Raw genomic sequence first — 55,417 nt, 5'->3', positions numbered from 1 at the left:
AAGCGGTTTGTCCTTTCTTTTCGTCTCCTACTTCTCCTATAAAATGATCCACGCGCAAACTTCCCATAGCCGATAATGCAGGTGTAATATTGATCACATCCGAAATATAAGCGGCATACGTTTCAGTTTCGGCATTCGATCGTGTAAAGTCGGTAGTTGCCAAAGCGGTATCGGCAGCCAATTGGGTCAGGTTTCCGGTATCCAGGCTATTGGATAAGGTTACCACACCCAAAGCGGCCCATCCGGCACCGTTATCTTTTTGAATACCATTGTAATAATCCAAACCTACGACCATACGGTTGCGTAAACCGGCAATTTTAAAATCGCCAATAAAGTTTTGCTGGATATCGGTACTATTGGTTTGTGCATTTGCTTTGGTAATATAGCGGGTAAACGAATCGTCTGTTCCACTGCTGTATAAATAGGAATAATAACCGTCCGATTTGGCTGTACTTCTGGAAATAGCTGTTTGTGAAGTCCATGAATCCGATAGTTTATAGAGCATTTGCGCTTGTAAACTAAAGCTTGGATTGCTAATGGATAGTGCGTTTGACGTAAATGAATTTTTATAATTTTTGTCAAACAGTTTAATGTCGGTAAACGGAAGAGGGGAGTTTCTATTTAAGAACAACATCGGGGCATAGGATCCTTCCGAATTTAAAAATTCTGTATTGATCATAAATGTTAAGCGATCGGATGCTTTATAGGTTAACGATGGTGCGATAAAAAACGATTTGCTATAACCGGAATCCTGGAAAGTGTCTCCGTTTTGGTAAGCGGCATTAACACGTAAAAAGACATCGTTGTTTTTACCCAGTGGGGTGTTGATATCGGCGGTTACACGGTTAAGTCCGTAGGTTCCCGCCTGATAGGACAATTCACCTCCAAAGGTTTCGTATGGTTTTTTGGTTACGACATTGATCAAACCACCATAGGAAATCAGGCTGCTTCCGTATAACGTTCCGGATGGCCCTTTGATCACTTCAATACTTTCGATATTTGAAAAATCAATTTTACCATTGTTGATATACGGTAAACCGTTTAACATGGTTGGTTGTACCGAAAAACCACGCATGGAAAAATATTCGGCACCGTCGCCACCACGCCCGGTCGATTCCCATAAACGGGTGATACCGGTTGCATTTTTTAGCGCATCGTTAAAGTTGGTCACAACCTGTTCTTTTAATAATTCTGCCGGAATGGATACATAAACCTGTGGGTTTTCAATATCTTTTAACGGCATTTTCGATACGGTTGTACTGCTTCGTTTCGTGAATTTGTTTATTTTTTTCTCGTTGATCACAACATCGTCCAATTCGTTTACAGCTTCTTTTAGAATGATGTTGGGTAGTGTGCTTTGTGCTGCGTTTAGGGTAATCCTGGTTTCGGTTCTTTTATAACCTACCATGGTGACGCGTAGGGTATAGGTGCCGTAATTCAGATTGGTAATGGTGTACTGACCTTCGTAATTGGTCGACGTTCCGATCGAGGTTTTCAGTACGCTTATACTGGCATTTGGGAGTGCTACTCCGGATTCATTTTGAACAACCCCTTTTATAGTTCCTTTGTTTTGAGCAAATGTTACCAGAGAAAATAGACTCCATAATAACACTAGGATTTGTCTGTTCATTCTATCTTTTATTTAGATTGATTAAATTTTAATACAAAATTAAAAGGCAAGCTCGGAATAGACAAATTAATTTAGAATAAATAAAATTTATTATGTAAGTTCTTGTTTGTTAATTATTTGTAATTTTTGTTGCATGTGTTTTTGTGAAAAATTATAAGATTTTTTTTCTAAAAATTGTAATACGGATTTTTAAAGTTGTGCCAATTATTTTCTTTTTTGTCGAGTTATGATACTTTGTTGTGTTTTAAATAGTAGGAAAAAAACTTTAACAATGGTTTCTTTTTAGTGGGTAATCAGTTTTATGTCACTTACTTGTGAGATAATTTTGAGCTTTTAATTTTTGATTGGCATGCTAAAAAAAACATCATTTTAAACGATAATTCCCCTATTTTTTTAAGGAGTTTACTTTATTTTCGGATATAAATCGGGATCGTAATAAATAAAATGGGAATTCCTAAAAATAAACTACATTTGTAAAAAAATAACACTTGATAACTCAAATATATTTCAATGATAAATAAAGATTTGAACTTCTTACTTAACATGGCTAAAGTGCAATCGATCGTATCCCGAAAATTCGATTCGCTGAGTGTTCATGGTATCGGGTTTAGCGATTTTATGATACTTTATGTATTATATAATGCGCCCGGACAAAGGATGCGCCGAATTGATCTGGCCGAAAGAATCGGATTAACAGCTTCCGGTGTAACCCGTTTGCTGGCTCCGCTGGAAAAAATCGGACTGGTGGGACGGGAAGTCAACGAACGCGATGCGCGGGTGAGTTATGTCGTGATTACTGAAAATGGTGAAAAACTATTCGAAGAAGCAAAAGTAACCGCCGAAGATATCGCTACAACTTTACTACCGGCCAAAAAAGGGAAATCCATTCAGTTGATGACGGAGTTGCTGGCCGAACTCGGCGGAAATCTGTAATCGGGTTTTAGCTAAAAAATAAAATGATAGAAAAGGTTATACTAATATGAATACAATTTCAATACATAATGTCGAATTGTGCTACACGGTTTTAGGCGAAAATAATCCGGAAAGTATCGTGTTGATTCCCGGTCTGGGTAGTCAGTTAATTCGTTGGGACGAGGCTTTTTGCCAGTTATTGGTTCAAAAGGGGTTTCAGGTAATCCGTTTGGATAACCGGGATTCGGGCGCTTCCGTTTATAAACCCGATTCTAAAAATGATTATGAAGGTGATCTTGAAAAAGCGTTTGAAAAAGTGAAAAGGGTTGGCCCTCCGTATTCGTTAAACGATATGGCAGCCGATGTGATTGCCTTATTGGATCATCTGAAAATCGATAAGACACATATTGTTGGGCGTTCGATGGGCGGCATTATCGGGCAATTGCTAGGCGCCAATTATCCGGAAAGAGTACGGTCGTTAACCATCATTATGGCAACATCTTTAAATCCGAATTTGCCACCGGTCGCACCGGATGTTATGGCTATGATGACAAAACCGGTGGTCGATGCATCTGTAGATCGCGAGGCCTATATTACGAATGCACTGACTTTTGCAAAGCGTATTGCAGGATCAGCTTTTTCATTGGATGAAGAACAGGAACGCAAGATGATTGAAGCCGAATTAAAACGTTCCATACCCGGAAATAGTGTGTTAAGACAATTGCTGGCCATGGGTTCGTGGAGTTATCAGGAAGCGATTTTAAACAAAATAATGGTACCCACACAAATTATTCACGGTACGGAAGATCCGATTTTTCATCCGGAATGTGCAAGGGATTTAGCCCGTTCTATTCCGGATGCCAAACTTGAGTTGATAGAAGGAATGGGACATGCTATTCCACCGGAATGCTATACTAATGTGACCGGATTAATTGTCGCGAATACTAAGCGCCAAAAGTAGTAGTTGTCTAAAACAAACGGCTGCAGACTATCTGTGTCTGTAAAAATAAGTTTTTCTGTATCTGTAACTATTGGTAGCGCCTTTATAGCTTTGTCGTATAAATCAAATGCTATGAACCGTATTGTAACCGACAAAGCAGCGTGGAGTATAACGGAAGTATATGCCACGGATATTAGACAATTAAAAGATTTCTTTAATGAATGGAACAACCGGCCAAAGGATATGTCGGTTGGGACGTCGTTCGGAATTCCGTTTTTGCAACTGAAAAATAATACCAGTCCTATTGCTTTTGCCAGTCTGATCGTAAATGAAAATGGAGCGATAGGATATAAAATATATCAGAAATCTTCCGAAAATTCGGTAATACAAACCGAATGGGAAAAGCAGGCTGCTATGGAATTTTTGGAAAAAAAAGCCGCTTTTAAAGATGTCGATTCCTTACAATCGGGGATTTTATGTCTTTTAAATTGGTTGGATTATAGCTGCAATTAAAGCGTTTAACAATACATTTGTGAAAAGTAGTCCGATGAAAACAGAAGCGTTATACCAGAAAATAGCGAGAACCATAGCCGAGCAGATCCAAAGTGAAACCTTACAACAAGGGGATAAATTACCGTCGATCCGAAGTGCGCAAAAGCTGTATAATGTGAGCATTAATACCGTTAAACTGGCCTATCTGGAGTTGGAAAGTCATTCATTGATCGAACCAAGACCCAAATCGGGCTACTTTGTGAGTCAGACGTCACAGCGAAAACTGGCATTACCGAGTGTTACCCGAATTAAAGCTACGGAAAAGAAAGAAACTGCTCAGGATTTAGTCGACAAAGTTTTCGGAACGATAGCCAATGAGGATGTAACTCAGTTTGCTTTGGGGATTCCGGGGAAAAACTTTCTCCCGTTGGCAAAACTAAACAAGGCAATTATCAAAGCAGTAAAAGACCGGGATGATAGCGCGACATCCTACGAACCCGTTCAGGGAAGTGAGCATTTGCGCCGGGAAATTGCAAAATGGGCATTGGTCCTGGAAGGCAAAATTACAGAAGAGGATCTGGTGATTACTTCCGGTGCGATCAACGCAATTTATAATGGACTGATGGCGGTTACCAAACCAGACGATGCCGTGGCGATTGAAACGCCGGCCTATTTTGGAGTGCTTCGGGCGATTCAGCTTTTGGGCTTACGGGCGATCGAAGTACCAACACATCCGGTTTTGGGTGTCGATCTCGATGCGTTAAAAGAAATCCTGCCACAGGTAGCCGCCTGTTGTTTTGTGACGAATTTTAATAATCCGATGGGATTTCAGATGCCGGATGAAAATAAAAAAGAACTGGTTCGATTGATCACTCATTATAATGTGCCACTGATTGAGGATGATATTTATGGCAACCTCTTTTTCGGAGCCGAACGTCCCAAGCCTTGTAAATACTACGATGAAGCCGGATTGGTAATGTGGTGTGGCTCGGTTTCCAAGTCGATGGCACCGGGTTATCGGGTTGGATGGGTAGCACCAGGATAGTTTAAAGATAAAATTATCCGCCAGAAAATAGGGCAAACGGTTTGTTCTCCGTCATTGTTTCCGGATGTTATCGCTCATTTTTTGGAACACGGAAGATATGATCATCATTTGAGAACCTTCCGACAAAAATTGTATGCCAATTATTTACAGATTCAGCGTGCGGTTGAAACGTATTTTCCGGATAACACCAAAATTTCGCAGCCAAAAGGCGGTTTTATGCTTTGGCTGGAACTGGACAAACGGATTTGTACGGAAGATTTGTACGAACAGGCTTTAAAGCAAAAAATGAATTTTGCACCGGGAAGAATGTTTTCCCAATACAATCAGTATAACAATTGTATGCGCCTCAATTATGCGATGGAATGGACCGATCGCGTTGAAAACGATTTAAAAAAACTGGGCACTATGGTTAAAAACAGTATTTAATAGCGGTGTCTTAGTTTCGTAAAATTTTCTCCATTGCTTTTCCTTTGGCGAGCTCGTCAATTAGTTTGTCGAGATAACGAACTTTCTGCATCAGCGGATCTTCAATAGTTTCGACACGGTAACCACAGATCACGCCGGTAATTTTGGAAACATTCGGATTTAAAAGCGGGGCTTGTGCAAAGAAGGTTTCAAAATCGGTTTTGTTGTCGAGAAGCTGTTGTAAACTTTGCAGATCATATCCGGTAAGCCAGAATATAATTGTGTCGACTTCGTCTTTTGTACGCCCTTTTCTCTCCGCTTTCTGGATATAATGCGGATATACACTCGCAAATGCCATTTTGTATACTCTTGAATTATCCATTTGAGTAGTTTTTTTATTGCGTTTGTAAATATCGGACTTTATCGAAACAGTTCTTTAAAAAAGCTTTCGAAACCTTTATATAATTTTGAGATAAAGTAAGATTGTTTTTGTCATTTTCCAATTGTTAAAGCGACCAAAGAGGTCACTATCCAATTTTGAAACAATCAGAATTTCATTCACGGGTATGATAATGCCTGATTTCTCTAAGAGAGTTAAAAATTAAACGTTGTTTGTCAAATCTAATATTATAGTATTTGGTTAAATTAAAGGTACAAAGGAATATATATCCTGCAATTAAGGGTAAAATGATTAAATCGAGATGTGGCATTAATCAGAATGTGAAAAGTATTTTTATTGACACTTTTATAGTTTTTTACAGATTTATCCAATTTATCTAATAAGGCTAAAGCTTCTGCATCATCATTAAATAAATCCTCGCTTTTCATATAAAAAGCACCGGAAGAAGTTACTGTAACTTTTTTAATGTCAGAGTTTTTTTTTCTTTTAATCCATTCAGATACGATATTTTTGAAAATGCTCATATGCCTTGAATTTTAATTTATATAAATATAAGGTATTAAAGTTTTATGCAATAAATTATTCAATAGGTGCATGCAGTAAAAGCAGAACAAACCGGCTAAAGTCCAAATTTGTCCTGTTTTTACTTTTCCAAACATTAATGACTATTAAATAGTTCCAACATAGTGGTTAATGCCTTGTCGGAATGCATGCGTTCGCCATTTTCTAGGGATTCCTGAGCGGCTTTGGCGGCTCTTTTTCGCATATTGGTTTCGTAGGCGGCTATGGCTTCCTGTATGCTGTTGTATGCATTTGAAGTCAGGCATTCGCTTAATTCCAGCGCATCGAGCATCGCCATATTGGCACCTTCACCGGCAAAAGGTGGCATGACATGAGCCGCATCGCCAAGAAGCGTCAGATTGGATTGCGCTTCCCAGGTCTGATCCAAAGGCATACAATAAATAGGACGCGGGATAACCGTAGCAGGACTTGCAAACAGTTCGTTCCATTTGGAGTCCCATCCCACATATTCCGTTTTATACCAGTCCAATAATTGTTGGGTGTCGGAATAATCCAAACCGTTGGTGGTTGCCCAGTTTTCCGGAACTTTAAGACTGGCGTAAAAGGTTAATTCACCATTGCCTTTCATCCCCATTAACAGGCATTTTTCTTTTCCAAAAGCCATGATTTTGCCATCATTTAGTAAAGCATGTATAGTCGGAACCGCTTTTTCGGCATTTGGAATCGTAAATTCCACCATGGTAATACCGGAGTAAAAAGCCTTGATATCCGTAAGGTACGGACGTATTTTCGAATTGGCTCCATCGCCGGCAACAACAAGATCGGCATAGGCAGTCGCGCCATTGTTAAAATACAATAGCCAACCTTCGTGTTGTTTTTCCATTCGGATAAAATGACGATTCCAGATCACGGTTCCCGGTTGTAACGAATCCAAAAGCATGTTACGCAGCGGACCGCGGTCGATCTCCGGTCGGAAATGAGCATGACCAAAGTTTTCTTCCGGTTTGGCATCGTGATCACTATAGGCGATTTCGGCCTTTTCGTTCAGGATCAGCTTTTTGTCCGCTCCGGGACGGAAATTCTGTTTAAAGGCTTCGAATAAACCGGCTTTGTATACGGCCGCAAGACCCGATCCTTCGTGTAAATCTAAAGGGGAACCCTGTAAACGGGCTTCCCGGTTATAATCGCGTTCGTATACGGTTACGCTTGCGCCCTGAAGCTGTAAAAGTCGGGCTAATGTTAGTCCTCCGGGGCCACCACCTATAATGGCGATTTGTTTATGTGCTAGTTTCATATCCTACATTTAATGTGGATACAAAGCTATCGCTGTTTTAAAACGGATACTAGTATAAATCGGTCGTTTTGATTTTTGGACAGTTCACTTGGAACAACGCCCGAAAATTTTTTGATTTCCTTTATAAAATGATTCTGATCGGTAAAGTTTAATTCCGGAAATAATTTACCCTGAGCGATATGTTCCAGAGAGGCTCGGAAGCGAAAAATAGTACAAAAGGCTTTTAGCGAAAGCCCGAATTGCCGGTTAAAATAACGGTTAATCTGCCGACTGTTCCATGCCGTTTTTTCCGAAAGTTCCGCGACACTCATTTCGCCTTTGGAAGTATAGATAAGTTCAAAAAGCTGGTGTTTCCGGATATCTGTTTTTTGGGGTAAACGCTCGGTTATTTTCTGAGTCGCTTTTTTATGGAAAGTCTCGAAATCGCGTAAATCATCGGTGTTGAAATCCCAAAAATCATCCGGAACATTTGCGGCGGTATTTAGTAATGACGCTATAGATTGCTGTAGGATATATTCAGCACCCAAAGGTTTAAAGCTAATTACAAAAGTACGGGTTTGTGGCGGAACGCTCCTTTGTTCAGGATAGGTCTCCAGTCCGAGGAGTAACGTCTGGATGGTTCCGGTTCCCGTTTGCGAAAAAAACAGATCAACCCGGCCATCAGGCATGACAACGACTTCTTTTTCCTGATCGGATGGATTGAAAAACATCCCGATGCTTTCGATATAATCGGCAAGTGCAGGTTCCGGTTCTCGGAATTGGTACTGGAAATCCTTGTCCATGGCTTTTGTTCGGTGTTAGGATACAGGTTTAAAAGTAGCAAATTATCAATTATAATAAATCGCCTGAATAAAGTTTGATCAAATGAAAATACGTTGATGATAAAAAAATGACCTTGGAACGTTTCGTCTTGTACAAGGAGTAAGCTCCTTATTTTTAGTAGCATGATCTATTTTTGTAATAATAAAAAGGGAGGAAATGAAATTAGAAAAACTAAATGGGGTTGTACTTAGTGATTTGGAAATGAAACGTATAGAAGGAGGCCGAATACCTTGGAGTAAATTGTATAAATGGGCAGAAAGAGCCGGTGTTTTTATAGCGCTTGCAGATGCTGCAGATCGGTTCGTTGAAGGTTGGAATGCAGTTGAATGTGATTGTAAATAAAAAAAGAGCGCTATTTATTGCGATTTTTTGCATTCATATTTCCTTTATTGTAGTTATAGAATTGGCTATACGTTATTTTAATATTGATTGTGTCCATTCAGATCGTCTTATGGCTTATTTGGAGTCGCCATTGGAATTACTGTTTGTAGTAACTGTTTTGGCTCCCATAGTAGAGGAAATTGCTTTTCGATATACGTTAGTAAAAAGTAACTACTCTTATTTAGGACTCCTATTTGGAGTTGTTTTTGCTTTTGTCGCGAATTTTAATTCGTATTTACTCGTTTTGATGATTCTGTTAAACGTTTTGGCTTTTATTGTATTTCGTTTTTCAAATAAGAAAATACTCCCTAAAATTTTTCTTGTAAGCTATGTTTTAATTTTTGCAATTTCACATAGTTCTAATTATACTGTAGCCTCACTCCAGGAACTTCCGGTATATGCATTGGTAATTCAGTTTTTTCCTCAAATGATACTGGGAACAGTATTAACCTATGTTCGGTTGTCTTCAAACATATTTTTAAATGTAATTATTTATCATGCATTATATAATCTGGTTTTTGTTGGGTTAGCACTAATGCAGCTTTAAAAAAATAGAAATGGAAAATTTTAAGGAGTTGTCAATACAGGAGTTAAAAACAATTAGAGGTGGGGATTGGATTCGGGATTTTGGAAGCAGTTGCCATAAGTTATGGTGTATGTGTAAAGATGGTTTGGGCTATTTGAATGAAGTTGGTAAAGGAGGAAGAATCCATTCCGCAGGATAGAAAGAACGGAAAGGAATGGTACAACATTTTTTTAATAGTAATAGTGTACTGGATTTTTTGAAATGCTTTGATACTGCGAAAGTTAGTAAAATGTGAGATAGAATCAAGGGTTTTTTATACTGCTTTAAGACTTTTTAACGAGTATCGTTTAGTAATTTTTTAAAATAGTAATGAAAACCTAACGTTAATTTAAAATAATGATATAAAATGTATTTTTGTAATAAAATTTAACATTTTTATGAATTTTTATTTTGTAGTAAAATTTTGGCATGAATTTTATTACTATACTTTTGGCACACTTTTACAAACAACAATGAATAGGTTTATCCCTTTACTTTTATTTTTCTCCGGATGCGTTTTTTCGCAATCGGATTCACTATCCATACTTAACAAACGTTTTGAAAATAGAAAAACGCAAACCTATACTATCGATGCGAATACCGAGAGAATTTACTATCAGCCCAAATGGCACGAACCAATAACCAATCTCTGGCACGATTTTAAAGATACCAACAGGGATTTTATAGCTGATGATCACGCTTGGTATTTAGGTGGCGCTTTGGCGGCTACGGCAGTTATGGTTCCATTTGATCAGGATATAATCGATGAATCCCGAAGATTTGCGAATCAATTGGGATTGTCGCCCGATAATAAATACGGGAGTTTGGGGCCGCTGAGTAACATTCCTCAGAATACCGGTGCGGCTTTTTATCTGGTTGGTAACGGAACTACGGTATTGTTACTGTCGGCCGGTTTTATGACGCATGCGCTTTTTACAAACGATTACCGCGCCTATGCCACTGCTTCGGGTATGCTCGAAAGTATGGCACTATCGGGATTTTATATTCAGGTACTCAAACGAACTACCGGTAGAGAAAGCCCTTTTATCGCTCGTGAAAATGGTAATCCGGGCGGCGATTGGAATCCGTTTCCTTCTTTTACGGCCTATGGCGAAAATACGCCTACTTACGATGCTTTTCCGTCCGGTCACCTGGCCACTATTATGTCGGCTTTTACAGTGATTACCACAAATTATCCCGAAGTGAAATGGCTAAAACCGGTTGGTTATTCGGCCATTGGACTTTTGAGTTTTCAAATGGTTCAAAGTGAAGTACACTGGATATCCGACTATCCTTTGGCGCTACTAATCGGCTATTTTAGCGGTAAAAATATTGCCCGAAACCGTTTTGTTGACCGCAAAAAAAACGGACAGGCTAACCTTCAAAAAAAATACGATCTCCGGATCACCGGTAACTACCACCGCTATGGCTTTCAAACCTTAGGCCTTAAAATGACATTCTAATGACAAAAATTCACAATTTACTGTACTGTATGATAGCGGTACTGTGCCTTCCTGTTTCAGGCTTTTCGGAAACAGTATCCGATACTCTGGTAAAACCCATTATGTTGACAAAATCCGATACCGTGGTAAAAAAAGATTGTTTTTCGTACAAACAACTCATTATTCCATCGGCGTTGATTATTGGCGGTACCTTGCTCCGACATTCCGGAATTAATAACGATGTAAAGGAGTTTAGAGATCGAAATTTCGGATCGTTTCAAACTTCATTCGACGATTATTTTCAGTACAGTTCGGTGGCGTTGACCTTTGGAGGCAATTATATCGGATTTAAATCGGAGCATAGCAATGCCCGTATGCTCTCCAATTTGTTGGTGTCAAAATTGTTGCTAACAGCCATTGCTTTGCCGTTAAAAAATAATATAGGCGATTTAAGACCTGATAATTCCGCTTGTAATGCATTCCCGTCCGGACATACCGCAGCTGCTTTTACCTGTGCGACGTTACAATTTTTAGAATACAGAAATAGTAATATCTGGTTTGCCAGTGCCGGTTTTTTGGTGGCAACTACTACCGGAACGCTGCGCATACTCAACAACCGCCATTGGTTGAGCGATATAACGGCAGGTGCCGGATTAGGTATGGCTACAGCGGTTATTACTTACTATTTTAATCCGTTGACGTTTGAATTTAAAAAAGAAAACCGACTGTGTTTTAGTCCGACGTATATCGATAGTAAAGCCGGATTGGCATTGAACTACAGTTTTAAATAAATCGTTTTGCTATAGCTCAAAATAGCAGTATAAAAAGAAGTTGCTTTTGAGAACGGTATTCCAGAATCACTACAGTTTTGCATCGTAGTATTGCTGCTGTAACGAATACACCTCAAATTTCAAACGCTTTTTATAATGCGCATACAAACAACCATAACAAAAACACTTTTCCTGTTTTTTGCATTCAATATGGGATCGCTTCATACGATCCAGGCACAATTAAGTCCGCCCGGATTGGGGAAAACAAAAAGGGCTTTCTGGTCGGCGGTTGGTATAAAACGCAAGCTGGATTCCGTCGGAAAAAAAGAAACAATGACTTATTTCGGGCTGGGACGAAAGAGCGATCCGGATCATTCCAGATTATTGGAAAACCAGGCGATTTTGGTTTTCAACCACGAAGTTTACCGCAACTTTGCGCCAAATCAGCAGTATAGTTATGCGGTGAGCTACCGCAGACAGGATAACTACGAAACCAAAGCGCCCTATCGTTTTGAAGGCATCGAACAGGAATTCCGGGTTTACGGGCGTTATGCCTATACCTTGCGTTTGGGTGATCAATGGAAATGGAAAAATACCGCCCGACAGGAATTCCGGAAATTTTACACCGCTGATTTTAGCAAGGCAGACGAAAATTTTCAGTTCCGCACCCGATTAAAAACACAACTAACCTATACTTTGCCTACAAAAACAAAGCAAGCATTGGCTTTAAGTGCTGAAGGACTTTTTGCGGTGAGCCGTTATAACGGAGGCGATAAAAAATGGTCGAAGTTGGCGTATAAAGAAGCACGATTGGGGGTGTATTATCTGCTTCAGATTCCTAGAACACCACTTTCGATGGACATCGGTTATGTAAATAATTTGATCAAAGGATATCATGCCGCGAAATCTGGAGTGCATTATTTGGCGGTCGATTTGATCTGGACGATTCCGTACCGACGTTAGTCTTCCATAAATTTGTGTTTCCGCTAATCTTTAGGTGTATTGCCCATGATTTTTTGCAGTGCATTTTGAATGAGCAGTACACAGCTTGCTATTGCTTTATGTAGAACTCTTTATACAGTAAAAACTTAATCTTCAATTTTAATAAATGCTATTGTGAAAAGGGATGTTTTTTTGTATAGATTTGTCATTTAGAGTAGTCTATTTATTACTTTTTTGTAAAAATTATAATGAAAAAAGCAAAAATAACAGTCTTTTCTCTTCTCGTTATTGTGATTCTAATCACGGCGTATTTTGTTTTTATCAAAACGGATTTTTACATCCCAAAACCAAAACGTATTGTGAATGAAAAGGGATTAACAGCGTCCATCGTAAAGGAAGTTGCAAAAATGGGCACAATCAAGGATACTCTTTTTTTGATTGTTTACAATCCTTCACTTATTTGTGGAAGCCAAATATATCCCCGATCGCGATTCAGTGAAAAGATGGATGCTTTTGAATATGGAGTCAAGTCGCAATATTATTTTGATCAAGAGAAAAGTTTTCTAGCTGTTTATCAGGATAATGGAATGACGATTGTTACCGGAAGAAGTTCAACCGGCCCGGAAGGTTGTGGCTGTTTTAGATCGAGCATTGTCAATTTTGAACAGGAAAAAATGAGCGAAAAGCAGGTTTATGAAGTGCAATATAAGGCGATGGGAAAAGATAAAGTCGAAATTGCGATTACTAACTTTAATACCAATGGAGAATTACAAGTAATGGACTTTGTTCTAAATGCTAACCATTGGGATTTGAAATAAGATGAAAAAAAGTATACTGTGTATTATCGTAATGCTATGGTGCCAATTTTCTGTTGGTCAGCAAACCTATACCGTTACTGAAGGCCAATTGTATTGTATCAGTCCGGCTAAAGGAATCGTGATCAAAAAGGGATCGCGCTATTATACGTTAGAAATTGAAGTCGATTTTGAAGGAAAGCAGGAAATAATGAAGTCGGTTTTAAAACCTATAAAAAAGAATGAAGCCGAAGCTTTATCCAAACAAGAAAATTCCATTTCGTATGATCAAATAGATGGCCGTTACGATTTTAAAAAACTTCAGGAATTGCAATTCACGTATACGGAAGATGACACGAATATGACATCTTATGAGATCCGTAAATTCCGCCAATTCAATCCGGGGTATTTTGCGATTTTTGCCATTAAACAGGAGAATCATACGGTAAACACCTATTTAAAAGAATGGTTACCGTGTATTTTTATTCAGTTTGATCAAAAACGAATACTCTATACCTACGATAACGTAACGTTATATCTGATTCCCACTCCGAATAAAATCCAACTCTTCGGGCTTCATGATCCGTCTGTTCTCGAATTAAAAGTTGAAAAAATGGCTTTGACCAAAGATGAGATTTATGCATTTTCTCAGAATGCTTTTGCCGAATTGAACAAAAACTATTTTAGAATCGATACGTTACCTAATAAAAAGGTACAGTTGAAAAATCGTTTTAATGAAATATTGATTTCTAAAAATTATGATGCGATTGATTTGAGGGGGACGTCGATAATAGGGTATACCGGAAAAACGATGGATTTATATAATTTGGCTTTAAAAAAACTAAATCAGGACCCGCTCAAAGCGGTAAATTTCAATCCGTGGAGTATACAGATGATCGAAAACAATACGCTTAAAACGATCGACAGGACCGGACAGGAACTAAAAACAAAATTTAATTATCCGTTTCATCTTGTTTATGAACCCACAACAAAGGAATATTTCTATGAATTAGTCATAACTAAAAGGAATGATAATTTTACGCTAAAAATGCGTAATCTGGATCATATTGCTCACGAGGATCAATACACGGTTTCGGATAGTATTTCGTTGCAAAATACGAGTGAAATTCTGGAAATCTGTTTAAAAAACAAAATGAAGGATACGGTAAAAAGCAGTGTCGATTTTAGCATTTATAATAGACCTTATCAAAAAGGAAGGATTAGTATGCATGTACCATTCGACGATGTTATCGTTACTTTTTTAAGGAAAGACGGGACATTTGGAATCAATTACCTGCATTACTTTTTGAAACTGGAAAATAAAAATCAATATTTCGAAGATGACAAACCATTTACCGGATATCAAAAGGTACAATCCATAGTCTATAAAGCGCCTTTCTACGAAATAAAAAAGAACGATTTGTTCTTACTTTATCCGATACAAAAGGAATTCCGATATAAAAAAATAGCGGATTTCCAGGGTTATTTTGCCCGTTATGAACGCGCAAATGGAGAAAAAGGCTGGCTGGATTTTAAAGGGAATGAATATAGAGACGACTAAAAAAAGAAATACAAAATGATATAAACCTGTCAAAATGAGATTGTTGATTCATAACGCAAAATCCGAGCATCTTCCGTATGAAGAGATTCGGGAGGCTTTTAAAGCGTTCCTTTTTACGCAAAATGAATATCTGGGAATTGGGAATTGTATAAAAAGAGCCTCCGAAAAGTATGCAGTTGTTCATATCCGGATGGTAAAAGATTCAGGTACTTTTGTCTGGGATGTTCCGGAAAACAAAATCCCGATAGAATATATGGATGCGATTTTATCGACTCTAAAAAGCATTATGAACATCCCAAAGGGGATGGCTCCGTTTAGCAGTTATGGTTTCAGTTATCAAGTTGTTGATGGTTCCTGGCATCCGACCGATTCGAGTACGAAGACGTTTGAAATTGCTACATTTATGGCCATAGCCGATATTATTGGATTTGAACATGAAAAAATACGGGTTTACCAACGGGATAAATCCTAAAAAACGATCCTGAAAATGGATTATTTGATTTCTTTAAAAAAAGACATTCGAATAGGAACCGGGATTAAAAGAGGATGCCAAACAGGTTCCGTTTTTTCAGCATTTAGCGACCAATAGTCTATTTATAGCCCTTATATAATCATAGCGGGAATCTGTTTATTTTTGCCCCGGATAGCACTTGTATTGATTTTGAATCCTTTTTATGCCATGAAAAAAATTATTGTTTCCACCCTGATCACTTCGATACTCACATCGTGTTCGCCTAAAGTACCTGCTGTTTTTGTCGATAAAGAAGCCGAAGTCTATAGAAAACTCGAAAGCGTTCCGGATAGTGTCAGTGTAGGAGAAATAACCATTTTGAATCTTTTTAAAAATCAGATTTTAGCCCATCGAAATGTCCCATACGACAGTGTAAGGATTGTCGAAAAGGTGTATCAACCGCATCAAGCGTTATGGGATGATTGTTATGGGGCAATTTTTGGAGACGAAAATGCGTCAAAATTTAATACGCCAGCAGGTATGATCCAATGGAATAAAACCTTGTATAGGGACAATAAAGCCTTTATGGACCATCGGGTTTCGGAAATCCTGAAAATGGATATGGATAAAACACTTCGGGACAATTTAGTAAAGTTTGAACAACTGGTTCCGTATAGACCCAAAGCACGAATCAGTATTCTTTTTACGCCCATTACGGGTATTGGTTTTGGTGGTTGTAATGCCCGACAATTTGCTTTTGAATTGAACAATAAAACGCTCGATGTACAGTATGCTGTCGAAAAAGGATTGCCTCACGAATTAAATCATCTGGTCTATGAAAAATTTAGAGGGAATGATACCGACGGTGATTCAGCTTTAAGTCAGACAATAGATGAAGGTTTTGCGTGTTATTTTACCTATGTTTTTTTCGATAAAAAAATAACTGAATATGAGGCGGTCGAAAATATGACTAAAGCCAACTGGGATTGGTTTTTAAAGCACGAAAAAGAAATCTTTACCAAAGTAAAACTGTATTTTTCCGATACCTCAGGAAATAATCCACTGTTGCGAAACGATACGTTAAAATTATTTCCCGACGCGCCCAAAACGCTGAATTATTGGTTGGGTTTCCGGATTGTCTCAAAATATGTGGAAAAACACGGTGCCAATTCCTGGCGCGATATTTATAGCTTAAAAGCAACGGAAGTTCTCGAAAGAAGCGGCTACGAAAGTTATATTCAAAAATTGTAAAGGGGCTGATTCCTTTTTGAGACAGCCCCTTTTTGTCTGTGAAGAGGAAGGAAATATTTAGGCTTTACGCTCCAGATAGTTCCGCGTCAGTATCATGGTAAAGGCCAATAAACCGAATTTTTACAAAGGACAGATTAGTGTTCTGATAAATGGTGGTTGTTTTTCCACCACGGGGCATTTATTAGCCTTATTGCGGGAATATAAAATAGGAAAATTTTATGGCGAATATTCACAAGGGAGTAATTATAGTAATGCTGGTGGTCGTGCATTTGTTTTGCCTTATTCCAAAACATTGGTATGGATACCCACTTTTCAGTACAAAATGAAAACTCCAAATTTTAGAAATGACGCCAAAGGCATAAAACCTGACGCCGAAATACCGCTTCAGGCAGCTGATTTAAAAACGGGCTTTGACAGGCAAATGGATTTTGTAATAAGAAAAATTGAAACGGAAAAATAAACGATCGGGCGCCGAACCATTGAAGCTAAAAGCTGGAAAAAATTATCGGAATTATCCAGACAAATCAGAGCATCAGGAGTTTATTTGTGATAAGTCAATACCAATTTTTTCGAATTCAATAATTCCCTTTTCGGTAACATAGAAGTTCTTGTCTCCGGGTGTTTCCTTAGTCAGCCAGCCATTGGCAACAAATTGTTTCAGGAGTAGGCTTCCAAGCTTACCACCAACATGTTCATAGCACAATTTTGCAGGTATCTTGTCTGTTTTTCCTTTCATGATAATGCTTTTAAAATGTGATAAACCAAATGTAGTGAAAGGAAGCGAGCAGCGAGGTGATTTTCGTCATGTTTTTTCGTGCTATTCGTTTGGTGCTTGAAGAGGATAAATTCCGTTTGTTTTCGAAGTTTTCAGAATTATTTTTCATTTTTAAAAACAAAAACAGACAGCACAGCACCCAGGGCTGCTATCAGTCCGAACTGTTTGAAGCTTTTATTTAGCCCTAAGTTTGTGATGAGACTAAATACCAGACTTCCCAATCCGTAGCCCATAAACATCACAAAGGCGAACAAGCCTATTGCTTTATTGAAGAAGGTATAAAAGAAAAAAGTCAAACGGTGGTTTGACTTTTTTTGTGACCGGGCTGGGATCACGTTATGTCGTCGAAAAGCACGTTTTTGCTTAGGAGTGTCGAAGTAATAGACAAATTATATACGGGTGATTTCATGATTTACTTAACAATAAAAAAATATGTCCAACAGATCAACAATACCTGAAAAGGAACACGAAACCATAAATAGGCTATTCCCTTACCATCAAAATTCCCGGTTTCATAATTAAGATGTTTTATTGCTGCAAGAATATTTGTGGGTAAAATCAGGATAAAGAAAACAATTAGGAGTATTCCCGTCATGTGCCTAAGGGTAGGTATGAATATACCGATGGCGGCAGCTATCTCAATAAATCCCGTCAAGTAAACCAGCGCAATTTTAAAAGGTATAAAATCTGGCAGCATCTTCGACATTCCCTGGGTAAACATGAAATGGCCTAGTGAAGTAAACAGCAGCATAGCAGATAGGGCGATTTTGCCAGATAGCCTATGGTCAACTTCCGAGTTGAAAATTTTTGTGCCGATAAGCGAGAATACGAAAACTCCGATCAATACAAACAGTGGTTTCATTTTTTTTTCTTGCAAAGTTACAACCGCTGCAAGTGGCAATCAATGAACAAATGTTAACTAAATTGTCTTTCTTATCCTGCTAAGGGATTGTGGCCTTATCCCAATATAGGACGCCAGATATTTTTGTGGTATATATTGTATGAGAAGGGGCTGCTCGTTCATTAAATCCAGATATCTTTTCTTCGCAGTATCTTCCAGCAGGGACATTTCTCTTTTCATTTTTCTAAGGTATAGTCCTTCAGCTACTTTTCTTCCAATGCGGTCTCCAATTGATGTGTTGTTGTAAACGGCCTCCAGATCTTCATAGGTGATCTGCCATAACACACAGTCTGTTATAGCTTCTATATTATAGAGGGAAGGTGTTTGTGTAAGAAAAGCATCATATCCGCTGACAAATGTATTTTCAAAAGCAAAAGCGAAGGTGAAATCATGGTCAGGCTTGGGAATATTAAACCTGATTATCCCTTTTTCTATAAATGAAAGGAATCTTTCTCTTTTTCCTATCTCAAGTATGAGTGATTTTTTTGGAAATTCGACTCTGGATAGTTTAGAAGAAAATACATCCCAGTCTGCATCACTTATCGATACAAATTCGTTAAAATATTTTCTGATGTTTTCGATAGTTGACATTATTACTAACAAAATTCCATTTTATGAATATAGGCGAAATACTTTAATAGATAAAGGTATCAGTCCGAAAGATATGGCAACAAAAATGGCAACCCTAACGTAATTCAACGTTTGCCATAACGAAGTACGTCTAATCAGGTCTTGTGCAAGTGAAGGGGTTTCTGCTATTTTCTGAAAATCGATAATATTGGGGGCGAAATACGAAAGTGTCCATACCCTAACCGCAAAATGTAAGGCAAATAAGATCAACAGCCAGTTTCTTACCGGTTCAATCTTCCAGCAGAAAATAATGGCAAGTACAAATGTAATCTCGTGCAGGGAGTGGAGCACAATCCAAAAGATTTTAAGGCTTGTTCCTTTTCCGTCCAATAAAAGCTTAAAGCTATCAGGAGGGGATGCCATCCATTTAGGTGCAAAAACCAGTGTTTCAAAAATTTGGGCACCGTTCATCAGAAAATAAAGCAGCGTTGTAATACAGAGCCATATCTCGGCTCTCGTTACATAATTGGTGGTTAAGCTTTCCATGCTATTTTTTGTTTAAGTTTTTCGTTGTTTCGTTCATTATGGCGGTGGCTGCTATAAAATAGCGTTCTATGGTCAGCACCTGTTCGTCCGAAAAAGTAGAAAGCAAGGCACTTGTTTTCTCTTGCAGTCCATCGAAAAAAGGTTTTAATAGTTTTATGCTATTCTCCACATTAGGCACAATGATTACTTTTCTCCTGTCTTCGCTGGTAAACTGTCTTTTAAGAAGTTTCTTTTTCTCCAAGCGATCTATTAATCCCGTTACCGCACCCGTACTTAGGCCTGTCAGTTTCGAAATTTCCCCCGCTGTGATGGATTTATGCCGAAGTATAAGCCCAAGGTATTTATGGTCTGCACCGGAAAGCCCTGCTTTCCGGGCTATCGCCTCGTGCATAAATATAGAAGCATCGGAATATTGTCTGCTCGCTGAACCGAATTGTGCTATTAAATCTTCTTGGTTATTTTTGCTCATTTTCTAAATATCTTAGTAGCAAAGATAAATATTTTTTATTTAATCTATCAAAAAAAGTATAGTAAAATGGAAGATATTCGAAAAGTGTTCAGTTAATTCCGGTGTTGCTATTTTAAAAAATCTTCTTCTACCAGAGCATTGTTTAAAAATACACCTGTGTTGTTTGCCTGTTGATACAGCATATGGTACCGCACGTAAAGGGTTCGTATTGTCCCCGCAGGCGAATATGTTATCCACTGTTGTTTTCTGGAGTGCATCTACTTTGATAAGTCCCTGTTCTGTCAATTCACAGCCGTTATAGTTCCTACTTTATAGGAACTATTGCTATTTCAAATAACTGCAATTACCTAACCTTTACCACAACTTTTCCTTTTGCCCTGCCACTTGAAACGTACTCCATCGCCTCATTCATTTCTTCAAATTGGAAAACTTTATCAATAACCGGACTTATCACACCCGTTTCAATCAAATCTGCAATTGCTGATAATTGTTTGCCATTGGCTTTCATAAAAAGAAACGAGTAATCAACATCTAGTTTTTTGGCCTGTTTCCTTACTTTTCTGTTTAAAAATGAAATGACCATTTTCATAAACCAAGATAAGCCTAACTCTTTGCCAAAAGCTGCATCTGGCGGTCCTGAAATCGATACCACTTTTCCAGCTCTTTTTAAAATGCGTAACGATTTTGAAAGCGTTTTTTCGTCCTGGCTGTTCAGTACCAGATCGTAATCTTTCAGAATGGTTTCAAAATCCTGCGTTTTGTAATCAATAACTACATCGGCTCCCAAGCTTTTGAGCAATTCAAAATTATTGGCACTTGCGGTCGTCGCCACGGTGGCACCCCAATGTTTTGCCAATTGAATGGCAATCGTACCTACACCGCCGGAACCTGCCTGTATAAATACCTTTTGCCCTTTTTTAAGTTGCGCTTTATCTACAAAAGCCTGCCACGCCGTTAAAGCCACCAAGGGAATAGATGCGGCCTCTTCCATTGAAATGTTTTTAGGCTTCAAAGCCAGATCGTTTTCATTGACAGCAATGTATTCGGCAAATGTGCCAATATGAAAATCGGCGGGACGGGCAAATACTTCATCACCCACTTTAAAACGATTGACTTTTTGCCCAACCTTTGTTACCACTCCGGCAAAATCGTGGCCCAAAATCAAAGGAAATTTATAGGGCAACAACAATTTAAACTCGCCCTCCTTCAGTTTGTTGTCCAGCTGGTTGATGGCAGTGGCATGAATAGCTACCAAAACTTCATTTTCCCCAATATTCGGTTCGGGTATATCAACCAGTTGCATTTTATCGTCTTTACTATATTTGGAGATACTGTATGCTTTCATATAGATTAAAATTAATTGACTAATTTCTTGTTGTGCTTTTTTGAATTGATGATGTTGTAGGCCACCTTCGGAAGAAAACGGTTCAAAAAGTAAATGGTCTTGCTGTCACCAATTCTAATCGTATAGATATCGTTCTCCAAACCTTTAATTAAGCCATTTATCAACTGAGCGGGGCTGATTTTTTTATCGTCCCGATCGGCTACCATATCTGTATCAACCAAGGGGGGAAGCAGTTCAAATATCTTCAATTTGCTATCAATAACCTGCAGGTGTTTACGTAACGACTGCACATAAAATGCCAATGCTGTTTTAGAAGAAGAATAGGTAGCCTCAATGGCAGACGGGACGATACTGAGAATGGAAGTAGTATGGATAATCGCAGCTTCCTTTCTGGATTTCAGCATATCCATGAATAGATTGTTCAACCGTATTACACCAAAGTAGTTTACTTCCATTTCGTACATGGCACCTTCTAAATGGTCATTTTTAGGGAGGCCCAGATTGGATGGCGGTACACCTACACCAGCATTATGGTACAAAATATCTATGCCGCCCAGTTCTTCTATTTTTTTGAACAAACTGTTGGCATCATCTTCCTTAGACGCATCACTTTGTATTGCCACAAGTGTCGGGTAAAGCTTTACCGCATCGTCCAGCTTACGCTGATTTCTTCCTGTGATGACGACCTTTGCGCCTGCCTGTAAAAACTGTCTGGCGGCTTCCAACCCAATACCGGCCCCCCCGCCGGTAATCAAGATCGTTTTATTTTTCAAATCCATAATCAGGTTCTATACTAATCGATTTATGAAATTTTTGATATGGCTTCTGCCACTGCCGCTGCATACTTTTTCGTTTCGCCAACGGGTACGTCAAATTGATTGTTTTCAAGTGCAGCGAAAAATTCATCAGCTACTTCAGAAGGTGGAATACCGTTTGCACCACCTATTTCTGCTGAGAACTCTGTATTTACCAAAGGCGGATAGATTTCGTATACCTGTAGATTTTTTCGCTCTTCATACGTCATTCTTAAGGCGACTGTATACGAATGAAGTGCCGCTTTGGTAGCACCGTAAGTCGGTAAAAATTTGTGACTACCAAACACCGCAATTGAGGAAACATTGGCAATTGCAGCCGATTCTTTTTGCAAGAGATGTGGTAGCATTAATTCTGTAAAATGGATGATTGCCAAATAATTTGTATTCATCTCAATTGCAGCTTTTTCGTGTGCGTTGGTAGTTTCGCTCAATAAATAACCAAATGCTGCACCGGCATTGTTTACGATGATATTGACCTCTGGATGATTGTTTTTTAAATCTTCCGCGATGCGGATTCTATCTGCTTCTACTGATAAATCCCCTTGGATGGCAATTGCATTATCAAGCATTTTAAGCGCTTTTTCAAGTCGTTCTGCATTACGTCCGTTAATGATGACTTTATTGCCTGCTGCGTTAAATTTTTTGGCGATTTCCAGACCTATTCCTGCACTACCGCCACTGATAAAAATTGTATTTCCTGTTGTTTTCATTTTTTTTGTTTTAAAAAGTTTGTAATTTTGCTTGCATTATGCAAGTGCAAAGATATAAAACAACTTGCGTTTTGCAAGTAATTTTAAAAATTATTTATGGCAGATAGTAAAAAAAGATCGGATTGTCCTATTAGTAGTTCCCTTGAGGTATGGGGAGATAAGTGGTCGCTGTTAATTGTGAGGGATTTAATGTTTGCAAAACAATGCACCTATGGCGATTTTTTAAAATCAGGAGAAAAAATTGCTACCAATATTTTAGCGTCCCGATTACAAACGCTGGAAGAGAACGGAATCATTACCAAATCTGATCATCCGGGAAGTAAGGCAAAAGTTTTATACCAACTTACACAAAAGGGAATAGACCTACTGCCTTTAATGGTTGAAATAAACCTATGGGCAGAAAAATATTATGATTTGCCCGAGGACAGAAAAGCAATGTTGAGCGAGGTAAAAAAGGACAAGGAAGGATTCATTAAAAAAATGGCTAATGACCTAAAAGAAAGCATCAGCTAACGGAGGCATTGACAGAATTTATGCCTATGATTTATATATAGTCTAGTGGTTTAGATTTCAGTTAAAGTAAAACTCAAACTCAAACTCAAACAATCACTTATGGTAGTGTTTGTTTTGAGTTTTTTTGTATTTTTGAAAAAAGCGAGACTATGAAAAATAATGATATTATTTTTTATGATAAGGCCAGGCAAGTTTGGAAAGAGATTGCCAAACACGGCTCATATAAACCTCTCGATTTCCAAATAGAAATTCATAAGAAGCTTCTAAACCTTTTTCAGCCGGGTGATTATTACTACTTTATCTTCCACGTGAGAGATGGCGAGTTTGAATATGTCAGTCCCCATATCAATAAAGTATTGGGTTATGAACAGAGTATAAAAGCCAATGATTTTTTGTCAAAGATACATCCCGACGACCAACCTTATTTTATCGAATTCGAAAAAAAATTGCATTATTTTTTCAGGGAGTTACCTCCGGATAAAATCACAAAATATAAGGTACAGTATGATTTCCGAATAAAGAACAAGGATGATCATTATATAAGGATCCTACATCAACTGGCCATCATAGAATTTGACTTAGATAATAATCTACTTAGATCACTGGGGATTCATACAGACATTAGTCATCTGCTGCCAAGCGAATCCATACCCAAACTTTCCTTTATAGGTCTGGAAGATGAACCTTCTTTTTTTAATGTTTCTATTAATGCGCCCTTTTTAGTATCAAGTAAAGAGTTATTCTCCAGAAGGGAAAAAGAAGTACTTAAACTTGTACTTGCGGGTAAAAGTACACCTATAATAGCAGATATTTTGTGTCTTTCGGTACATACAGTAAACTCCCACCGTAAAAATATTTTCTCCAAATCGGGTTGCAGTTCGCTCGCAGAACTCGGCTCAAAAGCTGTTTTGGAAAGCTGGCTGTAATTCTCCTGCATTAGAATGTGAAATTGAATGATATATTTCTGAATTGTGTCTTAGATTTTCGGGACAAAAAGGTAGGGGAGTACCTCCAGCTTTTGTTGGGTCTTAATTTTTATATCGGGATGTTTTGGGGTAATCAAAAACGAGTTTTCAACCTTTCGATAATTTTTAGAAGCGCTTTACGGTTTTTGCCTTCGTGGTAGAATTTCGGAAGTCTTTCCAAAAGTGTAAAGTGCGAGCGCTCTTTATGTTCCCTTAATTTGGCGGAAATATAATTTTCCAGATAGTATAGGTGTTTGTCGTTGTAGGCAAAGAAAATATCGTTCTTAAAAGGATGCTGCAACCATAGTTCTGCATCGAAATATTGGTTAGCCGCCATTATCAGATTTCCCATCGTGCCAAAAGATTCGACCTGGGTAACAAGTTCTTTGTGATAACTACAGTTGGGACAGGAGAGACGGGATTTTTTCAATCCGTAATTAGCAATGGCAATGGCCCTTTTGCCGCACGAAGGACATTTTACCCAAACTTCTTCCTGAAATTCTGTAATGGTTTTATTTTGGTCCATGAAGCGTCTTTCCATTCTTAATGGGTGTTTTCTTCCAACCTTATCTTTGCCCTTTTGGAATAGAAATCAATTTTGTATACCAAAACGGGAATGTTCTTGTTAAGGAATACAGTTTCGGCTTGGCTTTCGTGATTACTTTTAATATCCGATCGATACAGAACCATGGATTGTAAAATGAAATTTAGAGTAGACATCAGTTGTTCTGCTTCTAGTGCAACTCCTATAACTTTTGTGATGTTTCTGTTGAAAATAGCTTTTTGGCTGGTCGCAGATTTTATTAAGCGGTCTAATTTTTCCAGTTTATGTTTGGGCAGTTCTTTAGAGTTTACGGCATTTCTGATTTCCATCAGATAATTCCGTACCATAGATAAACTGTCTAGTCCCGCTCTCTGCGCATTGGCCTGTAACGAAATCAGTAGAAATAAGAGTATTAACTTATGCATTGTCAGTCTTTTTATTGTCGTTTTAATGCTATTCCTCCCATCTAAGTAGGCTTTTCTTCCAATTTTACTTATAGGGGTCCTGTCCAAATTTTATGGTGTTATGAAAAGTGTTTTTTTGACAGAGGTCAATCAATTACGTTTTTCAGCTTAATCATGCCAAGATCCTTTTTCGATGGGATAGGCCGCTTTTTTGAAAAGCTTTACGATTTCATCGGCTAAATATTCGTTGTGTTTTTCTGCCGATAGGTATAGGAAAAACAGATCGCTTTTTCGGATTTTTTTTTCTCCATTCTGTGCCATACTTGTAATCGTTACCGCATTTTCTTCCGTTTCAAACATAATATGGATATCCTTAGCAATTGCTTTTATCCTGTGCAAATCGATTTCTTGTTTTTCGGTATAGAAACTATTGTCATAATTGTTTTTCTTTCGGATTTCTATGCTTAGGATTTTTGTGTTGGTTTGAACGATCCGGTCTTCTTCGGGTTGGTAGGTAACAGGGTTGGTTTTAATGACAATCATCCTGAACAAGCTGTCCTTTACGCTAAAATGGTGTACTATATCGAACTTATCGCCACAATAATTTGCATCTTTTTGATGATGGATTTCTTTCGCGAGTTCTTTGTTCAGTAGGTTTACGATCTTCTTTGTTTGCGAAAAAGCAAAAGTCGTTTGAAAAAGAACCATAACTAGTGTGATTGCCCTCATCGTATGTTTTTATATTAAAAATGCCAATAATCTCGCATTAATCAGCGCTTTTCCAAACATTTGGTATTGTCGCGCTCTTATTTTCGTTTCTCGACAACATCCGAACCTGATGTACCACAGAAATATTAAATGTTTATTTTTTTTCTTCCAATGTTGCACCAGCTTCCAATGCAGCCTGTCTTAACAGATTGAAGACTTTATCGTTTCCGTCGTTATAATTAACGTTTCCGAATCCATAATTTGCGTAGGTGATGGGAAATCCCCGGTCAATTTCCCAGTCTGCTGTTTTTAGCTCTTTTTCTCCTTCTTTATAGTGGTAATAACCAGATTCGTAGGCTACATTGTCTACTTTGATAGATACGAGTCCATTATTGATATGGGATATAGATTTGATATCTGCCAGATCAAATGTATGTTTAAAGGTAAAATCTCTTGAACCTCCCATATCAGTTCTGGTGATCGTTACTTTTGTTCCTGAGAAAGCAAACTTGCAATAATAGTTATTCTTGTGTTTAAAATTTTTACTGTCAGCATATACCTTGCCTATTTCATTCAGTAAGGTCTCAATTTTCTCTTTGTCAATGGTTTTCGATTTCTTACTGACTATTTTGGTCTCTTTTTTGGGTTCTATTTTCTTTTTAGTTTCTGTATTATCCGTATTGGACACTTTTGGTGTTGGTGCAACCAAAATGACTGCGTTGTCCTTTGTCTTTGAGTTGGTTTTTACGGGTACATTTTTTTGTGGCGTGGAGTTTTTTTTCTCGTTTGCCAGTTCTTCGGCTTTTCTTTTGGCTTCTTTTTCTTTATTCTTTTTGTCCCCACAGACTTTGCAATAACAGTCTACACAGGAAACTGCGTTTTTTGTTTTGCTGGTTTCTTTCAGATAGGCATCATGTAAAATACAATTTGAGGCACCTCTTACATGATTTTGGGCTTTTGCCTCCATTCCGAAAACTGTAATCAGAATGACAACTAATAATTTTCCTATGCTTTTTGCAGTCGCTTCCATAATTTGGTTATTTGAAGGTAAAATTATGAGAGTTGGAAAAATGAAACAATCACTATTAATAGTGAATTTTAGTTTTTTGACTGAGCTAATCAGAACATATAATTTTTATAGCCAGCTAATTATGGACACAACCTTATAACTGAGCTTGAGACATCTTTTTGGGAAACTATAACGTGGTCAATAATTGTATTTTCTTTCAGTATCACTTGGTGACAGCAGTTATATATTTGGTTGCGACCAGTAATAGCTGGGTTCTGTTGCTTTTTAATAGCTCATAATTTTCCCTTAACAGTTCTCCAATTTGTTTATTTTTGAGCTTTACAGCGGTCATTTGCAAAATTTGGAATGAAGCCATCTCTACGCTTTCTATATTCTGAAGATAGAAGAGGATAGACAGGTCTTTAATTTCGGGGTCGTAGTCCTGTTTCTCAATAGTATCAAAGGTAGCGGGTGTTTTTGTTTGTTTATAAAGACATCCTTTTGCGAGATATTTTTGAACCTGTCGAGTATTATCAAACGCTGCTTAGTTTGATGTTTTTGTCGATCAGCGAGAAGATTCGCTCCGTATTTCATCATGTCTTATCTCGCCTCCAGTAGTTCCGGTTTGTTTGGCAAAGATCAATACAATCATAGAAAAGACTAAGGTCACAAAGGAAACAATATTGGAAAAACTTTTTTGCTTAAAACTTGCCCAAAGCCCTATCAGGGAAGCCCCCCCTAAAATATATGATAGTAATGCAAAGGTCTCTGCTGTCTCTTCATGCCTTTCAATATACGTGTGTGTAACTCCAGCTAATCTTTTAGCAATTTCTTCGGCCCCATCTCCGGTTGCCATTGCTATAACTGCAGCCAACGATCCCAAAATGAAAATCAGATAAGCCGTACGTCTAACGGATTCAGATCTTGAAATCAAAGCTGTGATCAGGACAATCAATCCTACGAGAGGAAATATTAATGGTAGATGGTTTACCATTAAATGCCAATGTGCTCCATTCATGTAATTAGTGTTTTAGTTTAAATATTTACTCCGAAAAGATATCCTACAAATGCTGAGAGCACCATTGCGATCGTTCCCCAGACCGTGATGCGAACAATCGCTCTTACCACACTAGATCCCCCGGTCTTAGCCGCGGTAGCCCCTAAGATGATTAGAAAAATTATCGTAAATCCGTATAGCCAATACTCCATTCCTTTAACCGGGGCAAAAAGAATGACCAACAAAGGTAGAACGCCTCCTACTGTAAAGGATGCTCCGGAGGCCAGGGCGGCTTGGATTGGTTTTGCTTGGCTAATCTCATTTATTCCCAGTTCATCCCTGATATGTGTGCCTAAGGCATCCTTTGCCGTAAGCTCGATGGCCACCTGCATAGCGGTCTCCTGCTTTAAGCCGCGCCTTTCGTATATCTTTGCAAGAATTTGCAGTTCCACATCGGGCATTTCAGAAAGCTCCTTTTTTTCCCTTTCTATGTCTGCCTTTTCGGTATCGGTTTGGGAACTTACGGAAACATATTCTCCCGCTGCCATAGAAAGAGCCCCCGCAACAAGTCCCGCTACTGTAGCTAAAACAATTGGTTCTCTGGTCGAACTTGCGGCAGCCACACCTATGGCCAGACTGGAGATAGATATGATCCCATCATTAGCGCCCAATACGGCGGCTCTTAACCAGTTACTGCGGTGGATGTAATGATTGTCAAGATAGTTATCGATTGTTATCATAAGTTTCGGTTAAAAAATGAATTAGTATTTTTAACTGTCACCTTAAAGTGTAAGCCAAAATATCCTTCTAGTATCTGACAAATTAGATTTAAAGTATTCAGTCCGGTTTTTTGAATTTACTTAATGCCTGATTCTTACTGATTAAAAATACAAAATAAATCCTATGAATTTAAATTGAGAAAAGGATATTAAGTAAGAGATTTGAGGTTTATGGGTCTAATATTAGAACTGGAGCAGTAAAAAGCCTAACAGAGCACCACTTAATACAATAAACGCACTGTTGATCTTCTTAAATTTAAAGACGATAACAATACTGATAAGCGCTATGGTAATTGATCGCCAATCGATAATTGTTTCTTTGCCCATTTGATAACATACGGCTAAAATCATTGCTACGGAAGCTACGTTTACAGCATCTAAGAATGCCGATAATCCTTTATAATTTCTTAACCTTTTTATCAATGGATTAATGAGTCCCACAAGGACAAAAGAGGGGAGGAAGATAGCTAACGTTGAAACAAAAGCTCCCGAAATTCCATTGATTTGAAATCCAATAAATGTTACCGAAGAAAAAACAGGTCCAGGTGTAAATTGTCCTACGGCTATGGCATCCAATAGCTGTTGCCTTGTGAGCAGACCTGCTGCGACCAGCTCGGTATCTAAAAAAGCAAATAGAACATATCCGCTGCCATATATGATGGAACCAATTTTAAGGAATGTCCAAAAAAGTTGAGTATTGGTAGCTTTCCATAATGTTGTCTGTGTAATTTGAAAAAGAGCAATGGGAACGAAGTTGTGCAAAGTTCTTTTTTTCCTGTTCTTAACGGTGTGCAATCCAAGTGCAAACAAACCCGCCGCAAACATTAAATAGATCTCATTGATCCCAAACACTGCCGCTAACAGAACTGTAATGCCGATCAGAACTAAATTTATCGATTTCACTGACTGTTTTGCCAATGGGTAAATTGAAGATAAAATTATGGCTATGATAGCAGGTTTGATGCCATAGATAAAAGGTTGGACTTCTGGTAACTGACAATATATACTATATAAATAGGCAAATATACCAGTTATCAGAACAGCGGGTAAAATAAAACATAAGCCGGCTATAACCAAGCCTTTCCAGCCACCTTTATCATATCCGATATGGATTGCCATTTCCGTACTGTTCGGGCCTGGAATGAGATTAGTAGCCCCCAGTAAATCCAAAAAATGTTGTTCGCTCATCCATTTTCGTTTTACTACGGCTTCTTCGCGCATCATCGCAATATGTGCTGCCGGGCCCCCAAATCCAATGGTACCCAATTTACCGAAGACTTTTGCGATTTCTTTTAAAGTTGCTCTATGCTCCATTTTTCATTGGCATTTTAATTCAATTTACGAGTGTTGACGGAATACATGAGCACATAAAGGGATTAATCCGAAGGATATGTGGTTTTCACTGCCCTCAATATTTAAAGTAAATTGCGATTAATTGATTGTTCGAGAAAAGATTAAATTATATTATTTTAAATTTTCAAATAAAGTTATTTTTTTGATAAGTAACTCCTTTTGTTCGCTAGTGATTTTATGAGCAGGCATTATTTCGATTTCTTTTGCTAAGGTTTTGATATCCTCTTTCTTTTCTACAATTAAGTGGGTAATATCGCTAAAATCAAAATCAAGGCTAACCTCTTCTATAAGAGGTTTGTTTTCATTCTGTTGTCTCCATTCATTGTACTGCTGTTCATTTTTGTATAGGCCATTGGAAGTTTGGAGGCTTTCAGGAACATAGCACCATTCACGCTCATCATAAAATCTATAATCCTTAATCACACCGTCTTTTCTTGGGAGATCATCCTCATATGATTTAATATAAAATGGCGAATATTGACTGAATGTGACTATTCTTTCCATCGCCTCTGTTTGAGTAAGTAGATGGTCTATCCCGTCAAGTATTGCTTGGCGATCTGGGGAAGACTCAGTCAGTCTATACAGTTCCGCAAGCTCAGAAGCAGTTCTGTTCACGAAACCTACTCCCAAAGGAGTTCCTTTGAATGCTCGGATAAAGCTTTCGGCAATCATTGAGTTTTTTTCTATATATAAAACTGGGTTTAATCGGTTTCTTCTTGCCCATTCTTTGCTTAAACCAATACAATATTTCCCATAGCTTGTGTATTTATTTATGGTTTCTTCTGGAATATCGCAGAAAGATATCTTAGGCACGTATATCGTGTAACTTAAAATTTCTTCTTTGGAACTCTTACATTCAAAGTGCTCTTTGCAATAGCTTCCATAGAACTTTGTTTGAAGGATTTTAGACAATATGTCTATATGATATGTGAAATGAAAGAGAGAATTAGAGGTAGTTTGCATTGATTATTTTTTAGCAATTTAATAAAAAACAAAAATGCAGCTTGTATAATTTTTCTCCCGAAATTCTTCTAAAGTTACCACACGGAAAGATATTTGGAAAGTGGCGGTATGCTAACTTAGCGTGGAGTTAGAGATAAGAGCAAAATCTTAAATTAAGTTGATGAAAGAATGTCGCAAAAATTAACTATGTATAAAAGGTAGCTTAATTTTCTCTCTACTTTTTGTTCGCACATTCTCCTAGGTTAAGCCATCGACAGCTACTCTTGCATAAAGATGAGTACTGCCATCCTTTTTGGTTGCTTTTGTATTGAAAATCCAAAATAGAATTGAAAGTTTTTCATCTTCCTTCACATTTAAGTTATCAATTATTTTTTTGTGGCAGAGCCAAAAACAAATTGAGTTTCTCTCAACAGCACATTAGAAAAGTTCAAAAAATGGTTACCCAATTTAAAATATAAAATGGGTAACCAAAAAGGTAACCATTTTTTATAAATCGATTTGGTTTAACTTGGTTTACTTATTAGCAGAAGGGCTTTTTTCGAGGGGTATTTAAACGAAAAAAGCACACTTTCGTGTGCTTTTTCTGACAATCTGTGATCCCGCTGGGATTCAGCGTGACCCGGCTGGGATTCGAACCCAGGACCCCATCATTAAAAGTGATGTGCTCTACCAGCTGAGCTACCGAGTCTATTGTATAATATCTGTTTTGTTTCTTTTTTGATCAGTGAAACAGGAAAAATTTCCTACTGAATTGCAACGTTCGATAGCTTGTGAAAAAGTAGCTGTCTTTTGTTGTTTTAACGGGTGCAAAGAAAGGGATTTTTATTTGGATGAACTAATAAAACCGATTTTTTTTGATGTTAATTTTTGAAAAAATAACGGATGTTAATTTAATTATTTCAATATGAAAGAACTACAGGTTTTTAGAAGTGCTATTTTTTTGGGCATTTATCAATTCCGGTACTTCTAAAGCATGAAAAAGTATTTGTAAGTACTAAAAATACACTCTATTTTGGTTGGTCGGATCAAAAAATAATCCAGCGAATTCCTGTTTTTGGATTGTTTTATTCATATTTTACAGTCAAATAAACCGGATTGGAATTTGAGAAACCAGATTAAAGACCATTCATTTAGAATTCGTTTTTATTTGTCAGTTTCTTTCTCAGAAGTCCGAAAATTAAAACGATAGCGTAGGCAAACATAAGCCAGGAAGCAAACGTTTTACTGTAGATTTCGGGCATGTTAGGGAATAGTTTTTCAAAAAACTCTACACAAACAGTATCCAGTAGCATACCCGGTAATACCATAATGGCTGCTGATTTTATGCTTTCGAGGTGGTCTAATTTGCAGATGTTAAAAACCGTGGTTGCAACGAAGCCTAAAGCAGGTATTAGGATAATGTATAACATGATCATGACTAGTGTATTGTCAACTATAAAAAAATGCTGTCCGGCAATCCGAAATAACAGCGTAGCTACTAACCAAACTAAAAAGCCAACAATAAAACTAAGCAACGGGTAATTTTCTTTGAGTGTTTTCATTGTAAATTTATGGGGATCTTTGTGTTGTTTTTAAAATAAACGCCAAACTGTAGTGGTTTAACTGTCCCGATTTCTTGAGTATAAATATAAGAAATTTCCGGTTGGAAATAGAGTTATTTGATGATTATTGTTAATGTATGTGAGGTAGAAAAAAGAAAAACTGGCATTTTGTTTACCCTGAAAAAGTCACGTTTGACGGTTTTGCTTTTCCGATCACCAGGATAAATGAAGTTTTGAATTTTATTTTGTTGATCAACGAAGAATTAAGGAGTAAAAAAAATGGTACAGATGTAGTTGATCCACATTTGTACCATTTGGTGACCACGATGGGATTCGAACCCATACGTCTTGCGACACCACCCCCTCAAGATGGCGAGTCTACCAATTTCTCCACGTGGCCATAAAAGAAAAAAGTCAAACTATTGTTTGACTTTCATTTTGTGACCCGGCTGGGATTCGAACCCAGGACCCCATCATTAAAAGTGATGTGCTCTACCAGCTGAGCTACCGAGTCTGTGCTTTCAAGAAATAAATTTCAGGTCATTTTGTGACCCGGCTGGGATTCGAACCCAGGACCCCATCATTAAAAGTGATGTGCTCTACCAGCTGAGCTACCGAGTCTGTAATCATTTCCTGATTGCGGGTGCAAATATAAGGCCTATTTTTTATTATCCAAGACTTTTTTGGTTTAAATTTGTGTTTTTTTTAAAGTCAATTTTTAAGTTTCTGTTAACGAGACATTTATTAATATGCATAAAATTATTCTTATAGGTTATATGGGATCGGGAAAGTCTACAATTGGGAAATTATTGTCGCAAAAGACTTCGATTCCGGCCTTCGATCTGGATCAAATTATTGAAGAAGCAACGCAAAAAACCATTCCGGAATTATTTTCTGAATCCGGAGAAATCAAATTTCGTAAACTGGAACACGAAAAACTGAAATCGTTTATCGCTGAAAACGATAATTATATATTAAGCCTTGGCGGTGGTGCTCCCTGTTATGCCAACAATCACGAGTTTTTACAATTGGATGGAATTATATCGGTTTATTTGAAAGCTTCCATAAAAGAGCTGCTGGCGCGTTTGGAAAATGAACGCCACAACCGACCGTTATTAGCCGGATTAAATGATGAAGAAGTGGAGGAGTTTGTTGCAAAGCACCTTTTCGACAGGAGTTATTTTTACCATCAGGCCAAACATATCGTATCGGTCGATGGTAAAAATCCTGACGCTATTGTAAATGAGATAAAAGGGCTTTTAGCTTAAATAAGCATATTCTTCCGACTCTTCGAAAACCACCTGTATGTGTTCCAACAGGGAAGTAGATAAGGATAATCCTTTAAAATCGGCTTTTACCGGGTATTTTTTATGATTTCGATCTACCAGTACCGCGGTTTTGAATTTCTTTAATGGTACGTCAAGGAAATGCTTTACGCCGTAGATCAAAGTAGTGCCGGAGTTTAGGACATCGTCGATCAATACCAGATTTTTGTTGGCATATTCTTCCGGAGTTAACGAAGTCTGTATGGTTTCCTGTGGTTGTGTTTTATTTATTTTAACCTCGCACAGTACGATGTTAAGATCGGAAATCTCTTTTAGTTCGCGGGCTATTTTCTGTGCAAAAATATAACCGTTGGCTGCAATTCCGGCCAAAACAACCTCTTGTTCATCGGCAAAGGTTTCGTAGATCTGATATGCGATTCGCTTGGTTTTATGATTAATTTCCTGTTGTGTCAGAATGATATTCTTCATGGTTGTTGCGTTGTTGTTGTGTTATTTTTTTTCAAAGATAAAAAACAGTTCCCGATCCTGTCTTGGTTTTATCGAATTGTGTGCTCTTTCCAGTGTTTTAATCGTAAAAGTATCCGAAAATAGCTTGCGGTATTCGGTTTCGCTTCCGCCAAATGGAGGTCCGGCTTCGGTTAACGGAAAGTCAAACAATAAACCGGCTATTTTACCACCCGGATTTAGAATGTTATGCATTTTGACTGCGTATTGCGGACGTAATTCCGGCGACAATGCACAGAAAAAAGTTTGTTCCAATACGAGATCAAAAGTGTGCTTTAACTCAAAAAAATCACCTTGAATTAATTGATTATCCGGGAAATCCGGATTTCGTAATTTAATGTTCTCTAATGGTGTCGGTGCCAGATCAATTACATATACATTGTGAAAACCCTGCGAAAAAAGATAATCCAGCTCATGGGCATTGCCGGCACCCGGAATTAAGATCTTCAGGTTTTTATCTGTTATTTGATCAATATACGCTTTCATCGGAGCAGTCACCGAACCGGTGTCCCAGGGTGCTTCGTCGTTTTGGTAACGGTTTTCCCAGTAGTCTTTGTTAAATGTTGTCATCTTCAAAATCAATAGAAGGTTCGTCGGTATAATCGTCAATGTCCCGGCGGTCTTTTTTGGTAGGTCTTCCGGTGCCTTTGGCTCTGTAGTGTTCTTTGGAGAGTCGTAGTAATTCCAGATGCTCAAAAGCTTCTGCCGGGGTCTCATCTTTACGGTAAATGTCAACCAGTTTGGCACCAACCCGATTGTCAGGAATATCCAAAACAGTTAAAATATAGTTGATCTGGTCTCTGCGTAAGGTGATTTTATCGGTAGGAAAAACTTCCCGTGAGGGTTTGGCAGCCTGCCCATTTACGGTGATATGTCCTTTCTTACATGCCTCAGTAGCAATGTTTCGCGTTTTGTAGTAGCGGACACACCACAAATATTTATCCACTCTCATATGAAAATTCAAAATTCGATGTTAATATTAAAACAAAAATAAAGGAAAATTGTATCTTGCACCGTTAAATTTTAGTAATAATGAATAGATTCTTTAAGATAGTGGGAAGTGCATTGTTAATGGCAACTCTTTTTGCCTGTGATGATAAAGGTGCTGCTACTGTTGAACTCCGCGATTACGGCCAACAATTTGCTTCAGATATCGTAGCTATTGAAAATTATTTGAAAACGCATTATATCGAGGTAGATCATAATGCCAATGGTGATGTGACTAATACAACCATTACGGCTATACCGGACGGTGGTTCGCAGGTTTCTATCTGGGATCAGACAACCTATCCTTTGCAAACTAAAATTGTAAAACTGCATAATATCGAATATAAGGTATATTATCTGAAACTGGCTGCAGGAGTTGGAGACGCGCCTTGTGGTATTGATAAGGTCTATACGTCTTATAAAGGGTTGCTGCTCACAGATGCTCAGTTTGATTATGCGCCAAATGCAACCGAAATTAGTCTTTTAGGAGCTATTAAAGGTTGGGAATATATCTTCCCGGAGTTTAAAAGAGGAACTGTTACTGAAAATCCGGATGGAACTTTAGGTTATAAAGATTACGGAGCCGGTGTGGTGTTTTTGCCTTCCGGTTTAGGGTATTACGCCAGTTATGTGGGAAGTATTCCAGAATATTCACCTTTGATATTTTCGTTTAAATTATACGATATCCAATTTTTGGATCAGGATGGTGACGGTGTCTTGTCGCGTTACGAATACGGTTTTGATGCAAATGGTGCCTTGATCGATACGGATGGTGATGGTGTAGCCGATGTTTTTGATATCGATGATGATAACGATGGGGTTTTAACTAAAGATGAAATCCGTATACCGGGTTCAACAACCGGAGCGCAGTATACTTTCGATCAAATTCCGCTTTGTACATCTGGTAGTGGAAAGAAACTACATCTGGATCCTGCTTGTAAAGGTTCTCAAAATTAAAAACTATAAAAAAACCTCCGCAAAGCGGAGGTTTTTTTATGCCTGATAAGTAAATAATTATTTTCTTTTTACCACTTTTTCAGCAGCGGCAGTAATTGCTTCGTTGTTGAGTTTGTATTTTTCCATTAACTGATCCGGAGTTCCGCTTTCGCCAAAACTGTCCTGAACAGCAACGTATTCTTGTGGCGTCGGGTGGTGTAATGATAGGGTACGGGCAACGCTTTCGCCTAAACCACCAAGCATGTTGTGCTCTTCGGCTGTTACGACACATCCGGTTTTAGCAACCGACTTTAGAATTGCTTCTTCGTCCAATGGTTTAATAGTGTGAATATTGATTACTTCTGCACTGATTCCTTTTGCTTCCAAAGCTTCGGCAGCTACCAATGCTTCCCATACCAGATGTCCGGTAGCGATAATGGTTACGTCAGTACCTTCGTTTAGTAAAACCGCTTTTCCAATTTCGAAAGTTCCATTTTCCGGTGTGAAGTTTGGAACAGACGGACGGCCAAAACGCAAATATACCGGACCGTGATGATCGGCAATGGCTAAAGTGGCTGCTTTGGTCTGGTTGTAATCGCAAGTGTTGATCACGGTCATTCCCGGTAACATTTTCATCAAACCGATATCTTCTAAAATCTGGTGTGTAGCACCGTCTTCTCCTAACGTTAAACCAGCGTGCGATGCACAGATTTTTACGTTTTTATCCGAATAGGCAACCGATTGGCGAATCTGATCGTAAACACGTCCGGTAGAGAAGTTGGCGAAAGTTCCGGTGAATGGAATCTTGCCACCAATAGTCATTCCTGCTGCGATTCCAATCATGTTTGCCTCGGCAATTCCGATCTGGAAAAAACGCTCCGGATGGTTCTTTTTAAAATCATCCATCTTTAACGAACCGATCAAATCGGCGCAAAGAGCCACTACATTTTCATTCTTTTGTCCTAATTCGGTTAATCCTGCTCCGAATCCGGAACGGGTATCTTTATTTCCTGTGTTGGTATATTTTTTCATTGTCGACTTTAAATTAAATAAGGTTGTAACGGAACGGCGGCTTAATAATCGCCTAAAGTTGCCGGGTTTTGTGCCAGTGCGCTTTCCAATTGTGCATCGTTAGGCGCTTTTCCGTGCCAAGCGTGCGTATGCATCATAAAATCAACGCCGTTACCCATTTCGGTGTGTAGTAATACACAAACCGGTTTTCCTTTTCCGGTTCTCGATTTGGCTTCTGTCATTCCCGAAATGATCGCTTCGATGTTATTTCCGTCTTTAATTTCCATAACATCCCATCCAAAAGCGGTGAACTTTGCATTCAAATCACCCAATGATAAAACTTCTTCCGTAGTACCGTCAATTTGTTTTCCGTTAAGGTCGACTGTAGCAATATAGTTGTCTACTTTTTTAGCAGAAGCATACATTGCAGCTTCCCAGATCTGACCTTCCTGTAATTCACCGTCACCGTGTAAACTGTAAACAATATGATTGTCTCCGTTTAATTTTTTGGTTAAGGCAGCACCAATCGCTACCGACATTCCCTGTCCTAACGATCCGGAGGCTACGCGAATACCCGGTAGTCCTTCATGTGTAGTCGGGTGTCCCTGTAAACGGGAATTGATAAGACGGAAAGTAGCCAGTTCCGATACCGGAAAATAACCGCTTCGTGCCAGTACGCTGTAAAATACCGGTGAAATATGTCCGTTAGAAAGGAAGAATAGATCTTCTCCGATACCATCCATATCAAAACCTTCTTTGCGGTCCATAAGGTGTTGGTATAGGGTTACAAGGAATTCCGTACATCCTAGTGAACCTCCAGGGTGGCCTGAATTTACAGCATGAACCATACGAAGGATATCTCTTCTAACCTGAATTGTTAAGTCGTTTAATTGTTGAGTGTTAGGCTTCATTTTTTATGTAAAAGTTATACTAGGACAAAAATAGCTTTATTTTAAAGATGTACCAAACTCTTTTTCTCTTTATAAAGGTAGACTAATAATAAATTAGAGAATAGTGATGTGCAGTCTGATTGAAATGTAGTACTTTTAGTAACTCTTTATAACATTCTATTTCCTGTCAACAAAATGAAACGATTTTTAACGATCTATCTGGATTCGTACCGGGGATTGTCGCGTCCGGCATGGATGCTGGCTTTGGTGATTTTTATCAACAGAAGTGGCGCCATGGTATTACCTTTTCTGGGAATTTATATGACGCAGGCCTTGCATTTTTCAATGAAAGAAGCCGGAACGGTGTTGAGTTGTTTCGGATTAGGAGCTGTCACCGGATCGTGGTTGGGTGGTTGGCTAACAGACAAAATCGGACATTTTAAAGTGCAGACAGCCAGTTTGTTGTTGTCGGTTCCAATGTTTTGTATATTGCCTTTTTTTAAAACAGTGGAGACCCTGGCCGTTGGAATTTTTATTCTGAGTGTGATTACCGATTCCTTCCGTCCGGCAAACTCTGTTTCGGTGGCCTATTATGCCAAACCGGAAAATATTACCCGTGCTTTTTCGTTAAACCGGATGGCGATTAATCTGGGATTTTCCATTGGACCGGCATTGGGCGGTTTGTTGGCACTTATTTCTTATAACTGGCTTTTCTACGGAAATGCTGTCGGTGCTATTGTCGCAGGAGTCTTGTTTTTCTTTTATTTCCGAAACCGAAAAGGTAATGAAAACGTACTCAGAAAAGAAACGAGCGCTACCGAAAAGGAAATTTCACCTTATAAAGACAAGCAATTTATTTTGTTTAATATACTTACAGCGTTATATGCGATTTGCTTCTTTCAGTTGCTCAGTACGTTGCCGTTGTTCTACAAAGAAATCCACAAATTAACAGAGGCCGATATTGGAATGTTACTGGCCTATAGTGGTATCGTGGTTTTTGCGTTGGAAATGTTATTGGTGCATCTCGCCGAACGAAAAATGACATCAGCTCAGGTGATTATCATGGGAACCCTTTTATGCGGATTGTCTTTTTCGATGTTGGTTTTGCCGGGTAAGTTTACATTATTGTACATTTCTATGTTTGTTTTGTGTATCTCAGAAATATTGGTGATGCCTTTTGTGGCTACCGTAACCGTACAGCGTTCCGGAACCTCAAACCGCGGTGCGTATATGGGATTTGGAGCATTAGCCTATGCGGTGGCACATATTGTTTCGCCCTATTGCGGAACACGTCTGGCGTCGGCTCATGGATTCGATACGCTTTGGTTGGTAACCGGTGGAATAACAATTCTTACTGCTGTTGGCTTTTATGTCGTGATGAAAAAAATGGAATAAGGCACCGGATGACAGATGAAATAATCGTTAATATTTTCTAAGTAACCTCCTGTTCAATTGTCGAATTCGATTATCTTTGCCGATTGTAAAAAGTAATTATGAAGTTCGATTTAGTACACAAAGACCCGTTGTCCAAAGCAAGAGCGGGAAGTATAACTACCGATCACGGTGTCATTGAAACACCAATATTTATGCCAGTAGGAACGGTGGCTTCCGTAAAAGGAGTACACCAGCGTGAATTGAAAAACGATATTAATCCCGATATTATTTTAGGGAATACCTATCATTTATACCTGCGTCCGCAAACGGAGATCCTTGAAAAGGCCGGCGGTTTGCATAAATTCATGAACTGGGATCGTAATATTCTTACCGATAGTGGCGGTTATCAGGTGTATTCGCTTTCTTCCAATCGTAAAATCAAAGAAGAAGGGGTGAAATTTAAATCGCATATCGATGGTTCGTATCACTTCTTTTCACCCGAAAATGTAATGGAAATCCAACGTACGATTGGTGCTGATATCATCATGGCTTTTGATGAGTGTACACCGTATCCGTGTGATTACCGTTACGCCAAGCGTTCCATGCATATGACACACCGTTGGTTGGATCGTTGTATTGCACATTTGGATAAATTACCGTTTAAATACGGCTACGAACAAACATTTTTCCCGATTGTTCAGGGAAGTACTTATAAAGATTTACGCCAACAGTCGGCTGAATATATCGCAAATGTTGGCGCACAGGGGAATGCTATCGGTGGACTTTCTGTAGGTGAACCGGCAGAAGAAATGTATGCGATGACCGAAGTCGTAACGGCTATTTTACCGGAAGACAAACCACGTTACCTGATGGGGGTGGGAACTCCGGTTAATATTCTGGAAAACATTGCATTGGGAATCGATATGTTCGACTGTGTAATGCCAACCCGTAATGCCCGTAACGGAATGTTGTTTACGGCCAACGGTTCCATCAATATCAAAAATAAAAAATGGGAAGCCGATTTCTCTCCAATCGATGAGATGGGAATCACCTTTGTCGATACCGAATATTCAAAAGCCTATTTACGCCATTTGTTTGCGGCCAATGAATACCTGGGGAAACAAATTGCAACGATTCACAATCTGGGCTTTTATATGTGGTTGGTTCGCGAAGCCAGAGAACGTATCATAGCTGGTGATTTCTATCAATGGAAAGAAAAAATGGTAAAACAAATGAGCCAACGTTTATAATCCGAACGACAACTTTAATTTTCGATAACCCGGATGAAAATAATTGACAAATATATTTTAAAACGTTATCTGGTAACATTTTCGGTAATGTTATTGATGTTTATCCCGATCGGGATTGTAATCGACGTTTCCGAAAAGATCAATAAAATGCTGGCGAACAAAGTTCCGCTAACAGCGATTTTAAAATACTATTACGACTTTACAATATATTTTGCCAACCTGCTTTTTCCGATATTCCTGTTTTTATCGGTAATTTGGTTTACCTCCAAATTAGCCAATAATACTGAAATTATAGCCATTTTAAGTTCCGGAATTTCGTTTAGCCGCTTTTTGCGACCCTATATTATCGGAGCAACTCTTGTATCGTTGTTTTCGCTCGTAATGGGCTTCTTTCTGGTGCCTAAAGCCAGTCAGGGGTTTAATGATTTTCGGTATAATTATCTCTCGAATAATCCTACCGTCAGGGAAAATCAGGACGTTTACCGGCAGATCAGTAAAGATGAATTTATCTACGTGAGTAATTTTAATTACGAATCGAAGATGGCTTTTAATTTTACTTACGAAAAATTCAAAGGGGATCAGTTGGAATATAAAATTAATGCCAGTCGGATTAAATGGAACCCGAAAGATAGTACGTATACCTTGTATAATTACTCCAAGCGAATTATAGGGGAATTGGATGATAAATTGATAAAATACGACCAGAGAAAAATGAAAATGGAATTTGATCTGGAAGATCTTACGCCGGTAGTATATGTGGCCGAAACCATGAATCTGGGCGAATTAAACCGCTTTATCGAAAAAGAAAAACAACGGGGTTCACCCAATATCAACACCTATCTGGTGGTGAAATATAAAAAATACAGTATCCCGGTTTCAGCTTTTATCCTGACGATCATTGCCGTTTCCGTTTCTTCTATGAAGCGAAGAGGCGGAATGGGAGTAAATCTGGCATTGGGTATTGCCATTGCCTTTACCTTTATTTTCTTCGATAAGATTTTTGCGACACTGGCCGAAAAATCCAGTGTGCATCCATTGATTGCTGTCTGGTTTTCCAATGTGGTGTTTGGTATCTTAGCTATTTATCTCCTCAGAAATGCCAAACGATAATAATATTAAAAGTTATCTGCATCTCCATTTAATTGTTTTTATCTGGGGATTCACAGCTATTTTAGGCGGACTGATTTCATTGGATGCATTACCATTGGTGTGGTATCGTATGATGATCGCTTTGCTGCTGCTTTTCCTGTTTCTGTTGGTTCGTAAAAGACCTATCGGAGCTTCAGGAAAAATATTGGCGGGTTTTCTGCTCGGCGGACTTGTGATTGCTTTGCATTGGCTTACGTTTTTTATGGCGATTAAAGTATCTAATATCTCTGTAACACTTGCCTGTTTGTCTACAGGTGCCTTTTTTGCCTCCTTTCTGGAACCGATCTTCTACGGTCGGAAAATGATCTGGTACGAGGTGTTGTTCGGTCTTATCGTAATTGTGGGACTGGGAATTATCTTTAATGTGGAAGGTGATCATATAGAAGGAATTGTTCTGGCACTGACATCCGCTTTTTTATCGGCATTATTTTCGGTGATCAACGGAAAATTTGCCCAGAAACACGAAGCTTCCGTGATTACATTTTATGAATTGTTAGGCGGTGTTGGTTTTTTAACCCTCTATATGTTGTTTAGCGGTTATTTTACACCATCGTTTTTTGAATTGTCACTATCCGATTGCATCTGGCTTTTGGTGTTGGGATCGATTTGTACGGCTTATGCCTTCCTGGCTTCGGTAAAAGTAATGAAATACCTGAGCCCGTATACCGTGATGCTAACCATTAATCTGGAGCCGATTTACGGGATAATCCTGGCGGTTCTGGTCTTTCAGGATAAAGAAAAAATGAGCCCGTCGTTTTATGTCGGAGCGGCTATAATCCTGCTTACGGTAATCCTCAATGGCATAGCCAAGAACTATAAAAAAATAAAAACAAATTAATAAATTGTTACTACAATATAAAATGATAATTTATCTTTGTAGGCAAACTAAACCCAAAAAGGTATAAAAAAATGGAATATTTAGATTTTGAACTTCCTATTAAAGAACTTGAAGATCAACTGGATAAATGCCAGATCATCGGCCTTGAATCGGATGTTGACGTATCAAATACTTGCAAGCAAATCGAGAAAAAATTAGAAGAAACCAAAAGGAATATCTATAAAAATCTAACGGCATGGCAACGCGTTCAGTTGTCCAGACATCCAAGCAGACCTTATACTATGGATCATGTTAGAGCCCTTTGTGGGGACACTTTTCTGGAACTTTTCGGTGACAGAGGAGTAAAAGACGATAAAGCAATGATCGGTGGTTTGGGTAAAATCGGTGGTCAGTCGTTTATGATTGTCGGACAACAAAAAGGATACAATACCAAAACAAGACAATACCGTAATTTCGGTATGGCCAATCCGGAAGGCTATCGTAAAGCGCTTCGTTTGATGAAAATGGCGGAGAAGTTCGGAATTCCTGTGGTTACTTTAGTGGATACTCCGGGGGCTTATCCTGGATTGGAAGCGGAAGAAAGAGGACAAGGGGAAGCTATTGCCAGAAATATTTTCGAAATGATCCGTCTTAAAGTGCCTATCATCACAGTTATCGTTGGTGAAGGAGCTTCCGGTGGAGCTTTGGGAATTGGTGTGGGTGATAAAGTATACATGTTGGAAAATACCTGGTACTCGGTTATCTCTCCGGAATCCTGTTCGTCTATCCTATGGAGAAGTTGGGAATACAAAGAGCAGGCGGCCGAAGCTTTAAAACTGACATCGTATGATATGAAAAAACAAAAACTTATCGACGATATTATCCCGGAACCGCTTGGCGGCGCACATTACGACCGTGATACAACTTTCAAAACCGTTGAACAATATATCATGAAAGGATATAATGAGTTAAAAGACTTATCAACAGAAGAATTGATTGCACAGCGTATGGATAAATACAGCAAAATGGGTGAGTTCAAAGAATAAATTCAATTACTTACAAATACAATCATCCGAAGTCTTACAACTTCGGATTTTTTTTTGACTTATTAACATTTTTGGATGGTTATGAACATCCAATTGCTCACAATTCAAATTCGTATTACCTAAAAAATGGCTACCTTAGCAGTATGGAAAACCTCAAAAATATAAACCCTATTCGTGTAGATAAAACTACCATCATTAATCTGGAAAAAGGAAAGTTGCCGCCTCAGGCATTAGACCTGGAAGAAGCGGTTTTGGGCGCGATGATGATCGATAAAAAAGGTGTGGACGAGGTTATTGATATCTTACAACCCGATGCTTTTTATAAAGACGCGCACAAGTATATTTTCGAAGCCATCGTGGAACTTTTTAACGACACCCAACCGATTGACTTATTAACGGTATCGGCGCAGTTAAAGAAAAATGGAAAACTCGAATTGTCCGGTGGAGATTTCTACCTGATTCAGTTAACCCAGAAAATTTCATCTTCGGCACACATTGAGTTTCACTCGCGTATTATTCTGCAAAAATACATCCAGCGAAGTCTGATTAAAATCTCAAATGAGATTATCGAAGAAAGTTACGACGAAACGACCGATGTATTCGATTTATTGGATAAAGCCGAGTCCAAACTGTATGAAGTTACACAGGGAAATATCAAACGTAGTTCCGAAACGGCGCAGAGTTTGGTAATTCAGGCAAAAAAAAGAATCGAGGAAATCTCAAACAAAGAAGGATTGAGTGGAATCCCGACCGGATTTCATGATCTGGATAAATTAACATCCGGTTGGCAGCCTTCGGATTTGATCATTATTGCGGCACGTCCGGGTATGGGTAAAACAGCTTTCGTACTTTCGATGGCTCGTAATATGGCTATCGATGCCGGTGCACCTGTAGCTTTATTTTCCCTGGAGATGTCATCCGTACAGTTGATCACCCGTTTGATCTCGTCCGAAACCGGTTTGTCTTCCGAAAAACTGCGTACCGGTAAACTTGAAAAGCACGAATGGGAACAGCTTTCCATCAAGGTAAAAGACCTCGAAAAAGCACCCTTATATATCGACGATACCCCGTCACTTTCCATTTTCGACCTTCGCGCCAAGGCTAGACGTCTGGCTTCACAATATGGAATCAAAATGATCGTTATCGATTACCTTCAGTTAATGACAGCCGGAGGTGGTGGTAAAGGAGGCGGAAACAGAGAGCAGGAGATTTCGACGATTTCCCGAAACTTAAAAGCCCTTGCAAAAGAGTTAAATGTACCCGTAATTGCCCTGTCGCAGTTATCGCGTGCCGTGGAAACCCGAGGAGCCAGTAAACGACCGTTACTTTCCGACTTAAGGGAGTCCGGAGCGATTGAGCAGGATGCCGATATCGTATCGTTTATTTACCGACCGGAATATTATAAAATTGACGAATGGGACGACGAAGAGCGTTCACCAACGCAAGGTCAGGCCGAATTTATCGTAGCAAAACACCGTAACGGTGGATTGGATAATATCCGTCTGAAATTTATCGGAAATCTCGGTAAATTCGACAACCTGGACGACTTTAGTTCGCCTTTCGACGAATTGCCTTCCCGTATGAATATGGATGATGCGGCGTTTATCACCAAAAACCTGCCATCGGCCAACGAAGCGTTTGGTAGTAATATGAATAATTTCGACGACGACAGCGATGTGCCGTTCTAAAAATACTATAAGGTCTGCTACGGCAGGCCTTTTTTTATGCCTTTTTGTTTTTGAAATAGTTTATCTTTGAAAATAAAAAACAGGAATGTGTCTTCGAAATATCCTATATAGCATCGTACTAATGTTGGTTTCCTTGTCGGCAAAAGCGGCTTTTATTTTATTGCCGATGGAAGCTGAAGGACAGCAAAATCATCTGAAAGCCTACGGAATTACCTATTGGGCATTGGACAAACAGTATAAAGTGAGTTGGTTGCTCAACTATCGCGGCGGTTCGTTTTTGTTGCCGGATGCGTCGGAAATCCGAAAAGAATGCCAGATCCGAGGGGTTACTTTTGAAGTGCTTTCCGATGGACAAACCAATGGAATTTTAGAAGATATCAGTTCGCCTTCTCAGAATATGGAAACCGTGGTACTCGAAAAAGCACCCAAAATAGCCGTGTATACGCCCAAAGGAAAACAGCCCTGGGACGATGCCGTGACTTTGGTGCTAACCTATGCCGAGATTCCGTTTACCGCCATTTATGACGAAGAAGTATTAAGCGATGCTTTGTTGTTATACGATTGGTTGCACTTACACCACGAAGACTTTACCGGACAATACGGTAAGTTTTTTGGAGCCTATCGCAATGCGCCCTGGTATATCGAACAGAAAAGAGAAGCCGAAGCATTGGCTAAAAAACTCGGTTTCAGTAAAGTTTCACAGGAAAAGCTCGCCGTAGCCAATAAAATCCGCGATTTTGTGATTGGTGGTGGTTTTATGTTTGCGATGTGTTCGGCGACGGATAGTTTTGATATCGCTTTGGCTGCCGAAGGTGTGGATATTTGCGAACCAATGTTTGACGGTGACGATAGTGACGCGAATTATCAATCGCGAATCGATTATAATAAAAGTTTTGCCTTTAAAGATTTTATTCTGGAGAGAAATCCGATGGTTTATGAATTTTCGGATATCGATATGTCGCGCAAACGAAAAGTACTACCGGATAACGATTATTTTTCACTGATGGAATATTCGGCCAAATGGGATCCGATTCCAAGTATGTTATGCCAGAATCATACCCAGTTGATCAAAGGTTTTATGGGGCAAACAACTGCTTTCGATAGCGAGCGAATCAAATCGAGTGTATTGGTGATGGGTGAAAATAAAGCCAATGGTGAAGCGCGTTACATTCATGGAACCAGAGGAAAAGGAATGTTTACATTCTACGGCGGTCATGATCCGGAAGATTATGAACACCGTGTAGGAGATGCGCCTACGGTTTTGGATTTACATCCGAATTCTCCGGGTTATCGCCTGATTTTAAATAATGTATTATTTCCGGCGGCCCGAAAGAAAAAATTAAAAACCTAGTTTTTGATATTTCCGCTTTTAGTGAATAACGCTATAAAGTCTTCCAAGTTAGGAAGGCTTTTTTTTGTGCAATTTGTATAACATTTTTTTCTTAAATGTTTTAAAATTTACTATTCATTTATGATTTGATTACTTTTGTATAACAAAGTGTGATAAATTGCGATTATTTTTAACGGAATCATTGAAAATAAAAATTAATAGTATTATTTTTACACAGAACTTAATCACTAGTATATGGCTAAAAATACAATTACTTTGGACACTGCTCAGGAGTGGGCCGAGAGATGGAAGAAAAAAAAAGGTGACTATGTAGGGCACCATAAATTAAAGGCATTTTTAATCCCGGGAATTGACGTTACGCAGGTAATGAGCGAATGTGGCGTTACCAATGTCAGAGCCTATTTGGGAGTCGATGAAGATCATGTGGAAAAACTGATGATCGTGGGAGTCGATGCCGACGGTAATGATATGATCGATGAAAGCAAAGGTTTTTATATCTATGATTTTTCAGAGCCTTGCCCAAGTACGTGTAATAAAAAAGCTCCCTTTATTAGTGGAGAATAAAAACGCTGCTTTTGATTAATTATATCATTTATTTAGGGTATCTGTTTTCGGGAATCAATCTGCTGTTGTATTTGAAAAATTACCGAAAAGAAGAAAAAGCCTATAAAATAGTTACCCTTTATTTGCTGGTTATCGCGATAATCCAGTTTTTTACCAGCCTGCTTAAAAACAATGGAATCCATAATTTGTTCCTGTCGCATTTTTATTTTATTCTGCAAATGGTGTTTTTAAGTTTTTTTTATCTGGAAATTCTGGAAATGAAAATGCAAAGACGAATCGTACGAACCTGTTTAATGACGTGTTTATGCGTTCTCGGAATACAATATCTGACCGACAAAGAGCTGTTTTTTCGTTTTAATCTGTTCGAAATTTTTATCACGTCATATTTGATCATTATTTATTCGATGTTTCATTTTTATAACCTGTTGAATACCGAAAAGCGCTATTACTATATCAATACCGGTATATTGGTGTATTTGTTCGGAAGTACGGTGTTGTTTCTTTCCGGGAATCTGATCAATACATTACAACTCGAATCCCGAAATGTGGTCTGGTTGTTAAATGCGATCCTTGTGGTGATTTACCAGCTGTTTATCTTTATCGAATGGCGTAAGCGTTCCCTGAAAAAAAACGAAGACTATGAATAATCTCAATCCAAAAGATATGGAAATCATCAGTGCGGTAATCTATACCTTTATCGCGTTTGTCCTGATGATTATCGCCGTATTGTTTTTTGTGTATTATTCCCGGAAAAAAATCATACAGAAGGAACTCGAAAAGAAAGATCTTGAAATTGATTACCAGAAAAAACTATTGCAGGCTACCATTTTGACACAGGAAAAGGAACGGGAGCGGATTGCACAGGATTTGCACGACGATATCAGTTCCAAATTAAATATTATTACGTTAAATAGTCATTTGCTAACGTCTGCTGATTTATCGTCCGCCGAGATTCAGGAAATAACCGGAAATATTATTACCACTACCGGTGTCGTATTGGAAAGTTCCCGTACGATAGCCCATAATTTATTACCACCAATATTAGACAAATTCGGATTACATGCGGCCATCGACGAACTTTGTCAACAAAGTAGTAGTGGCCCTATACAAATTGAATATAGTAACGATGCAAAACAACGGACTTTTGATACCATACCGGTCGAACAGCATTTGCATATTTTTAGAATTTTACAAGAATTGATTAACAATTCGCTGCGGCATGGAAAAGCAACCCGTATTATAATTGTTTTTACTAAAGATAACAACGGTTGTTATTGCAGCTATACAGATAATGGTAGCGGTTTTGATACCAAGAATACTAAAAAACTGGCCGGATTGGGAATGAAAAACATTGAAAGCCGGGTCGCAATGTTAGAAGGAAAACTACGCATAGAAAGCGAAATTAATAAGGGAATTCATGTCACAATAAATTTTTAGCACCTATGATCAAAATTATTCTAGTCGACGATGAAGCCTTATTCCGAAAAGGAATAGCTTTTATCCTGCAACGGGAAAAAAACTTCGAAATACTTTTTGAAGCTTCCAATGGCGGGGAACTGATTGATTACCTGAATCTGAACGAGCAACGTTTGCCCGATATTATTTTGATGGATCTTAAAATGCCGATGGTTAACGGTGTCGAAGCGACCAAATTCATTCATCGCCGGTATCCGCAAATCAAAATTATCGCACTTACCAGTTATGATTCCAAACCGTTTATCGCGAATATGGTTCAGGTTGGAGCAGCATCTTATTTGGTGAAAAATGCGTCGCCAATGGAAATGTTGTTTACTATTAATGAGGTGATGGATAAAGGTTTTTATTATAACGATTTTGTCATGCAGGTGGTTAATGAGAATTTGATTCTTGAACAGAAAAAATCCAAAACCAATCTGGACGAGGATTATCTGACGAATCGCGAAATTGAAATCCTGCGGCTCATTTGTGGTCAGATGAATACCAACGAGATCGCCGAAAAATTGTTTATCAGTCCAAGAACGGTTGAAGGGCATCGCAACAATCTGTTGTTGAAGACGGATTCTAAAAATGTGGCCGGATTAGTCGTTTATGCGATTCAAAACAAGATTGTCAGCCTCGATAGTTTGTCGTTTCAATAACGACTGTTTCTCCGAAAAAAGCATATTTTTGTCGTTCAATTAAAGCGAACGCATGAATTATACTGCTATTCTTCAGGAGATATACCAACAAATAAAGCGATTACCGGTAACCGGAACTGTTACGGAAACCATTCCCGAACTGGCTACAATTGACCCTAATAAGTTCGGAATGCACCTGACAACGCTCAATGGTGATGATTTTGGTATTGGGAATAGTGACGAAAAATTCTCCATTCAGAGTATTTCCAAAACACTAACGGTTGCGATGGCATTTTCGCTTTTGGGCGAACGGATGTGGGAACGGGTAGGAGTAGAACCTTCCGGGAATCCGTTTAATTCGCTTGTTCAGTTGGAATACGAAAAAGGAATGCCACGCAATCCGTTTATTAATGCAGGAGCGATTGTAGTAGCCGATATGCTGGTGTCGCAATTAAAAGATCCTAAAAAAGAATTTCTGGATTTTGTCCGGATGTTGTCCGGAAGTCCTCAAATTGACTTTAACCGTAGTGTCGCGGAATCGGAAAAACAAACCGGTTTCCGAAATGTGGCTTTAGCCAATTTTATCAAATCGTTCGGGAATATCGAAAATGATGTGGACACTGTTCTGGATTTTTACTTTTTCCAGTGCTCTATCGAAATGAGTTGTAAAGAACTGGCGCATGCTTTTTTCTTTTTTGCCAATGGCGGAATCACGAAAAGTGGTCGGCAGGTACTCACACAAAGTCAGGCGAAACGATTAAATGCTTTGATGCAGATGTGTGGCTTTTATGACGAATCCGGGGAATTTACCTATAAAGTGGGATTACCCGGCAAAAGCGGAATCGGTGGCGGTATTGCGGCTTTATATCCTAAGAATTTTACCGTGACAACCTGGAGTCCGCGATTAAATGAAAAAGGAAACTCAGAATTGGGAATGAATGCACTTGAGTTACTCACAACCAAAACCGGGATGTCTATATTTTAAAATTGGTTTTTAGCGCTGTTTCGAACCACTGAACCGATCGTTACTCCAGTTTTTTTGTCGGTTTTCATCCTGAAACGACCAAACTAAAATACGACTTACTTTATTTCCCTGTTCCATAACAACGGTTTTTACGGTTACAGCTTTGACTTTCTTTAAAACGGAATACAGCGCTTTTAGGTTTTCATTTTTGGAAACCAAGGTCGAAAACCAAAGACATTGCGATTGGAAGTGTACGCTTTCGTAAATCATGTTCGTAATAAAAGCGCGTTCACCACCTTCACACCATAATTCGTTATTTTGTCCACCAAAGTTTAGCACAGGTTTTCCTGCATTGGTTTTTCCAAGGTTTTTGAGTTTTCGTTCGGTTCCTTTAGTAGCGGCTTCTCTCGAATCGTGGAACGGTGGATTACAAATGGTAAAATCGAATTGCTCCGATTGGCCAATGATATTTTTAAAGACCTGGCGCTTGTTTGTTTGTAAGCGAACGCTGATCTCATTTTTTAAACTCGGATTTTTTAAAACGATCGTTTCGGCTGTGTTCTTCGCCGGTTTGTCTACTTCTGTCCCAATAAAAGACCATCCATATTCCTGATGACCAATGATCGGATAAATACAACTGGCACCGGTTCCGATATCCAAAATGCGAACTGTATTACCGGTTGGGATTTTCCCGGAATTGCTTTCGGCCAAAATATCCGCGATATAATGAATATAATCGGCACGTCCCGGAATAGGAGGGCAAAGATTGGTTTTGGGAAGTTCCCAGTAATCGATCGCGTAATACGCTTTTAAAAGGCTTTTATTAAGCGTTCTAACGGCATCGGGATTCGCAAAATCAATACTCGTATCACCAAAAGGGGTAGTGGTGGTATAGGCTTCCAGTTCCGGATAGACAGAAATCAGGAAATCAAAATCGTAACGACTGTTGTGTTGGTTACGCGGATGTAAGGTTTTGGCAGTGCCGGAAGAAATATCTTTTTTCATTTGAATACAATAGGCGACAAAGGTAGTACAATTATAAAGAAACCGAAATGTTTCTGTCGTTCCTAAAAACAAAAAACCCATTCTTGCGAATGGGCTTTGTAATAAGTAAGATAAATATGTTTAACAAACGTTTTATTTAATTTTAGTTACGATAGCTGCGAAAGCTTCTGGGTGGTTCATTGCTAAATCGGCAAGAACTTTACGGTTCAATTCGATGTTGTTAGCTTTGATTTTACCCATGAATTGAGAATAACTCATTCCGTGTAAACGTGCACCAGCGTTAATACGCATAATCCATAATGCACGGAAATTTCTCTTTTTTTGCTTTCTTCCACGGTAAGCATATTGCATTGCTTTTTCTACCGCGTTTTTCGCTACTGTCCAAACGTTTTTACGTCTTCCAAAGAATCCTTTGGCTTGCTTCAATACTCTTTTTCTTCTAGCTCTTGAAGCAACTGAATTTACTGATCTTGGCATAATTCTAAATTGTTTTTGTAGCAGGCGACCTTTTTCAGGTTCTTGACGAATACTGTGATTCTGTGCACTACTCCAGGGTTATTAAATTGTTGTAACCGAAAGAACGATTAGATAATTCGTAATTGTTCTTTTACACTCTTCACGTCAGATGGGTGAACCAAAGCCGCGTGAGTTAAAGCTAATTTACGCTTTTTCGATTTTTTAGTCAAAATGTGACTTTTAAAAGCGTGCTTTCTCTTGATTTTTCCAGAGCCAGTAACTTTAAAACGTTTCTTAGCACTAGATTTAGTTTTCATTTTAGGCATTTTCTTCCTAGGTATTAGATTTATCTTACTTATTATTTTGATTACAATCTGAAAAAACAAACTGCAATACTATATCAGGGACTCTAAAAGCCCGTTGATTAAAATGGTAAAAAGAACTAGCTTATTGCTTTTTCTTTTTAGGTGCAATGAACATAATCATACGCTTACCTTCAAGTACCGGAAGTGCTTCCACTTTTCCGAATTCTTCAAGATCCTGAGCAAGACGTAATAATAAAATCTGTCCTTGCTCTTTATAGATGATCGAACGGCCTTTGAAAAATACGAATGCTTTTAATTTCGATCCTTCTTTCAGGAATTTTTCAGCATTCTTTTTCTTGAACTCATAATCGTGTTCATCTGTCTGAGGTCCAAAGCGAATCTCTTTTACAACAATTTGCGAAGATTTTGCTTTTAGCATTTTATCCCGCTTCTTTTGTTCGTAAAGAAACTTTTTGTAATCCATTATTTTACAAACCGGAGGAGCGGCATTGGGAGAGATTTCAACCAAATCCAATTCTTGCTCTTCTGCCATTTGTAAGGCCAACGATGTTTTGTAAACACCTGGCTCAATGTTCTCTCCTACAAGGCGAACCTCAGGAACACGGATAGCATTGTTTGTTCTGTGCGGATCCTTTTTTTCTACTCTGGGCTGAAAGCCCCTGTTGTTTCTAATTGCTATGGCTCTAAAAATTTAAGTTAAACTTAGAATGATTTTAATGTCTTATTAATTTCTTCTTGTACTAAAGAAGCAAATTGTTCAATTGTCATGGTCTGATTTGATTTTCCGGAATCGCCGTGACGACGTACCGAAATCGTACCGTTCTTTTCTTCTTCTTCTCCAACAATCAGCATAAACGGTAATTTCTGAACTTCAGCTTCCCGGATTTTCTTACCAATCGTTTCGTTACGATTATCAATTAGGGCGCGAATTTCGTGATTTTCTAGCAAATCTAAAACTTTTTTGGCATAATTTTCGTATTTCTCGCTCAAAGACAGGATTATAGCCTGCTCCGGCATCAACCAAAGTGGGAAATTTCCTCCAGTATGTTCCAGTAATATCGCGATAAAACGCTCCATTGAACCAAATGGTGCACGGTGAATCATTACCGGGCGATGTAGCTCATTATCAGAACCTTTGTAGGTCAAATCGAAACGTTCCGGTAGGTTGTAATCCACCTGAATGGTTCCTAATTGCCAGCTTCTTCCCAATGCGTCTTTTACCATAAAGTCCAGTTTCGGGCCGTAGAAGGCTGCTTCGCCGTATTCTACTGTCGTATTGAGTCCTTTTTCTTTGGCTGCATTGATAATCGCATTCTCGGCTTTATCCCAATTCGCATCCGATCCGATATATTTTTCCGGTTTTTCCGGATCACGTAATGAAATCTGAGCGGTAAAGTTTTCAAAACCTAAAGATCCAAATACATAAAGTACCAGGTCAATTACGTTTTTAAACTCAGCATCCAATTGTTCCGGTGTACAGAAAATGTGTGCGTCATCCTGAGTAAATCCACGAACACGGGTTAACCCATGTAATTCACCACTTTGTTCGTAACGGTATACGGTTCCGAATTCAGCATAACGCTTCGGAAGGTCTTTATAACTCCACGGTTTTGCATTATAGATTTCACAGTGGTGCGGACAGTTCATCGGTTTTAATAAAAATTCCTCGCCTTCAGCCGGTGTATGGATCGGTTGGAAACTGTCGGCTCCATATTTAGCATAGTGTCCGGAAGTCACATAAAGTTCTTTTTGTCCGATATGTGGTGAAACAACTTGTTCGTATCCGGCTTTTTTCTGCGCTTTTTTAAGGAATTGCTCCAAACGATCGCGTAAAGCAGCTCCTTTTGGTAACCATAATGGAAGACCTTGTCCTACTCGTTGGGAGAAATGGAATAATTCCAATTCTTTTCCAAGTTTTCTGTGGTCGCGGCGTTTGGCTTCTTCCAGTAATTCCAAATAGTCGGTTAGATCTTTTTGTTTTGGGAATGAAATACCGTATACACGGGTTAACTGTTTGTTTTTTTCATCACCTCTCCAATACGCTCCGGCTACCGATAATATTTTCATGGCTTTGATGATTCCGGTATTTGGAATATGACCACCACGACATAAGTCAGTAAAAGTAGCATGATCACAAAAAGTAATCGTTCCGTCTTCCAGGTTCTCGATTAATTCTGTTTTATACGGATTGTTTTCTTTTGCGTAAAATTCCAATGCTTCGGCTTTTGTAGCGGAACGCATTTTGAATTCGTGTTTTTCTTTTGATATAGCAAGAACTCGGTCTTCAATGGCTTTAAAGTCGGCATCGGTAATTCTTTGATCGCCAAAATCGACGTCATAGTAAAAACCATTGTCAATAGCCGGGCCAATTGTTAGTTTAACACCCGGATACATTTCCTGTAAAGCTTGTGCCATTACGTGTGAGGTGGAATGCCAGAAAGCTTTTTTTCCTTCTTTATCATTCCAGGTATACAATACAAGAGCACCGTCCGTGGTTAATTCGGTCGTGGTTTCAACTGTTGTACCATTAAAAGAAGCCGAAATAACATTTCGGGCCAATCCTTCACTAATGCTTTTGGCAACATCCATCGGAGTCACACCTTGTGCAAACTCCTTTACCGAACCATCGGGTAATGTAATCTTTATCATATATTAAATTTATAAAGCGCAAATATAAAAGTTTAGAGAAATACATACAATATATATAGGTAGTATAATTCAAATATTTTACATTGATTTAAATCGGGCTTTTTTGATGATATTTTCATTCGACAAGTTTTTAGAATCTAAAAACTACTGAAATTATCCTATATATAGGTATGATTCTGCTAATTTCGGATGAGCTGACAGTTTTTTGTAACGGGTCAGGTCTTGTTTTTGAGTAATAAAAAAGGCAAAAACGCCAGTAAAACCGTGTAATCACGCCAAAGGCGCCAAATAAAGCTAAAAAAAGTGGTATTGTTACGTCTTTGTAATGAGGTTGTTAAGAAAAAGATTTAAAAAAAGGTTTGATAAAGTTTGCGAAACCGGAAAAAGGTTCTAGTTTTGCAGCCGCAATAAGGGAGTTCATTGAATGTAGAGTACGGCAGATTGGAAATGACTAAGGTTAGAAAAAAAGTCAAAAAAGATTTGCGAGAAATAAAAAAGTGATTTACCTTTGCCACCCGCAAAACAGGGAAGTTCTTAAGGGT

The 55,417-nt window shown here is 38.6% G+C and carries 65 protein-coding genes and 4 tRNA genes (1 of these 69 cut by a window edge); 32 read left to right on the top strand and 37 right to left on the bottom strand.

The features are described from left to right. A protein-coding gene (locus tag E6C50_RS10805) for a TonB-dependent receptor (protein WP_136403246.1) crosses the window boundary here: on the bottom strand, positions 1–1,630 show its 5' portion. The gene continues 746 nt to the left of window position 1, outside the view; 1,630 of the gene's 2,376 nt are visible here — the first part of the coding sequence; it begins with the start codon at positions 1,628–1,630; its stop codon lies off the left edge, out of view. Between the two features lie 510 nt (positions 1,631–2,140). On the opposite strand from E6C50_RS10805, the gene E6C50_RS10800 reads away from it, so the two are divergent. The 5 genes from E6C50_RS10800 (at position 2,141) to E6C50_RS17985 (ending at position 5,445) form a co-directional block, all read left to right on the top strand. After that, on the top strand, positions 2,141–2,563 hold the full coding sequence (locus tag E6C50_RS10800) for a MarR family winged helix-turn-helix transcriptional regulator (RefSeq protein WP_136403245.1): 423 nt from the start codon (positions 2,141–2,143) through the stop codon (positions 2,561–2,563). Positions 2,564–2,609: 46 nt separating this feature from the next. Next, positions 2,610–3,503, top strand: coding sequence for an alpha/beta fold hydrolase (locus tag E6C50_RS10795; protein WP_136403244.1), 894 nt, complete (start codon positions 2,610–2,612; stop codon positions 3,501–3,503). Between the two features lie 111 nt (positions 3,504–3,614). Beyond that, positions 3,615–3,995, top strand: a complete 381-nt coding sequence (locus E6C50_RS10790) for a hypothetical protein (protein WP_136403243.1) — start codon at positions 3,615–3,617, stop codon at positions 3,993–3,995. Between the two features lie 34 nt (positions 3,996–4,029). After that, positions 4,030–5,019 (top strand): aminotransferase-like domain-containing protein, encoded by a 990-nt coding sequence (locus tag E6C50_RS10785; protein ID WP_230978998.1) that lies wholly within the window; start codon positions 4,030–4,032, stop codon positions 5,017–5,019. An 81-nt stretch (positions 5,020–5,100) separates the two neighbouring features. After that, the gene (locus E6C50_RS17985; protein ID WP_230978997.1) at positions 5,101–5,445 is read left to right on the top strand and encodes an aminotransferase-like domain-containing protein; all 345 of its coding nucleotides are present in this window, start codon (positions 5,101–5,103) and stop codon (positions 5,443–5,445) included. 10 nt (positions 5,446–5,455) lie between these two features. Here E6C50_RS17985 and E6C50_RS10780 read toward each other — a convergent pair whose 3' ends face one another. The 4 genes from E6C50_RS10780 to E6C50_RS10765 all read right to left on the bottom strand — a co-directional run bounded on the left by E6C50_RS10780 (position 5,456) and on the right by E6C50_RS10765 (position 8,422). Next, positions 5,456–5,806 (bottom strand): DUF2200 domain-containing protein, encoded by a 351-nt coding sequence (locus E6C50_RS10780; protein WP_136403242.1) that lies wholly within the window; start codon positions 5,804–5,806, stop codon positions 5,456–5,458. A gap of 263 nt (positions 5,807–6,069) precedes the next feature. Continuing rightward, complete coding sequence (locus E6C50_RS10775) at positions 6,070–6,348, bottom strand: hypothetical protein (protein WP_136403241.1); 279 nt, start codon at positions 6,346–6,348, stop codon at positions 6,070–6,072. Positions 6,349–6,482: 134 nt separating this feature from the next. Beyond that, positions 6,483–7,640 (bottom strand): FAD-dependent oxidoreductase, encoded by a 1,158-nt coding sequence (locus E6C50_RS10770; RefSeq protein ID WP_136403240.1) that lies wholly within the window; start codon positions 7,638–7,640, stop codon positions 6,483–6,485. Positions 7,641–7,666: 26 nt separating this feature from the next. Then, complete coding sequence (locus tag E6C50_RS10765; protein ID WP_136403239.1) at positions 7,667–8,422, bottom strand: helix-turn-helix domain-containing protein; 756 nt, start codon at positions 8,420–8,422, stop codon at positions 7,667–7,669. 196 nt (positions 8,423–8,618) lie between these two features. Here E6C50_RS10765 and E6C50_RS17645 point away from each other — a divergent pair, with 196 nt between their 5' ends. The 11 genes from E6C50_RS17645 (at position 8,619) to E6C50_RS10715 (ending at position 17,079) form a co-directional block, all read left to right on the top strand. After that, entirely contained in the window at positions 8,619–8,804 is a 186-nt protein-coding gene (locus E6C50_RS17645; RefSeq protein ID WP_168732787.1) for a hypothetical protein, read from the top strand. After that, on the top strand, positions 8,749–9,390 hold the full coding sequence (locus tag E6C50_RS18085) for a CPBP family glutamic-type intramembrane protease (RefSeq protein ID WP_136403238.1): 642 nt from the start codon (positions 8,749–8,751) through the stop codon (positions 9,388–9,390). The genes E6C50_RS17645 and E6C50_RS18085 overlap by 56 nt, the downstream gene beginning before the upstream one ends. A gap of 10 nt (positions 9,391–9,400) precedes the next feature. Beyond that, complete coding sequence (locus E6C50_RS10755) at positions 9,401–9,568, top strand: bacteriocin (RefSeq protein WP_136403237.1); 168 nt, start codon at positions 9,401–9,403, stop codon at positions 9,566–9,568. A gap of 313 nt (positions 9,569–9,881) precedes the next feature. Continuing rightward, complete coding sequence (locus tag E6C50_RS10750) at positions 9,882–10,871, top strand: phosphatase PAP2 family protein (protein ID WP_136403236.1); 990 nt, start codon at positions 9,882–9,884, stop codon at positions 10,869–10,871. Then, complete coding sequence (locus E6C50_RS10745; protein ID WP_136403235.1) at positions 10,871–11,641, top strand: phosphatase PAP2 family protein; 771 nt, start codon at positions 10,871–10,873, stop codon at positions 11,639–11,641. Before E6C50_RS10750 ends, E6C50_RS10745 begins: the two co-directional genes overlap by 1 nt. Before the next feature lie 135 nt (positions 11,642–11,776). Beyond that, a complete protein-coding gene (locus E6C50_RS10740) occupies positions 11,777–12,583 on the top strand; it encodes a DUF2490 domain-containing protein (protein WP_136403234.1) in 807 nt (268 codons plus the stop codon). 227 nt (positions 12,584–12,810) lie between these two features. Further along, positions 12,811–13,380, top strand: a complete 570-nt coding sequence (locus tag E6C50_RS10735; RefSeq protein WP_136403233.1) for a hypothetical protein — start codon at positions 12,811–12,813, stop codon at positions 13,378–13,380. Position 13,381: 1 nt separating this feature from the next. Beyond that, positions 13,382–14,917, top strand: a complete 1,536-nt coding sequence (locus tag E6C50_RS10730; protein ID WP_136403232.1) for a hypothetical protein — start codon at positions 13,382–13,384, stop codon at positions 14,915–14,917. Between the two features lie 34 nt (positions 14,918–14,951). Continuing rightward, positions 14,952–15,389, top strand: a complete 438-nt coding sequence (locus tag E6C50_RS10725) for a hypothetical protein (protein ID WP_136403231.1) — start codon at positions 14,952–14,954, stop codon at positions 15,387–15,389. 207 nt (positions 15,390–15,596) lie between these two features. Further along, the gene (locus E6C50_RS10720) at positions 15,597–16,619 is read left to right on the top strand and encodes a DUF2268 domain-containing putative Zn-dependent protease (protein ID WP_136403230.1); all 1,023 of its coding nucleotides are present in this window, start codon (positions 15,597–15,599) and stop codon (positions 16,617–16,619) included. 94 nt (positions 16,620–16,713) lie between these two features. Continuing rightward, complete coding sequence (locus E6C50_RS10715) at positions 16,714–17,079, top strand: S41 family peptidase (protein ID WP_230978996.1); 366 nt, start codon at positions 16,714–16,716, stop codon at positions 17,077–17,079. 72 nt (positions 17,080–17,151) lie between these two features. On the opposite strand, the gene E6C50_RS10710 is transcribed toward E6C50_RS10715, so the two are convergent. The 9 genes from E6C50_RS10710 to E6C50_RS10670 form a co-directional block, all read right to left on the bottom strand. Next, a complete protein-coding gene (locus E6C50_RS10710) occupies positions 17,152–17,355 on the bottom strand; it encodes an ArsR family transcriptional regulator (RefSeq protein WP_136403229.1) in 204 nt (67 codons plus the stop codon). A gap of 451 nt (positions 17,356–17,806) precedes the next feature. Beyond that, entirely contained in the window at positions 17,807–18,256 is a 450-nt protein-coding gene (locus E6C50_RS10705; protein ID WP_136403228.1) for a DoxX family protein, read from the bottom strand. Between the two features lie 57 nt (positions 18,257–18,313). Next, positions 18,314–18,886, bottom strand: a complete 573-nt coding sequence (locus E6C50_RS10700) for a Crp/Fnr family transcriptional regulator (RefSeq protein ID WP_317128627.1) — start codon at positions 18,884–18,886, stop codon at positions 18,314–18,316. A gap of 21 nt (positions 18,887–18,907) precedes the next feature. Next, a complete protein-coding gene (locus E6C50_RS10695; RefSeq protein ID WP_136403227.1) occupies positions 18,908–19,411 on the bottom strand; it encodes a transposase in 504 nt (167 codons plus the stop codon). 1 nt (position 19,412) lies between these two features. Continuing rightward, positions 19,413–19,880, bottom strand: a complete 468-nt coding sequence (locus E6C50_RS10690; RefSeq protein ID WP_136403226.1) for a MarR family winged helix-turn-helix transcriptional regulator — start codon at positions 19,878–19,880, stop codon at positions 19,413–19,415. 39 nt (positions 19,881–19,919) lie between these two features. After that, on the bottom strand, positions 19,920–20,117 hold the full coding sequence (locus E6C50_RS10685) for a hypothetical protein (protein ID WP_230979004.1): 198 nt from the start codon (positions 20,115–20,117) through the stop codon (positions 19,920–19,922). Positions 20,118–20,223: 106 nt separating this feature from the next. Beyond that, positions 20,224–21,225: an NADP-dependent oxidoreductase gene (locus tag E6C50_RS10680; RefSeq protein ID WP_136403225.1), complete on the bottom strand. Its 1,002-nt coding sequence runs from the start codon at positions 21,223–21,225 to the stop codon at positions 20,224–20,226. A gap of 11 nt (positions 21,226–21,236) precedes the next feature. After that, a complete protein-coding gene (locus tag E6C50_RS10675) occupies positions 21,237–22,004 on the bottom strand; it encodes an SDR family oxidoreductase (RefSeq protein ID WP_136403224.1) in 768 nt (255 codons plus the stop codon). A gap of 23 nt (positions 22,005–22,027) precedes the next feature. Continuing rightward, positions 22,028–22,750, bottom strand: coding sequence for an SDR family oxidoreductase (locus tag E6C50_RS10670; RefSeq protein ID WP_136403223.1), 723 nt, complete (start codon positions 22,748–22,750; stop codon positions 22,028–22,030). Between the two features lie 96 nt (positions 22,751–22,846). Between E6C50_RS10670 and E6C50_RS10665 the strand changes: the two genes are divergently transcribed. Beyond that, positions 22,847–23,263: a winged helix-turn-helix transcriptional regulator gene (locus E6C50_RS10665; RefSeq protein WP_136403222.1), complete on the top strand. Its 417-nt coding sequence runs from the start codon at positions 22,847–22,849 to the stop codon at positions 23,261–23,263. 149 nt (positions 23,264–23,412) lie between these two features. Further along, positions 23,413–24,189 (top strand): LuxR C-terminal-related transcriptional regulator, encoded by a 777-nt coding sequence (locus E6C50_RS10660; protein WP_136403221.1) that lies wholly within the window; start codon positions 23,413–23,415, stop codon positions 24,187–24,189. A gap of 133 nt (positions 24,190–24,322) precedes the next feature. Here the strand turns inward: E6C50_RS10660 and E6C50_RS10655 are convergent, their stop codons facing one another. From E6C50_RS10655 to E6C50_RS10595, 13 genes are all read right to left on the bottom strand, one after another. Beyond that, positions 24,323–24,769 carry a hypothetical protein gene (locus tag E6C50_RS10655; protein ID WP_136403220.1) on the bottom strand — a complete coding sequence of 149 codons (447 nt, stop codon included), beginning with the start codon at positions 24,767–24,769 and terminating at the stop codon, positions 24,323–24,325. A 2-nt stretch (positions 24,770–24,771) separates the two neighbouring features. Beyond that, a complete protein-coding gene (locus tag E6C50_RS10650) occupies positions 24,772–25,197 on the bottom strand; it encodes a hypothetical protein (RefSeq protein ID WP_136403219.1) in 426 nt (141 codons plus the stop codon). 147 nt (positions 25,198–25,344) lie between these two features. Beyond that, the gene (locus E6C50_RS10645) at positions 25,345–25,905 is read right to left on the bottom strand and encodes a hypothetical protein (RefSeq protein WP_136403218.1); all 561 of its coding nucleotides are present in this window, start codon (positions 25,903–25,905) and stop codon (positions 25,345–25,347) included. A gap of 133 nt (positions 25,906–26,038) precedes the next feature. Beyond that, positions 26,039–26,914: a hypothetical protein gene (locus E6C50_RS10640; protein ID WP_136403217.1), complete on the bottom strand. Its 876-nt coding sequence runs from the start codon at positions 26,912–26,914 to the stop codon at positions 26,039–26,041. Positions 26,915–27,458: 544 nt separating this feature from the next. After that, complete coding sequence (locus tag E6C50_RS10635; RefSeq protein ID WP_136403216.1) at positions 27,459–27,911, bottom strand: hypothetical protein; 453 nt, start codon at positions 27,909–27,911, stop codon at positions 27,459–27,461. A 17-nt stretch (positions 27,912–27,928) separates the two neighbouring features. Beyond that, entirely contained in the window at positions 27,929–28,630 is a 702-nt protein-coding gene (locus tag E6C50_RS10630; RefSeq protein WP_136403215.1) for a VIT1/CCC1 transporter family protein, read from the bottom strand. A gap of 222 nt (positions 28,631–28,852) precedes the next feature. Next, positions 28,853–29,983 carry a chromate efflux transporter gene (chrA, locus tag E6C50_RS10625; protein WP_136403214.1) on the bottom strand — a complete coding sequence of 377 codons (1,131 nt, stop codon included), beginning with the start codon at positions 29,981–29,983 and terminating at the stop codon, positions 28,853–28,855. A 150-nt stretch (positions 29,984–30,133) separates the two neighbouring features. Next, complete coding sequence (locus tag E6C50_RS10620) at positions 30,134–30,985, bottom strand: abortive infection system antitoxin AbiGi family protein (protein ID WP_136403213.1); 852 nt, start codon at positions 30,983–30,985, stop codon at positions 30,134–30,136. A 615-nt stretch (positions 30,986–31,600) separates the two neighbouring features. Then, a tRNA-Lys gene (locus E6C50_RS10615) sits at positions 31,601–31,673 on the bottom strand. A gap of 442 nt (positions 31,674–32,115) precedes the next feature. Beyond that, positions 32,116–32,526 (bottom strand): DUF5367 family protein, encoded by a 411-nt coding sequence (locus tag E6C50_RS10610; protein ID WP_136403212.1) that lies wholly within the window; start codon positions 32,524–32,526, stop codon positions 32,116–32,118. Positions 32,527–32,841: 315 nt separating this feature from the next. Then, a tRNA-Leu gene (locus tag E6C50_RS10605) sits at positions 32,842–32,926 on the bottom strand. Positions 32,927–32,967: 41 nt separating this feature from the next. Further along, positions 32,968–33,040: transfer RNA gene (locus E6C50_RS10600), tRNA-Lys, on the bottom strand. 34 nt (positions 33,041–33,074) lie between these two features. Beyond that, positions 33,075–33,147: transfer RNA gene (locus E6C50_RS10595), tRNA-Lys, on the bottom strand. A 128-nt stretch (positions 33,148–33,275) separates the two neighbouring features. On the opposite strand from E6C50_RS10595, the gene E6C50_RS10590 reads away from it, so the two are divergent. Beyond that, positions 33,276–33,794, top strand: a complete 519-nt coding sequence (locus E6C50_RS10590) for a shikimate kinase (protein WP_136403211.1) — start codon at positions 33,276–33,278, stop codon at positions 33,792–33,794. On the opposite strand, the gene E6C50_RS10585 is transcribed toward E6C50_RS10590, so the two are convergent. The 3 genes from E6C50_RS10585 to E6C50_RS10575 are packed head-to-tail and all read right to left on the bottom strand — an operon-like array spanning position 33,786 to position 35,268. Further along, entirely contained in the window at positions 33,786–34,280 is a 495-nt protein-coding gene (locus E6C50_RS10585) for a phosphoribosyltransferase family protein (protein ID WP_136403210.1), read from the bottom strand. The genes E6C50_RS10590 and E6C50_RS10585 overlap by 9 nt on opposite strands. A gap of 21 nt (positions 34,281–34,301) precedes the next feature. Continuing rightward, positions 34,302–34,886, bottom strand: coding sequence for a methyltransferase domain-containing protein (locus E6C50_RS10580; protein WP_136403209.1), 585 nt, complete (start codon positions 34,884–34,886; stop codon positions 34,302–34,304). Continuing rightward, positions 34,873–35,268, bottom strand: coding sequence for an RNA-binding S4 domain-containing protein (locus E6C50_RS10575; protein WP_136403208.1), 396 nt, complete (start codon positions 35,266–35,268; stop codon positions 34,873–34,875). Before E6C50_RS10575 ends, E6C50_RS10580 begins: the two co-directional genes overlap by 14 nt. Positions 35,269–35,348: 80 nt before the next feature. Between E6C50_RS10575 and E6C50_RS10570 the strand changes: the two genes are divergently transcribed. Then, entirely contained in the window at positions 35,349–36,260 is a 912-nt protein-coding gene (locus E6C50_RS10570) for an FKBP-type peptidyl-prolyl cis-trans isomerase (protein WP_136403207.1), read from the top strand. A 57-nt stretch (positions 36,261–36,317) separates the two neighbouring features. Here E6C50_RS10570 and E6C50_RS10565 read toward each other — a convergent pair whose 3' ends face one another. Together E6C50_RS10565 and E6C50_RS10560 are read right to left on the bottom strand one after the other, a co-directional pair. Next, complete coding sequence (locus E6C50_RS10565) at positions 36,318–37,271, bottom strand: transketolase family protein (RefSeq protein WP_136403206.1); 954 nt, start codon at positions 37,269–37,271, stop codon at positions 36,318–36,320. 41 nt (positions 37,272–37,312) lie between these two features. Next, entirely contained in the window at positions 37,313–38,161 is an 849-nt protein-coding gene (locus E6C50_RS10560; RefSeq protein ID WP_136403205.1) for a transketolase, read from the bottom strand. A 174-nt stretch (positions 38,162–38,335) separates the two neighbouring features. Here E6C50_RS10560 and E6C50_RS10555 point away from each other — a divergent pair, with 174 nt between their 5' ends. The 12 genes from E6C50_RS10555 to E6C50_RS10500 all read left to right on the top strand — a co-directional run bounded on the left by E6C50_RS10555 (position 38,336) and on the right by E6C50_RS10500 (position 50,460). Further along, positions 38,336–39,535 carry an MDR family MFS transporter gene (locus E6C50_RS10555; protein ID WP_136403204.1) on the top strand — a complete coding sequence of 400 codons (1,200 nt, stop codon included), beginning with the start codon at positions 38,336–38,338 and terminating at the stop codon, positions 39,533–39,535. A gap of 98 nt (positions 39,536–39,633) precedes the next feature. Next, a complete protein-coding gene (gene tgt, locus E6C50_RS10550) occupies positions 39,634–40,764 on the top strand; it encodes a tRNA guanosine(34) transglycosylase Tgt (protein ID WP_136403203.1) in 1,131 nt (376 codons plus the stop codon). Between the two features lie 33 nt (positions 40,765–40,797). After that, positions 40,798–41,874 (top strand): LptF/LptG family permease, encoded by a 1,077-nt coding sequence (locus E6C50_RS10545; protein WP_136403202.1) that lies wholly within the window; start codon positions 40,798–40,800, stop codon positions 41,872–41,874. Next, complete coding sequence (locus E6C50_RS10540; RefSeq protein ID WP_136403201.1) at positions 41,861–42,751, top strand: DMT family transporter; 891 nt, start codon at positions 41,861–41,863, stop codon at positions 42,749–42,751. The genes E6C50_RS10545 and E6C50_RS10540 overlap by 14 nt, the downstream gene beginning before the upstream one ends. Positions 42,752–42,822: 71 nt before the next feature. Further along, complete coding sequence (locus E6C50_RS10535) at positions 42,823–43,776, top strand: acetyl-CoA carboxylase carboxyltransferase subunit alpha (RefSeq protein ID WP_136403200.1); 954 nt, start codon at positions 42,823–42,825, stop codon at positions 43,774–43,776. Positions 43,777–43,919: 143 nt separating this feature from the next. After that, positions 43,920–45,464, top strand: a complete 1,545-nt coding sequence (gene dnaB / locus E6C50_RS10530; protein ID WP_136403199.1) for a replicative DNA helicase — start codon at positions 43,920–43,922, stop codon at positions 45,462–45,464. A gap of 85 nt (positions 45,465–45,549) precedes the next feature. After that, positions 45,550–46,815: an asparagine synthetase B gene (locus tag E6C50_RS10525; protein WP_136403198.1), complete on the top strand. Its 1,266-nt coding sequence runs from the start codon at positions 45,550–45,552 to the stop codon at positions 46,813–46,815. Between the two features lie 234 nt (positions 46,816–47,049). After that, the gene (locus tag E6C50_RS10520) at positions 47,050–47,379 is read left to right on the top strand and encodes a hypothetical protein (protein WP_136403197.1); all 330 of its coding nucleotides are present in this window, start codon (positions 47,050–47,052) and stop codon (positions 47,377–47,379) included. 11 nt (positions 47,380–47,390) lie between these two features. Continuing rightward, positions 47,391–48,026: a hypothetical protein gene (locus tag E6C50_RS10515; RefSeq protein WP_136403196.1), complete on the top strand. Its 636-nt coding sequence runs from the start codon at positions 47,391–47,393 to the stop codon at positions 48,024–48,026. Further along, positions 48,019–48,816: a sensor histidine kinase gene (locus E6C50_RS10510; protein ID WP_136403195.1), complete on the top strand. Its 798-nt coding sequence runs from the start codon at positions 48,019–48,021 to the stop codon at positions 48,814–48,816. Before E6C50_RS10515 ends, E6C50_RS10510 begins: the two co-directional genes overlap by 8 nt. Before the next feature lie 5 nt (positions 48,817–48,821). Continuing rightward, entirely contained in the window at positions 48,822–49,496 is a 675-nt protein-coding gene (locus E6C50_RS10505; RefSeq protein WP_136403194.1) for a response regulator transcription factor, read from the top strand. Positions 49,497–49,548: 52 nt separating this feature from the next. Continuing rightward, positions 49,549–50,460 carry a glutaminase gene (locus tag E6C50_RS10500; protein WP_136403193.1) on the top strand — a complete coding sequence of 304 codons (912 nt, stop codon included), beginning with the start codon at positions 49,549–49,551 and terminating at the stop codon, positions 50,458–50,460. Positions 50,461–50,469: 9 nt separating this feature from the next. On the opposite strand, the gene rlmF is transcribed toward E6C50_RS10500, so the two are convergent. The 5 genes from rlmF to thrS all read right to left on the bottom strand — a co-directional run bounded on the left by rlmF (position 50,470) and on the right by thrS (position 54,875). Beyond that, positions 50,470–51,444: a 23S rRNA (adenine(1618)-N(6))-methyltransferase RlmF gene (rlmF, locus tag E6C50_RS10495; RefSeq protein WP_136403192.1), complete on the bottom strand. Its 975-nt coding sequence runs from the start codon at positions 51,442–51,444 to the stop codon at positions 50,470–50,472. Between the two features lie 132 nt (positions 51,445–51,576). Beyond that, on the bottom strand, positions 51,577–51,921 hold the full coding sequence (rplT, locus tag E6C50_RS10490) for a 50S ribosomal protein L20 (protein WP_136403191.1): 345 nt from the start codon (positions 51,919–51,921) through the stop codon (positions 51,577–51,579). Between the two features lie 107 nt (positions 51,922–52,028). Continuing rightward, positions 52,029–52,226 carry a 50S ribosomal protein L35 gene (gene rpmI, locus E6C50_RS10485; protein WP_136403190.1) on the bottom strand — a complete coding sequence of 66 codons (198 nt, stop codon included), beginning with the start codon at positions 52,224–52,226 and terminating at the stop codon, positions 52,029–52,031. Between the two features lie 121 nt (positions 52,227–52,347). Beyond that, complete coding sequence (gene infC, locus E6C50_RS10480; RefSeq protein ID WP_136403189.1) at positions 52,348–52,899, bottom strand: translation initiation factor IF-3; 552 nt, start codon at positions 52,897–52,899, stop codon at positions 52,348–52,350. A 29-nt stretch (positions 52,900–52,928) separates the two neighbouring features. Continuing rightward, a complete protein-coding gene (thrS, locus tag E6C50_RS10475) occupies positions 52,929–54,875 on the bottom strand; it encodes a threonine--tRNA ligase (protein ID WP_136403188.1) in 1,947 nt (648 codons plus the stop codon). Between the last annotated feature and the right edge of the window lie 542 nt (positions 54,876–55,417).

The sequence above is a fragment of the Flavobacterium supellecticarium genome (genome assembly GCF_004801375.1).
Classification (GTDB): Bacteria; Bacteroidota; Bacteroidia; order Flavobacteriales; family Flavobacteriaceae; genus Flavobacterium; species Flavobacterium supellecticarium.
This window is presented reverse-complemented; position numbering and strand designations above follow the sequence as displayed.

What these genes read in the sequence shown, in the direction of transcription:
- E6C50_RS10800 (WP_136403245.1), top strand. Translation starts at nt 2,141, where the DNA reads ATGATAAATAAAGATTTGAACTTCTTACTTAACATGGCTAAAGTGCAA.
- E6C50_RS17645 (WP_168732787.1), top strand. Translation starts at nt 8,619, where the DNA reads ATGAAATTAGAAAAACTAAATGGGGTTGTACTTAGTGATTTGGAAATG.
- E6C50_RS10560 (WP_136403205.1), bottom strand. Translation starts at nt 38,161, where the DNA reads ATGAAGCCTAACACTCAACAATTAAACGACTTAACAATTCAGGTTAGA.
- E6C50_RS18085 (WP_136403238.1), top strand. Translation starts at nt 8,749, where the DNA reads ATGCTGCAGATCGGTTCGTTGAAGGTTGGAATGCAGTTGAATGTGATT.
- E6C50_RS10575 (WP_136403208.1), bottom strand. Translation starts at nt 35,268, where the DNA reads ATGAGAGTGGATAAATATTTGTGGTGTGTCCGCTACTACAAAACGCGA.
- E6C50_RS10710 (WP_136403229.1), bottom strand. Translation starts at nt 17,355, where the DNA reads ATGAAAGGAAAAACAGACAAGATACCTGCAAAATTGTGCTATGAACAT.
- tgt (WP_136403203.1), top strand. Translation starts at nt 39,634, where the DNA reads ATGAAGTTCGATTTAGTACACAAAGACCCGTTGTCCAAAGCAAGAGCG.
- E6C50_RS10715 (WP_230978996.1), top strand. Translation starts at nt 16,714, where the DNA reads ATGGTAAAGGCCAATAAACCGAATTTTTACAAAGGACAGATTAGTGTT.
- E6C50_RS10740 (WP_136403234.1), top strand. Translation starts at nt 11,777, where the DNA reads ATGCGCATACAAACAACCATAACAAAAACACTTTTCCTGTTTTTTGCA.
- E6C50_RS10640 (WP_136403217.1), bottom strand. Translation starts at nt 26,914, where the DNA reads ATGGAAGCGACTGCAAAAAGCATAGGAAAATTATTAGTTGTCATTCTG.
- E6C50_RS10630 (WP_136403215.1), bottom strand. Translation starts at nt 28,630, where the DNA reads ATGATAACAATCGATAACTATCTTGACAATCATTACATCCACCGCAGT.
- E6C50_RS10705 (WP_136403228.1), bottom strand. Translation starts at nt 18,256, where the DNA reads ATGAAACCACTGTTTGTATTGATCGGAGTTTTCGTATTCTCGCTTATC.
- E6C50_RS10695 (WP_136403227.1), bottom strand. Translation starts at nt 19,411, where the DNA reads ATGGAAAGCTTAACCACCAATTATGTAACGAGAGCCGAGATATGGCTC.
- E6C50_RS10775 (WP_136403241.1), bottom strand. Translation starts at nt 6,348, where the DNA reads ATGAGCATTTTCAAAAATATCGTATCTGAATGGATTAAAAGAAAAAAA.
- E6C50_RS10590 (WP_136403211.1), top strand. Translation starts at nt 33,276, where the DNA reads ATGCATAAAATTATTCTTATAGGTTATATGGGATCGGGAAAGTCTACA.
- E6C50_RS10650 (WP_136403219.1), bottom strand. Translation starts at nt 25,197, where the DNA reads ATGCATAAGTTAATACTCTTATTTCTACTGATTTCGTTACAGGCCAAT.
- E6C50_RS10545 (WP_136403202.1), top strand. Translation starts at nt 40,798, where the DNA reads ATGAAAATAATTGACAAATATATTTTAAAACGTTATCTGGTAACATTT.
- chrA (WP_136403214.1), bottom strand. Translation starts at nt 29,983, where the DNA reads ATGGAGCATAGAGCAACTTTAAAAGAAATCGCAAAAGTCTTCGGTAAA.
- E6C50_RS10670 (WP_136403223.1), bottom strand. Translation starts at nt 22,750, where the DNA reads ATGAAAACAACAGGAAATACAATTTTTATCAGTGGCGGTAGTGCAGGA.
- E6C50_RS10680 (WP_136403225.1), bottom strand. Translation starts at nt 21,225, where the DNA reads ATGAAAGCATACAGTATCTCCAAATATAGTAAAGACGATAAAATGCAA.
- E6C50_RS10645 (WP_136403218.1), bottom strand. Translation starts at nt 25,905, where the DNA reads ATGAGGGCAATCACACTAGTTATGGTTCTTTTTCAAACGACTTTTGCT.
- E6C50_RS10750 (WP_136403236.1), top strand. Translation starts at nt 9,882, where the DNA reads ATGAATAGGTTTATCCCTTTACTTTTATTTTTCTCCGGATGCGTTTTT.
- E6C50_RS10505 (WP_136403194.1), top strand. Translation starts at nt 48,822, where the DNA reads ATGATCAAAATTATTCTAGTCGACGATGAAGCCTTATTCCGAAAAGGA.
- rpmI (WP_136403190.1), bottom strand. Translation starts at nt 52,226, where the DNA reads ATGCCTAAAATGAAAACTAAATCTAGTGCTAAGAAACGTTTTAAAGTT.
- E6C50_RS10555 (WP_136403204.1), top strand. Translation starts at nt 38,336, where the DNA reads ATGAAACGATTTTTAACGATCTATCTGGATTCGTACCGGGGATTGTCG.
- E6C50_RS10770 (WP_136403240.1), bottom strand. Translation starts at nt 7,640, where the DNA reads ATGAAACTAGCACATAAACAAATCGCCATTATAGGTGGTGGCCCCGGA.
- E6C50_RS10565 (WP_136403206.1), bottom strand. Translation starts at nt 37,271, where the DNA reads ATGAAAAAATATACCAACACAGGAAATAAAGATACCCGTTCCGGATTC.
- E6C50_RS10790 (WP_136403243.1), top strand. Translation starts at nt 3,615, where the DNA reads ATGAACCGTATTGTAACCGACAAAGCAGCGTGGAGTATAACGGAAGTA.
- dnaB (WP_136403199.1), top strand. Translation starts at nt 43,920, where the DNA reads ATGGAAAACCTCAAAAATATAAACCCTATTCGTGTAGATAAAACTACC.
- E6C50_RS10500 (WP_136403193.1), top strand. Translation starts at nt 49,549, where the DNA reads ATGAATTATACTGCTATTCTTCAGGAGATATACCAACAAATAAAGCGA.
- E6C50_RS10690 (WP_136403226.1), bottom strand. Translation starts at nt 19,880, where the DNA reads ATGAGCAAAAATAACCAAGAAGATTTAATAGCACAATTCGGTTCAGCG.
- E6C50_RS10675 (WP_136403224.1), bottom strand. Translation starts at nt 22,004, where the DNA reads ATGGATTTGAAAAATAAAACGATCTTGATTACCGGCGGGGGGGCCGGT.
- E6C50_RS10620 (WP_136403213.1), bottom strand. Translation starts at nt 30,985, where the DNA reads ATGCAAACTACCTCTAATTCTCTCTTTCATTTCACATATCATATAGAC.
- E6C50_RS10570 (WP_136403207.1), top strand. Translation starts at nt 35,349, where the DNA reads ATGAATAGATTCTTTAAGATAGTGGGAAGTGCATTGTTAATGGCAACT.
- E6C50_RS10780 (WP_136403242.1), bottom strand. Translation starts at nt 5,806, where the DNA reads ATGGATAATTCAAGAGTATACAAAATGGCATTTGCGAGTGTATATCCG.
- E6C50_RS10635 (WP_136403216.1), bottom strand. Translation starts at nt 27,911, where the DNA reads ATGAATGGAGCACATTGGCATTTAATGGTAAACCATCTACCATTAATA.
- rplT (WP_136403191.1), bottom strand. Translation starts at nt 51,921, where the DNA reads ATGCCAAGATCAGTAAATTCAGTTGCTTCAAGAGCTAGAAGAAAAAGA.
- E6C50_RS10665 (WP_136403222.1), top strand. Translation starts at nt 22,847, where the DNA reads ATGGCAGATAGTAAAAAAAGATCGGATTGTCCTATTAGTAGTTCCCTT.
- E6C50_RS10720 (WP_136403230.1), top strand. Translation starts at nt 15,597, where the DNA reads ATGAAAAAAATTATTGTTTCCACCCTGATCACTTCGATACTCACATCG.
- E6C50_RS10735 (WP_136403233.1), top strand. Translation starts at nt 12,811, where the DNA reads ATGAAAAAAGCAAAAATAACAGTCTTTTCTCTTCTCGTTATTGTGATT.
- E6C50_RS10525 (WP_136403198.1), top strand. Translation starts at nt 45,550, where the DNA reads ATGTGTCTTCGAAATATCCTATATAGCATCGTACTAATGTTGGTTTCC.
- E6C50_RS10755 (WP_136403237.1), top strand. Translation starts at nt 9,401, where the DNA reads ATGGAAAATTTTAAGGAGTTGTCAATACAGGAGTTAAAAACAATTAGA.
- E6C50_RS10745 (WP_136403235.1), top strand. Translation starts at nt 10,871, where the DNA reads ATGACAAAAATTCACAATTTACTGTACTGTATGATAGCGGTACTGTGC.
- E6C50_RS10795 (WP_136403244.1), top strand. Translation starts at nt 2,610, where the DNA reads ATGAATACAATTTCAATACATAATGTCGAATTGTGCTACACGGTTTTA.
- E6C50_RS10765 (WP_136403239.1), bottom strand. Translation starts at nt 8,422, where the DNA reads ATGGACAAGGATTTCCAGTACCAATTCCGAGAACCGGAACCTGCACTT.
- E6C50_RS10785 (WP_230978998.1), top strand. Translation starts at nt 4,030, where the DNA reads ATGAAAACAGAAGCGTTATACCAGAAAATAGCGAGAACCATAGCCGAG.
- E6C50_RS10540 (WP_136403201.1), top strand. Translation starts at nt 41,861, where the DNA reads ATGCCAAACGATAATAATATTAAAAGTTATCTGCATCTCCATTTAATT.
- E6C50_RS10725 (WP_136403231.1), top strand. Translation starts at nt 14,952, where the DNA reads ATGAGATTGTTGATTCATAACGCAAAATCCGAGCATCTTCCGTATGAA.
- E6C50_RS10610 (WP_136403212.1), bottom strand. Translation starts at nt 32,526, where the DNA reads ATGAAAACACTCAAAGAAAATTACCCGTTGCTTAGTTTTATTGTTGGC.
- E6C50_RS10730 (WP_136403232.1), top strand. Translation starts at nt 13,382, where the DNA reads ATGAAAAAAAGTATACTGTGTATTATCGTAATGCTATGGTGCCAATTT.
- E6C50_RS10510 (WP_136403195.1), top strand. Translation starts at nt 48,019, where the DNA reads ATGAATAATCTCAATCCAAAAGATATGGAAATCATCAGTGCGGTAATC.
- E6C50_RS10655 (WP_136403220.1), bottom strand. Translation starts at nt 24,769, where the DNA reads ATGGAAAGACGCTTCATGGACCAAAATAAAACCATTACAGAATTTCAG.
- thrS (WP_136403188.1), bottom strand. Translation starts at nt 54,875, where the DNA reads ATGATAAAGATTACATTACCCGATGGTTCGGTAAAGGAGTTTGCACAA.
- rlmF (WP_136403192.1), bottom strand. Translation starts at nt 51,444, where the DNA reads ATGAAAAAAGATATTTCTTCCGGCACTGCCAAAACCTTACATCCGCGT.
- E6C50_RS10520 (WP_136403197.1), top strand. Translation starts at nt 47,050, where the DNA reads ATGGCTAAAAATACAATTACTTTGGACACTGCTCAGGAGTGGGCCGAG.
- E6C50_RS10660 (WP_136403221.1), top strand. Translation starts at nt 23,413, where the DNA reads ATGAAAAATAATGATATTATTTTTTATGATAAGGCCAGGCAAGTTTGG.
- E6C50_RS10585 (WP_136403210.1), bottom strand. Translation starts at nt 34,280, where the DNA reads ATGAAGAATATCATTCTGACACAACAGGAAATTAATCATAAAACCAAG.
- E6C50_RS10535 (WP_136403200.1), top strand. Translation starts at nt 42,823, where the DNA reads ATGGAATATTTAGATTTTGAACTTCCTATTAAAGAACTTGAAGATCAA.
- E6C50_RS10580 (WP_136403209.1), bottom strand. Translation starts at nt 34,886, where the DNA reads ATGACAACATTTAACAAAGACTACTGGGAAAACCGTTACCAAAACGAC.
- E6C50_RS10700 (WP_317128627.1), bottom strand. Translation starts at nt 18,886, where the DNA reads ATGTCAACTATCGAAAACATCAGAAAATATTTTAACGAATTTGTATCG.